This is a genomic window from bacterium, assembly GCA_037128595.1.
Taxonomy (GTDB): domain Bacteria; phylum Verrucomicrobiota; class Kiritimatiellia; order CAIKKV01; family CAITUY01; genus JAABPW01.
Genome location: JBAXWB010000006.1, coordinates 115,343 through 173,013 on the forward strand (window position 1 = coordinate 115,343; position 57,671 = coordinate 173,013).

General features: G+C 56.6%; 49 protein-coding genes and 1 tRNA gene (2 of these 50 running past the window's edge). 15 read left to right on the forward strand and 35 right to left on the reverse strand.

Going from position 1 to position 57,671, the window contains the following annotated elements:
* The 13 genes from WCS52_05010 to WCS52_05070 all read right to left on the reverse strand — a co-directional run.
* Positions 1-2,604 carry the 5' end (the start) of a hypothetical protein gene (locus WCS52_05010; protein ID MEI6166534.1) on the reverse strand. 3,429 nt of this gene lie to the left of the window's left edge, so only the first 2,604 of its 6,033 coding nucleotides appear in the window; its start codon is at positions 2,602-2,604; its stop codon lies off the left edge, out of view.
* A 69-nt stretch (positions 2,605-2,673) separates the two neighbouring features.
* Entirely contained in the window at positions 2,674-4,257 is a 1,584-nt protein-coding gene (locus WCS52_05015; protein MEI6166535.1) for a tyrosine-type recombinase/integrase, read from the reverse strand.
* A gap of 175 nt (positions 4,258-4,432) precedes the next feature.
* Positions 4,433-4,509: transfer RNA gene (locus tag WCS52_05020), tRNA-Pro, on the reverse strand.
* A 112-nt stretch (positions 4,510-4,621) separates the two neighbouring features.
* The gene (ftsW, locus tag WCS52_05025; GenBank protein ID MEI6166536.1) at positions 4,622-5,758 is read right to left on the reverse strand and encodes a putative lipid II flippase FtsW; all 1,137 of its coding nucleotides are present in this window, start codon (positions 5,756-5,758) and stop codon (positions 4,622-4,624) included.
* Positions 5,758-6,603, reverse strand: coding sequence for a LysM peptidoglycan-binding domain-containing protein (locus tag WCS52_05030; GenBank protein ID MEI6166537.1), 846 nt, complete (start codon positions 6,601-6,603; stop codon positions 5,758-5,760). The genes ftsW and WCS52_05030 overlap by 1 nt, the downstream gene beginning before the upstream one ends.
* A 3-nt stretch (positions 6,604-6,606) precedes the next feature.
* Positions 6,607-7,977 (reverse strand): UDP-N-acetylmuramoyl-L-alanine--D-glutamate ligase, encoded by a 1,371-nt coding sequence (murD, locus tag WCS52_05035; protein MEI6166538.1) that lies wholly within the window; start codon positions 7,975-7,977, stop codon positions 6,607-6,609.
* Positions 7,978-8,010: 33 nt separating this feature from the next.
* On the reverse strand, positions 8,011-9,111 hold the full coding sequence (gene mraY, locus WCS52_05040) for a phospho-N-acetylmuramoyl-pentapeptide-transferase (GenBank protein MEI6166539.1): 1,101 nt from the start codon (positions 9,109-9,111) through the stop codon (positions 8,011-8,013).
* 4 nt (positions 9,112-9,115) lie between these two features.
* Entirely contained in the window at positions 9,116-10,522 is a 1,407-nt protein-coding gene (gene murF, locus WCS52_05045; protein ID MEI6166540.1) for a UDP-N-acetylmuramoyl-tripeptide--D-alanyl-D-alanine ligase, read from the reverse strand.
* The gene (locus tag WCS52_05050; GenBank protein ID MEI6166541.1) at positions 10,519-11,991 is read right to left on the reverse strand and encodes a UDP-N-acetylmuramoyl-L-alanyl-D-glutamate--2,6-diaminopimelate ligase; all 1,473 of its coding nucleotides are present in this window, start codon (positions 11,989-11,991) and stop codon (positions 10,519-10,521) included. The genes murF and WCS52_05050 overlap by 4 nt, the downstream gene beginning before the upstream one ends.
* Complete coding sequence (locus WCS52_05055) at positions 11,991-13,745, reverse strand: penicillin-binding protein 2 (protein MEI6166542.1); 1,755 nt, start codon at positions 13,743-13,745, stop codon at positions 11,991-11,993. Before WCS52_05055 ends, WCS52_05050 begins: the two co-directional genes overlap by 1 nt.
* A complete protein-coding gene (locus WCS52_05060; GenBank protein ID MEI6166543.1) occupies positions 13,738-14,130 on the reverse strand; it encodes a hypothetical protein in 393 nt (130 codons plus the stop codon). Before WCS52_05060 ends, WCS52_05055 begins: the two co-directional genes overlap by 8 nt.
* A 6-nt stretch (positions 14,131-14,136) precedes the next feature.
* Positions 14,137-15,060: a 16S rRNA (cytosine(1402)-N(4))-methyltransferase RsmH gene (gene rsmH, locus WCS52_05065; protein MEI6166544.1), complete on the reverse strand. Its 924-nt coding sequence runs from the start codon at positions 15,058-15,060 to the stop codon at positions 14,137-14,139.
* 14 nt (positions 15,061-15,074) lie between these two features.
* Positions 15,075-15,557 (reverse strand): hypothetical protein, encoded by a 483-nt coding sequence (locus tag WCS52_05070; GenBank protein ID MEI6166545.1) that lies wholly within the window; start codon positions 15,555-15,557, stop codon positions 15,075-15,077.
* Between the two features lie 327 nt (positions 15,558-15,884).
* Between WCS52_05070 and WCS52_05075 the strand changes: the two genes are divergently transcribed.
* The 4 genes from WCS52_05075 (at position 15,885) to WCS52_05090 (ending at position 19,935) form a co-directional block, all read left to right on the forward strand.
* Complete coding sequence (locus tag WCS52_05075; protein ID MEI6166546.1) at positions 15,885-17,714, forward strand: glycogen synthase; 1,830 nt, start codon at positions 15,885-15,887, stop codon at positions 17,712-17,714.
* A 135-nt stretch (positions 17,715-17,849) separates the two neighbouring features.
* Complete coding sequence (gene nrdR, locus WCS52_05080) at positions 17,850-18,302, forward strand: transcriptional regulator NrdR (GenBank protein ID MEI6166547.1); 453 nt, start codon at positions 17,850-17,852, stop codon at positions 18,300-18,302.
* Positions 18,302-18,925 carry a hypothetical protein gene (locus WCS52_05085; protein ID MEI6166548.1) on the forward strand — a complete coding sequence of 208 codons (624 nt, stop codon included), beginning with the start codon at positions 18,302-18,304 and terminating at the stop codon, positions 18,923-18,925. The genes nrdR and WCS52_05085 overlap by 1 nt, the downstream gene beginning before the upstream one ends.
* A 44-nt stretch (positions 18,926-18,969) precedes the next feature.
* Positions 18,970-19,935 carry a phosphoribosylaminoimidazolesuccinocarboxamide synthase gene (locus tag WCS52_05090; GenBank protein MEI6166549.1) on the forward strand — a complete coding sequence of 322 codons (966 nt, stop codon included), beginning with the start codon at positions 18,970-18,972 and terminating at the stop codon, positions 19,933-19,935.
* Positions 19,936-20,061: 126 nt separating this feature from the next.
* Here WCS52_05090 and WCS52_05095 read toward each other — a convergent pair whose 3' ends face one another.
* Entirely contained in the window at positions 20,062-20,670 is a 609-nt protein-coding gene (locus tag WCS52_05095) for a hypothetical protein (protein MEI6166550.1), read from the reverse strand.
* Between the two features lie 85 nt (positions 20,671-20,755).
* Here WCS52_05095 and WCS52_05100 point away from each other — a divergent pair, with 85 nt between their 5' ends.
* On the forward strand, positions 20,756-21,898 hold the full coding sequence (locus tag WCS52_05100) for a hybrid sensor histidine kinase/response regulator (GenBank protein ID MEI6166551.1): 1,143 nt from the start codon (positions 20,756-20,758) through the stop codon (positions 21,896-21,898).
* Positions 21,899-21,914: 16 nt separating this feature from the next.
* Here WCS52_05100 and WCS52_05105 read toward each other — a convergent pair whose 3' ends face one another.
* On the reverse strand, positions 21,915-22,790 hold the full coding sequence (locus WCS52_05105; protein ID MEI6166552.1) for a radical SAM protein: 876 nt from the start codon (positions 22,788-22,790) through the stop codon (positions 21,915-21,917).
* Positions 22,791-22,857: 67 nt separating this feature from the next.
* Complete coding sequence (gene nifJ, locus WCS52_05110) at positions 22,858-26,484, reverse strand: pyruvate:ferredoxin (flavodoxin) oxidoreductase (protein ID MEI6166553.1); 3,627 nt, start codon at positions 26,482-26,484, stop codon at positions 22,858-22,860.
* A 178-nt stretch (positions 26,485-26,662) separates the two neighbouring features.
* On the opposite strand from nifJ, the gene WCS52_05115 reads away from it, so the two are divergent.
* Entirely contained in the window at positions 26,663-26,959 is a 297-nt protein-coding gene (locus WCS52_05115) for a DUF167 domain-containing protein (GenBank protein ID MEI6166554.1), read from the forward strand.
* 27 nt (positions 26,960-26,986) lie between these two features.
* On the forward strand, positions 26,987-27,976 hold the full coding sequence (locus WCS52_05120) for a tRNA 4-thiouridine(8) synthase ThiI (protein MEI6166555.1): 990 nt from the start codon (positions 26,987-26,989) through the stop codon (positions 27,974-27,976).
* Between the two features lie 9 nt (positions 27,977-27,985).
* Here the strand turns inward: WCS52_05120 and arsB are convergent, their stop codons facing one another.
* From arsB to WCS52_05200, 16 genes are all read right to left on the reverse strand, one after another.
* On the reverse strand, positions 27,986-29,041 hold the full coding sequence (arsB, locus tag WCS52_05125; protein MEI6166556.1) for an ACR3 family arsenite efflux transporter: 1,056 nt from the start codon (positions 29,039-29,041) through the stop codon (positions 27,986-27,988).
* A 149-nt stretch (positions 29,042-29,190) separates the two neighbouring features.
* The gene (locus WCS52_05130; protein MEI6166557.1) at positions 29,191-29,628 is read right to left on the reverse strand and encodes an arsenate reductase ArsC; all 438 of its coding nucleotides are present in this window, start codon (positions 29,626-29,628) and stop codon (positions 29,191-29,193) included.
* A 42-nt stretch (positions 29,629-29,670) separates the two neighbouring features.
* A complete protein-coding gene (locus WCS52_05135; GenBank protein MEI6166558.1) occupies positions 29,671-31,572 on the reverse strand; it encodes a cation-translocating P-type ATPase in 1,902 nt (633 codons plus the stop codon).
* Positions 31,573-31,740 (reverse strand): hypothetical protein, encoded by a 168-nt coding sequence (locus tag WCS52_05140; GenBank protein MEI6166559.1) that lies wholly within the window; start codon positions 31,738-31,740, stop codon positions 31,573-31,575. It abuts the gene before it with no gap.
* A 13-nt stretch (positions 31,741-31,753) separates the two neighbouring features.
* Complete coding sequence (locus WCS52_05145) at positions 31,754-32,464, reverse strand: cytochrome c biogenesis protein CcdA (GenBank protein ID MEI6166560.1); 711 nt, start codon at positions 32,462-32,464, stop codon at positions 31,754-31,756.
* 8 nt (positions 32,465-32,472) lie between these two features.
* Positions 32,473-33,129 carry a hypothetical protein gene (locus WCS52_05150; GenBank protein ID MEI6166561.1) on the reverse strand — a complete coding sequence of 219 codons (657 nt, stop codon included), beginning with the start codon at positions 33,127-33,129 and terminating at the stop codon, positions 32,473-32,475.
* Between the two features lie 42 nt (positions 33,130-33,171).
* Entirely contained in the window at positions 33,172-33,531 is a 360-nt protein-coding gene (locus WCS52_05155; protein ID MEI6166562.1) for a metalloregulator ArsR/SmtB family transcription factor, read from the reverse strand.
* Positions 33,532-33,717: 186 nt separating this feature from the next.
* Positions 33,718-35,910, reverse strand: coding sequence for a heavy metal translocating P-type ATPase (locus WCS52_05160; GenBank protein ID MEI6166563.1), 2,193 nt, complete (start codon positions 35,908-35,910; stop codon positions 33,718-33,720).
* A 75-nt stretch (positions 35,911-35,985) separates the two neighbouring features.
* A complete protein-coding gene (locus tag WCS52_05165; protein MEI6166564.1) occupies positions 35,986-36,327 on the reverse strand; it encodes a P-II family nitrogen regulator in 342 nt (113 codons plus the stop codon).
* Positions 36,324-39,431 carry a CusA/CzcA family heavy metal efflux RND transporter gene (locus tag WCS52_05170; GenBank protein ID MEI6166565.1) on the reverse strand — a complete coding sequence of 1,036 codons (3,108 nt, stop codon included), beginning with the start codon at positions 39,429-39,431 and terminating at the stop codon, positions 36,324-36,326. Before WCS52_05170 ends, WCS52_05165 begins: the two co-directional genes overlap by 4 nt.
* A 15-nt stretch (positions 39,432-39,446) precedes the next feature.
* A complete protein-coding gene (locus WCS52_05175; protein ID MEI6166566.1) occupies positions 39,447-40,781 on the reverse strand; it encodes an efflux RND transporter periplasmic adaptor subunit in 1,335 nt (444 codons plus the stop codon).
* Between the two features lie 26 nt (positions 40,782-40,807).
* Positions 40,808-42,142: a TolC family protein gene (locus WCS52_05180; protein ID MEI6166567.1), complete on the reverse strand. Its 1,335-nt coding sequence runs from the start codon at positions 42,140-42,142 to the stop codon at positions 40,808-40,810.
* 505 nt (positions 42,143-42,647) lie between these two features.
* Positions 42,648-43,349 (reverse strand): cytochrome c biogenesis protein CcdA, encoded by a 702-nt coding sequence (locus tag WCS52_05185; protein ID MEI6166568.1) that lies wholly within the window; start codon positions 43,347-43,349, stop codon positions 42,648-42,650.
* A 146-nt stretch (positions 43,350-43,495) separates the two neighbouring features.
* Positions 43,496-43,963 (reverse strand): thioredoxin family protein, encoded by a 468-nt coding sequence (locus WCS52_05190; GenBank protein MEI6166569.1) that lies wholly within the window; start codon positions 43,961-43,963, stop codon positions 43,496-43,498.
* Between the two features lie 18 nt (positions 43,964-43,981).
* Positions 43,982-44,968, reverse strand: coding sequence for a permease (locus tag WCS52_05195; GenBank protein MEI6166570.1), 987 nt, complete (start codon positions 44,966-44,968; stop codon positions 43,982-43,984).
* A gap of 167 nt (positions 44,969-45,135) precedes the next feature.
* Positions 45,136-46,392, reverse strand: coding sequence for an SGNH/GDSL hydrolase family protein (locus WCS52_05200; GenBank protein MEI6166571.1), 1,257 nt, complete (start codon positions 46,390-46,392; stop codon positions 45,136-45,138).
* 180 nt (positions 46,393-46,572) lie between these two features.
* On the opposite strand from WCS52_05200, the gene rpsU reads away from it, so the two are divergent.
* The 4 genes from rpsU to WCS52_05220 are packed head-to-tail and all read left to right on the forward strand — an operon-like array spanning position 46,573 to position 49,686.
* Positions 46,573-46,758, forward strand: a complete 186-nt coding sequence (gene rpsU, locus WCS52_05205; protein MEI6166572.1) for a 30S ribosomal protein S21 — start codon at positions 46,573-46,575, stop codon at positions 46,756-46,758.
* 54 nt (positions 46,759-46,812) lie between these two features.
* The gene (locus WCS52_05210) at positions 46,813-47,739 is read left to right on the forward strand and encodes a TIM barrel protein (GenBank protein MEI6166573.1); all 927 of its coding nucleotides are present in this window, start codon (positions 46,813-46,815) and stop codon (positions 47,737-47,739) included.
* Positions 47,740-47,776: 37 nt separating this feature from the next.
* On the forward strand, positions 47,777-48,691 hold the full coding sequence (locus tag WCS52_05215; GenBank protein MEI6166574.1) for a GDP-mannose 4,6-dehydratase: 915 nt from the start codon (positions 47,777-47,779) through the stop codon (positions 48,689-48,691).
* Positions 48,688-49,686 (forward strand): lysylphosphatidylglycerol synthase transmembrane domain-containing protein, encoded by a 999-nt coding sequence (locus tag WCS52_05220; protein MEI6166575.1) that lies wholly within the window; start codon positions 48,688-48,690, stop codon positions 49,684-49,686. Before WCS52_05215 ends, WCS52_05220 begins: the two co-directional genes overlap by 4 nt.
* Positions 49,687-49,722: 36 nt before the next feature.
* Here the strand turns inward: WCS52_05220 and WCS52_05225 are convergent, their stop codons facing one another.
* Positions 49,723-50,364 carry a class II aldolase/adducin family protein gene (locus WCS52_05225; protein ID MEI6166576.1) on the reverse strand — a complete coding sequence of 214 codons (642 nt, stop codon included), beginning with the start codon at positions 50,362-50,364 and terminating at the stop codon, positions 49,723-49,725.
* Positions 50,365-50,475: 111 nt separating this feature from the next.
* On the opposite strand from WCS52_05225, the gene fusA reads away from it, so the two are divergent.
* Positions 50,476-52,566 (forward strand): elongation factor G, encoded by a 2,091-nt coding sequence (fusA, locus tag WCS52_05230; GenBank protein MEI6166577.1) that lies wholly within the window; start codon positions 50,476-50,478, stop codon positions 52,564-52,566.
* 294 nt (positions 52,567-52,860) lie between these two features.
* Here fusA and WCS52_05235 read toward each other — a convergent pair whose 3' ends face one another.
* Entirely contained in the window at positions 52,861-53,499 is a 639-nt protein-coding gene (locus tag WCS52_05235; GenBank protein MEI6166578.1) for a hypothetical protein, read from the reverse strand.
* Between the two features lie 114 nt (positions 53,500-53,613).
* Between WCS52_05235 and WCS52_05240 the strand changes: the two genes are divergently transcribed.
* The 3 genes from WCS52_05240 to mtnA are packed head-to-tail and all read left to right on the forward strand — an operon-like array spanning position 53,614 to position 56,542.
* Entirely contained in the window at positions 53,614-54,612 is a 999-nt protein-coding gene (locus WCS52_05240; GenBank protein ID MEI6166579.1) for a glycosyltransferase family 2 protein, read from the forward strand.
* 5 nt (positions 54,613-54,617) lie between these two features.
* Positions 54,618-55,466 (forward strand): CPBP family intramembrane glutamic endopeptidase, encoded by an 849-nt coding sequence (locus tag WCS52_05245; GenBank protein MEI6166580.1) that lies wholly within the window; start codon positions 54,618-54,620, stop codon positions 55,464-55,466.
* 14 nt (positions 55,467-55,480) lie between these two features.
* Entirely contained in the window at positions 55,481-56,542 is a 1,062-nt protein-coding gene (mtnA, locus tag WCS52_05250; GenBank protein MEI6166581.1) for an S-methyl-5-thioribose-1-phosphate isomerase, read from the forward strand.
* A 29-nt stretch (positions 56,543-56,571) separates the two neighbouring features.
* On the opposite strand, the gene WCS52_05255 is transcribed toward mtnA, so the two are convergent.
* Positions 56,572-57,671: the 3' portion of a serine/threonine-protein kinase gene (locus WCS52_05255; protein MEI6166582.1), read on the reverse strand. It continues 1,045 nt past the right edge of the window; the window shows 1,100 of its 2,145 coding nt (coding positions 1,046-2,145); its start codon lies beyond the right edge, outside the window; the stop codon is at positions 56,572-56,574.

Here is a 57,671-nt window from a genome sequence, read left to right on the forward strand (position 1 = left end):
GCCCGGCAGATATTGGAGTTCACGACATCTATCCACAACATCCTGGTCGGTTGCCCACCGCAGACTACCTGTCTGCTTATCATCTGGATCGTTGGCCAGTACAATGCCTGTGGCAAATAGCATGTCGCGTATTGCAGCGTACGTCTGACTCGTCGTATCCGAGCTCCCGCTTGGCATAAACGAGTCCGTCAGGTAGTGATCCATCAATCCGGAGGCCTGATAGGCGTCCAAAGCTTTCATTTCTAATGACCCCAGGCGCATTCCGCCTTTGGCCCGGCGCCCCTTCGTCGCTTGACCGGTAACTGGATTATATGCATTTTCCGAGAGGCGTACACCGCGCACGTGCGCAGTATCGGTGGGGATCTGATCCAGACGCACAATGTACTGGAACCCGACAACAACGGGCCATTCTGTTACAACAGCTAAGGCCCCATCACCTGTTAAGGTGAGCCTCATGCGTCCGAAGTCATCGATCAAGGAATCATGGCTTTGGTTGATAGCTCGAAAATGATCCCGTAGTGCATCGACATTGAATTTCTTAAAAGGAGCCCCTATATCCGATGGTAGATCCTGAACCCCGAGTTTATGAAGTAGCCCGACATGGCTTTCCATCAACTGGCCAATGTTCATACGTGACGCCACGCCTATCGGATTGAGAACCAGATCAACAGCTCGGCCACTAAGGGCACCAAGTCGGGCATCGACGGGCAAATGCGGCATGCGACTAGCCGGAAGCATTGCGGAGATCACACCCTTGTTTCCGTGTCGCCCCATTAATTTATCGCCCACGCCTAATGGTATTGTTGTCTCGATATCCCACTCGATGACTCCCCCGTAAGGCGGCTCGGCTGGGTGAAAACGCACGGTGACCTCGCCCTGTACTTGGCATCTCACCGTCGTCTCCAGTTTCCCGTCGTTAAGACGGGCAATAACATCTCCGGCCTCAACGAAAGGTTGTTTCAAAGCGAGCACGGCGCCTGTAAACCTAGTCAAGATCTCAACGGTGGTGCCGGGGCGCAGATATTTCCGGTAGTGTTTAACGCGGGTGTACGCCAATGGATCCTGCAGGTCTGCGTTGGCAACAATGGCGTCATTATAGTTGAGGCCATACCATGGCATGTAGGCGACCAGCAGGTTGCGGCCGGGCGAGAAGAACCTCTCGGCTGCAGGGGATCGACCATCCACAGAAAACAAGCCGGCTTCATTCAAGGGCTTCAGTGCCAAACGCAGTGCAGATTCCCCTCCGGTTGTAATGAGGGGTGGTTCCGCGTCACGGACAGGGAGGGCCTGAACCAGATTCTTCGCACCTACCATAGATCGAGCAGCATCGGTATGTTGGTAGAACGGGAGTAGTGATGCTGCGTAACCCAGACCATTTTCGCCGGGAGCGGATGACAGATGTCCTGCGGCATTAACTTGTGTTCTGGATGCGAGATGCAGTGTAAGCCCCACCTTCTCACTTTCAGGGGTCTGGACAGGGCAAACTAGGTTCTCAAAAGAAGGGTGGTTTTGCCTAGCTTCCTTCGTCGTTCCAAAACGAAAGAAAGCCGTCAGGGACGAGATTGCATCTACAGCGTTAGTGCATTCGAAAGGTCGGAGGTATACATACCCATGCTTGGGGGTCATTTTCTGACGGAGGCGGCCCCAAATGCGGAGGCCATCAATTCTGGCAGGTTTGTTTGTTTTCGTGCCTCTGATCTTCTTACTATTCTTAACCCCTGGTTCCTTAACTGTCTCCCAGAAACCAGAATGAGGCTTGCCAGATTCGTCGAGCCAGTCACTACAAATCAGTTGCACAATCCCTTCGGTCAGGAACAGCTCATATGTGTAAAGCCGTCGGGTCTCCAGATGATCCATGTCGTAAAATGCCTGGTCGTCATCCGTGCTGAACTCGAGCGCACTAAGATCTATGTTATCGAGGGAGCTCTTCTGAACCATGATAGGCGCAGAATCCGCGTACTCACGCAACGCAGTTAATTTCACGTAACCAGAGGGATATGAGTCTTGTATTGCATCCAGACATGCCTTGATTTGTGACTGCGGGAACAACCAGCGGGTGAGCTGGGGATATTTTACCTTCACTGGTTTCCCGGCTCGCCAGATTCCACCCTGCGGTAAACTGAGTTCCAAATACTTTTCGAAAGCACCCTGCTTGCGCTCCCTCAATAGCCACAGGCCTGGGCGACGGAGGAGTAATGAGTGCCATACCATCATTCGCGCATTTGGTGGCCTGTCCAGCGTACCGTTACCTCGACTTGTGACAAATACCCCGTGGTAGGGGTAAAGGAAAGGAATGTCGACATGCCCCCACTGCATCCCGTTTGCAGGGGTCAGCCTGATCTTGGCCATCACGGTACAGTTGTTACGGAAACATTCTTGAACAGTCGAGAGATCCGGGGGACACGGACGGTCCATACTATCCAGAAATTCCACCTTAAAACTTTCCGGGACGCCAAGGCGTTTAGCAATATTGTTTAGCTCAGCCTCGATTGCTGTAGTTAGGGTCTTATCATCAAACTTGAAGAACTCTTTTGCACCTACGGGTGTAGGTATTTCGCTTGGCTTAGCCTGGTGAACGGCAGCATTAATGGACGATGTCGTCACTTGGCACATGTCGAAAGAGTACGCGATACTTTTCGGGAGTCAAGCTACTCGTCTCGAGTTCAAACGCTTTCAGATTTCCGTTTTGGGGAGAAGCGCAAGAATCTTAACGTGATCCTGCTTCCATGTCTTCCCAGTCGAGTTCATGACGATTTCACGGATCTGATCGTCCCGACTCGGCGCCCCACCCGCTGTCAACAATGCGGGCATCGCATCCTGTAGCGCTTTCCTGAAGTCCTCACGCCCTGGCTGGAAGTAGTTCCCCAGCACGACTTCAACAGTTGCATGGCCTGTCACCCGGCGTACTAATTCAATGGCAACGCCTGCTGTCAGCGCCAGCGTAACCCAGGTGGCGCGGAAGGCATGGAAGCCACGCTGGTTTACCTTGTAACTGACCTGTTTTACTTTCCCCTCGTCATCCTTCTTGGCTTCGCCCTCTTCTTTCTTTTGTGGCTTACGAACGGAAGAGCGCCGAACCACCTTAAACCCTACTGCTTCCTCTACCCGTTTCAAATAAAGTGATACCGAGCCTTTTACAATTCCAAGTTCCTGGGCAATCGTGTTGACGGTGCCTCCATTCACGTAGAGGTCAAATACCTTCTTCATAGTCTCTCTGACCTTTGCCGTGTGATCCTTGTCAGTCAGAGCGACCAGCGCCGCCGTACCACGGTCATGTTTCTCCGTATCCGTCAGGGGAGGTGTGCTATCATCATTCTCGTCATCCGTGAATCCGGCCATCCGAAAGACCTTCTTCAGCCTGTGATTGATGCCATCAGGATTCTTTTCGTAAATCTCAGCTGCGTCAGGAAAGCAATAGCTTGATGTCTGTGGCTGGGAAGCAAGTACGTCATAGAGCATTGGAAAGATGGGTATTGAGACAGTGGATCCAGTTTTATTGGTCCTTACCGTGATAAAACGGTTCTGGAGATCCACATCCTTCCACTTAAGCAAGCACACATCCCCTCGACGCATCGCCGTGCAAACTCCCGTTACAATGAGGGGGTAGCAGAAGGGGTCTGTCTTGGAGGTGTCCACGATCTTTTTGAGTTCTTCAGGCGAAAAGGGGATGCGATGTCGGGTGTCTTGTTGCCGAGTCTCAATATCCTCGAATGGGTTCTCGGCCAAACCAGCTTTACGGCGTAATTTCTTGAAAACACTCTTCAGGGTGGATAGCATCTCATTATAAGTGCGACCAGACACCCCACGTGCCGCTTGAGCCACCATGAAATCCGACGCGGCAACGGCCGTCACCTGCCCCATCTCAACAATTCGGGGGTGAGCTGTTGTTAGATAATTCGTAAATCGTTGCAGCACGCTCTCAACCCATTTGAGGTGACCCTGCGTAGGTGTTATACGTCCCGGTAAAGCCGCCCATTCCTTATACATGTCAGCCAACGGCACGGATCCGATGCGGTGACCGGTTTTGATTTGGTGGAGGGTTTGGACCAATGCCTCGGCGCGTTTCTGATCTTGGGGGTCACCGGCGAGCTGTGAGAGCGCAGCCTCCGCCTTGGCGCGGGAGGCCTCAAATCTCCGGTCGCTGGCCTGATTCAGATCCGCCGGTCGCTTACCTTCGATCACAATTCTCAAGTTTTTTACGTGTCTATTGCTATTTTCGTACCAGACACCGTACCACCATTTCGACGTTTTCCGCATCTCAAGTCGCGACATTAGGCACCTCCGCAATGATTTGAATTGCTTTGAATTACTATGCCACAAAACTCGTTTTTAGGCAAATAAACGCCAAACAATTTGCTTTTTTCGGAGTAGTTCGAATAGGAGACACGACAAAGAAAAGTAGTAAAACGCCTTATATTTAAGTGTTTTAAGATGGTCGGGGCGGCGGGATTTGAACCCGCGACCTTTTGGTCCCGAACCAAACGCGCTACCAGTCTGCGCTACACCCCGAAAAAAAGACTGACGGTTATCTGATTTAGAAAAATCCCCGGGAAGGATTATTTTTCTAAACCCCGTCAAAAAGAGGTCAAACACTATCAATGCCCGCTCAGCACGTCAAGTGTTACATCCATCGGGCTTTGTCGCCGACAGCGCGGGTGACCGCACAATCTTCCGGCACCACCCCCTGCCGGGCGATGTTCACCAACACCCCTACGCACATCATGGATACAATCAAACTCGAACCACCATAACTGATGAAAGGAAGCGCAAGCCCTTTGGTCGGCAGGCAGCCAGACACCACGCCGACATTGATCGCCGCCTGCACCGAGGTCATTAACGTAAAGCCAATGCCCAACAGCCGTCCGAATATATCGGGTGCCTGAAAACTGATCACCGCCCCGCACGCTAGAAATCCCGAAAACAGAATCACGACGAGCACCGTTGCCGCCAGCCCCAACTCTTCACCAATAATCGCCAAAATAAAGTCCGTGTGGGCTTCAGGCAGGTAGAAATGTTTCTGAAGGCTTTCCCCCAGCCCAACCCCCCAGACCCCGCCCAGGGTAAAGGCCTGTTCCGATTGTTGGAGATGATACGCCTCCTTGGGATATTTGTCCGGGTCCATAAACGCCAAAACCCGGCCGGCCCGGACAGGGTCATGCATCACTGCCGCCGCAAACACCAGCATCCCCATCAGACCCAGGATAGCGAGGTAGCGTTTCGGACTTCCTCCTGTAAACATAATGGCCGCCCCGACCACACCCAGAAGAACCGTCGTGCCAAAATCAGGTTCAAGAATCACCAGACCTAACATGGGCGCCAACAGGAGAAGCGGCCGGAGGATTCCATCTTTAAAGGTGCGCCCCTGAAGGCCGACCCGCGTCATCCAGGAACTCATCATGATCACCATGGCGAACTTGGCGAGCTCGGAGGGTTGGGTACTGATGGGCCCCACCCGGATCCAGCGATGGCTACCATTGATCTTGGCACCAATCCCGGGAACCAGGACCATGATCAACAAGAGTCCGGAGAACACAGACAGCGGAATCCACCAGCGTTGCCACTGATGATAATCAATCGAAGCCGTCACCACACCCGCCACCGCCGCAGCGACCATCCAGATCAACTGGCGGAAGAGGAAATAGTTCGCGTCCTTGTAGACAGCGTTCCCTTTAACAGAACTGGCGCTGGCCAACATTACGATGCCCAGCGCCAGTAACAAAAGAACGATGCCCACTAATATGGTGGGCGTTTTCCGCATCACTCAACGGGCGGAGGAATCTTCAACGTCTGCCCCGGCTTGACGTCAGGCGAAGACAAATTGTTCAGCGTCATGACTTCTTCAGCCCGGACACCGTACATCATGGCAATGGAGTTCAAATCCTGATTCAACTCCACGACATGCAGCACATCATTTGACTTGGGAGGAATGACCTCGGCCGCAGGCGCCACAGGGGCCACGGCTGCATCCGGAGTCACCGCCGCATCAACCGGAGCCGCTTTTTCTGTTTTAGCGGCCGGAGCGCCGGCAGAACCCTTAGGAAGTTTCAGCTTCTGACCAACCTGCAACCGGTCACTGCTCAAGGCATTGAGCTGCTTGATCGCCTTGCTGGTGGTCTTATGGGCCACAGCGATGCTCCCGATCATATCACCCGCCTTGACCACATAGACATCACCGCTGGCGGTCACCGGAGCGGACTTCACGGCAGCTTTCGCCACCTTCTTGTGAGCCCCCTTGGCCGCAGGCACCGTCGCCGCATCCGCAGCGCTCAGCTCGACATTACCGGGAAGTTTCAACTTCTGACCCACGTGAATCTTGTTGGGATTGGTGATGCTGTTCAACTTGATGATGTCTTTGGTCGACACCTTGTAGCGCTTGGCAATTGAGCCAAGGCTGTCACCCGCCTTGACGACATAGGCTTTGGATTCGACCACGGCTTCAACTTTGGGCTCAGCCTTCACTTCAACCGGTGCCACCACTTCCGTTGTCGGCGGCATCACGACAGGAGTCGTTGGCTCTTCCTTAACACGTGTTGTTCCACAGCCCGCACTGAACATCAAGCCACCCACCACCACTACTGAACCAATAATTCGCGCCTTTTTCACTGCCTATTCTCCTTTTTGTATATCCCGTACAATTCTCGAAAACTGTTCGCCTCTATCTTCAAATCCCTTGAACTGGTCAAAACTTGCGCACCCGGGCGACAATAAAATCACATCCCCGTTTTTCGCGTCCCGCCAAGCTCGATTCACGGCCTCTTTCAAGTCAGCACACACCACACACGCTACATCATTTCTCCAGGCGTCTGCCATGACCAGTGAATATTTCCCGATAATGTAAACACCGAGCACCTTGTTTACCAGTATTTTTTTTACCGGATCCAAATCCTTTTCTTTCAACAACCCGCCCGCGATCAGGCGTACAGGCCCCCGCGTCATCCGCACACCGGCCGACATGGCTGCCAAATTGGTGGCTTTTGAGTCATTGATGAAGGTCACTCCGTCGATTTCCGCCACGGTTTGCATGCGATGAGGCAGACTTTCAAACCCCCTGGCGGCAGCGGTGACGCAGTCCGGCTGGACCCCGGCCCCCACTAACGCCGCCACACAGGCGGCCGCCGTCACCCCCATCACCTCATTGTCAAAAATAGTCCCGCCCACCGGCACCGGCTGATTCAAACTTGCGCCACAAATGCTGCCATTCGCGTAATAAAAAGAGGACTGGGGGGATAGCCCGAAGGTGGACACACGGCACCCGGGGGGCACCGCCGCCCGGATCGGGGCGGGAACGTTCTCGGGAATCACGGCGACCTGCTGAGGCCCCATACACCGGAACAGCCGGGCTTTCATTCCGGCATACTGCTCCATCGTGCCATGTCGATCCAGATGGTTGGGATTGAGATTCAGCAGGATGCCCGCATCGGGCGCAAATTTTTCGACCGCCTCCAACTGGAATGAACTGACTTCAATGACCACCCATTCCGGGGCGGGCTCCAAGCAGGCGAGGGCTGATAAGGGCGTACCATAATTGCCGCCCGGCATCGCGCTGAAGCCGGCCTTCTGAAGGGATTCGCAGCACAATTTGACGAGGGTGCTTTTGCCATTTGAACCGGTGACCGCCAGAATACGGCTCCGGCAGGCACGCCACCCCAGTTCAAGTTCGGAAATAACCGGGATCCCCTTCCCCCTCAATGCCAGTACCCAGGGATCGGTCTCAGCAATGCCCGGGCTGACGACGGCCAGTTCAACCGGACCCTCGGGTAAGCTCCGTGATCCGATCATGACCTCACAGCCTTTTGCGCGCAACTGTTGAGCCTTCTGCTCCAGCCCTGCGCTCATACCGGCATCGGCTACCCGCACTCGCCGCCCCTGTTGCCGTAATAGTTGCGCGGCCGCCTCTCCGCTGGCACCCAGCCCCAGCACCAGCACCACGGGCTCATCTACAGCGGCACTCGAATCACTGGAATTGTTTTTGCTCATTTCTTGAATTAGTGGTGAAGTCTTCTCAGCGAATCACCGGATTTTGAGCGTGGCAATCCCGAGCAGCGCAAACAGGATGGAGAGAATCCAGAACCGGATCGTCACCTGGGTCTCGCTCCATTTTTTCATTTCAAAATGGTGATGGATCGGCGCCATGGCAAAAATCCGTTTTCCGCGCAATTTAAAGGAAGCCACCTGCAGGATCACACTCATGGCTTCCATCACAAATACCCCGCCCACAATGACCAGAACCAGCTCCTGCTTGATCAGGATGGCCACCATGGCCACTGCCCCGCCCAGAGCGAGACTGCCGGTGTCCCCCATAAACACCTGGGCGGGATGGCAGTTGTACCACAAGAAGCCAAGGCAGCCCCCGAGCAGGCACCCGCAAAAAACGGCCAGCTCACCCGCACCGGGGATGTAGGGAAGAAACAGGTATTCCGAGAGGATCCGGTGACCGGCAATATACGCCATCACCAGATACGCCAGGGCCACGGTACTGCTGCACCCGATCGCCAGTCCATCCAACCCGTCCGTCAGATTCACGGCGTTGCTCGCCCCCACCACAATCAGCACCACAAAGGCAATCGCCATAAACCAACCCAGATCCCGGATCACCGGTCCCTTGCAGAAAGGGACCATCAGCTGCAGCACATGCTCCCGTGTTTCGGGAAGCACCAGCATCACGCCGCCGATAATCACCGCCCATAAAATCTGCAACCGGAATTTAGCCCGTGCACTGAGGCCCTTTGCGTTTTTCCCTTTCAGCTTCACCGAGTCATCCAGAAACCCGATGAATCCCATGAAAATAAAGGTCAACAGGGTCAGGAGAACAAACACATTGGTCGGCATCGCCCACAGCAACGTGGACACGGTGACCGAGCCGATGATGAGGATACCGCCCATGGTGGGGGTTCCGGCTTTCAGTTTGTGCAATTCATGAAGGGGCGGCGCCTCTTCCTTCCGGATATATTGCTGCACTTTATACGCGCGGAGCTGGCGGATCACCCAGGGCCCGAGCAGCACACACAATAAAAATGCAGTGGCCGCGCCAAAAAGAGCCCGAAACGTAATGTACTTGAACACCCGCAGTTCAGAAACCCAGCCACTCAAAAATTGCAAATAGTAGAACATGTCTTTAATCCTTAACCGGAGAACCGGACAGTCGCACCACGACCTCATCCAGATGTTTTCCGCGCGAAGCTTTTACCAGTACGGCATCCCCCGGGGCGATACAATTTCTCACTCTTTCAACCGTGGAGTCCAGCGTCTGACAGGACTGAACCCGATCCGCAGGAAACCCTTCGGCCACCGCGCCAGCGGCAATGTGTGCGCCCAGCGTGCCCACTGTGATCAGGCCCGCCCAGCCGCCCCCTGCCAGGAAGCGACCCAGGGCCAGATGTTCCGCCACGTCCGTTGGGCCCAATTCAAGCATATCGCCCAATACCAGCCACTTCCGCCCCGCCACGGCCAGTTCCCTGAAGGTGCCTATGGCCGCCCGCATACTGACCGGATTGGCATTGTAGGCGTCATTGATAAAAGTCACCCCGCCCGCCTCCGTCTGTTCCCAGCGCATGGGCGGGCCCACAAACCGCTCAAACGCGGCCGCAATCCGGTCCCAGGCCACGCCGAAACCGCGCGCTACCGCAATGGCCAGCAGGGCATTACTGCGGTTATGCCGCCCCGGGAGGGAAAGCCGGAAATCATGAAGGCCCCCATCGATGCCGTCTTCCACCCGGCAGGCCCCGGTCGCTCCATCACTGGAGACCAGCCGGTAGTCGGCCGCCACGTGAGGATGGATGGTAGTGGTGACCACCCGCCCGGGGGCACAGGCCCGCAACTGGGCCGCATGCGGGTCATCCTGACTGAGCACGGCGGTTCCGCTGGCCGGCAGATGTTTGATCAGTTCGCTTTTTTCACAGGCGATCGCTTCCACGGACGCAAAGAATTCAAGGTGGACGGGCCCCACATTGGTAATAACGCCCCAATCCGGACGGGCGATGGCGCAGAGCGGTGCCATCTCGCCGGGATGACTGATCCCCAACTCCAGCACGGCGACCTGGCAGTCCGGCGCGATCGCCAGAATACTCAGCGGAAGCCCGATCTCGTTGTTCCAGTTTCCCTTGGTGCGGGCCGTTGAATGCGTTTCCGACAGGAGGCAGGCGATCATCTCTTTCACGGTCGTTTTACCGGTACTGCCCGTGACCCCCACCACTGACAGCCCCAGTTTGACGCGATATCCGGCCGCCAATTCCTGTAAGGCGCGCCCGGGATCCTCCACGACGAGCAGGGGAACGTCCAGCGCCTGAAGGCCGGCCAGCCGCGAGCGGGACACCAACGCCGCCACCGCACCGGCCTTTACCGCCTGCCCAACAAACTCATGACCATCAAAACGCGCCCCGCGCAGGGCGACAAACAAGGCGCCCGGCGACACCTTTTTCGTATCGTGGACCACCGCCAGAATTTTTCCAGGAAGACGGGGAACCCATTGGCCCCCGCACCAACGCGCCAGCTCTTCGGGATCGAATGCGACCATGGAACTCATCCATCCATTTCCTTTAACGCTTTTTTCACCACCATACGGTCATCAAACAGGATCTGAACTCCAGCGATCTCCTGTGTGGCCTCATGCCCTTTTCCGGCAATGATCACGACATCCTTGTCCCTCGCCACCGCCAGTGCCATGGCAATGGCCTTGGCGCGATCTTCAACCACCTCATAATTCGTGACACGCCCGAACCCGGCGCACACCTGGCTGATAATCGTCAGCGGATCTTCATCCCGGGGATTGTCCGAGGTGACAATGGCGATATCCGCAAGTCGTGCGGCCACCGCGCCCATCAAGGCCCGCTTGCTCTTATCCCGGTTGCCCCCGCAGCCGAACACCACGATCAGCCGCCCTTCAGTAAACCCTCGCGCCGTTTCCAGCACATTGGCCAGGGCATCATCCGTATGCGCATAATCCACGAACACCCGCCAACCACGATTCACAGGGATCTCTTCCAGACGTCCCGGCACCCTCACGCGCGCCGCCAACGCCCTGATCAGGGTGGCATCATCCAATTGCAATACCCGTCCGGCCGCATAGGCCCCCAGCACATTCTGCAAATTAAAACGGCCCAACAGGGGGGTCGTCAGTTCACTTTCACCCCAGGGGGTGTTCACCCGGCAGACGCTGCCTGTGGCCCCGAAATGCGGATCGACAGCCTGCACCATCGCGCCCGGTTCGATACCGAACGTCACCCTTTCTGCACGGATCTCCGGATCCTCCGCCAGTTTCCGCCCCCAGGGATCGTCATGGTTAATGACCGCCACACCCGGTTTCTTCCCGCGGCCGAGCCCAATGAACAACCGGCGCTTGGCTTCGTAATAGCGCTCCATGGTCTGATGGTAATCCAGATGATCGCGCGTCAGATTAGTGAAGATCGCCACATCAAAATCAACCCCCGTCACCCGTTGCTGATCCAACGCATGGGAGGACACCTCCATGGCCACGCTATGGCAGCCGGCCCGGACCATCTGGCTCAGATAATCCTGGACTTCCAGGGCTTCCGGCGTGGTCCGGCGGGCGGGAATAATCCGTGTGCCGATCTCATAGTGAACCGTCCCGATCAGCCCCGGGATGCGCCCGACCGATTCCAGAACATCCCTGACCATGAACGCCGTAGTCGTCTTGCCATTCGTGCCGGTAATGCCGACGACCGTCAGCGCGCCACTGGGATGCCCATAGAAGGCATCGCAAATCTCCGCCAGCGCCTGTCGGGTGTCCTCCACTTGAATCTGGGTGACCTCCCGCGAGGAAAGCCGGGAATGCGAGGTCACCACCACGGACGCCCCCCGCTTGACGGCGTCCTCCGCATATTCGTACCCGTCACAATGCGCGCCGGGAATCGCCACAAACAGCATGTCGGGCGTCACCTGCCGGGAGTCATACGCGATCCCGGCCACTTCCCGCTCGGGATTTCCCCGCACCGCCAGAGGCTTCACTTTCTTCAAGAGTTCGGATAATTTCATCAAAATGTCTCACTGGGGCCATCCGCATGAATGGCATTGGACAATGGGGTCACCGGCGCCGTTGGAATGAGACCCAGATAGCGCACGGCCTGCTCGGCCACTTCCCCAAAAACCGGGGCAGACACCGCTCCGCCGGTATGCAGGGGTTGCGGCTCATCAAACACCACGATCATGCCGATCTCCGGCTTGTCGGCCGGTATAAAACCGACGAAAGAGGCCATGTAATCGGTTTCTGAATAATGCCCGGAGATAGGCTTCTGGGCGGTGCCGGTCTTTCCCCCCACGGTAAACCCATCCACCCGCGCCTTGATCCCGGTCCCCCCCTCCTCGCAGACCCGGGCCAGCAAGCGCCGCATCAGGGCGGCGGTGTCGGGCCGGATCGGGCGGGAAACCACCTGTGGCTGGCGGCGCAGCAGGACCGTTCCATCATCCGCGATCACTTCCTTAACCACATAGGGCTTCATCAACATTCCGTCATTGGCAATGGCGCAGAGCACGCCCAGCATCTGGAGTCCGGTGACCGCCACGCCCTGACCAATGGCGATACGACTGGAACTGATGGGGGTCCACTTTTGGACCTGGGCCAGGATCCCGCCCTCCTCACCCGGCAGATCGAGGCCTAATTTGCTTCCGAGTCCAAAACTTCGCAGGTAGCGATCCATCTTCACATCACCCAGCATGATGGCGATTTTGGCCGCTCCGATATTGCTCGATTTTTTCAGGATATCCGCGACATTCAGCTGTCCATAGGAATGATAATCCCGCAACACTTTCCCAAGATAGAGCCACCGCCCATTTTCGGTGTTGAAGATCTGGTCCGGTTTGACAATTCCCTCATTCAAGGCCGCCGCAATCACGGATACCTTGAAGGTTGAACCGGGCTCATACACATAGCCAATGGCACGATTCAGTTTTTGCGGGTCGGTCGCTTCGCGGAATTTGTTCGGATCAAATCCAGGCCGGCTGACCATCGCCAGGATTTCCCCCGTCTTCACCCGCTCCATGATGGCAAACGCCGCCCTGGACCGGTTCCGCTCCATCGCGGCATCAATGCTTTTCTCAAGCATATATTGAAGATTCTGGTCAATCGTGAGCACCACATCTGCCCCGCTCTTGGAGGGAATTTCCTGTGTCCTGCGCTCCACCATTTCACGGCGGCGCCCATCCAGACGGCTTTCAATCAGGCCGGGACTACCCTTTAATAATTTTTCCATGGCCAGTTCAAGCCCGCTCGAACCGACCCCCTCGTGGTTGGCAAATCCCAACACATGACACAACATCATGTTCTGGGGATACGACCGGATGGCCGCATCGCTCATATGAACCCCCGGCAGCTTGAGCTTTTCCACCGCCTCGGCCTTTTCGGACGAAACGTAACGGGAGATCACCGCAAACTGACTGTTGGATTTGTTGATGTGGGGCAGAACTTCTGCCATATCGATCGGGATCAGGGGGGCAAGCATCGTCAAGGTGGTCCCCACCCGGTTGCTGGTCATCAGCAGGGAGGGGTCAACCCAGATATCCTTCACGCCCACATTGAGCGCTAAAATGCCCGCCGAGGGACTTCCATCCAGAATCCGGCCACGCGGCACGGTCAGCGTCTGCTTGAACGTTCTGGTTTTGGCGGCGGTGGCCTGGATATGATTGCCCCCGCCAAGATGAAGAAACGCCAGCCGCCCCACCAGGACCGTCATCACCAGGCCCAACAGGACCAGAATGACTGCGAATCTGGCAGACCCCTGTGGCTCAGTCATTCATGACAACCCTGTTATTCCTCGCCACCCGGGCCATCGGCCGGGATTCAAACCCATGAAGGGTATCGAGGGAACCATCGTACCGGACGCGGACAATCTGATCACGACCGGGCCAGGTCATCACCAGCCCATGGACTTTCAACGCCTGCTCAAGGCTGGACGGCGACTGCATTTTCGCCCACTCACACTGCTCCCGCACCACTTGATCACGCAACCGGTCGCGCGCCGCCTCAAGGCCGCGGATCTCACGCCCCAGCGTCTCGGTCCGGGATTGAAGGCAGACATAAACCAAGGCAAAGCCAACCAATACCAGCAGGAGCGCCACGAGCGGAACCGGAACGGGGAATTTTGCCTGACCTTTTTTCTTATTTTTCTTCGTTAACATCTCGTGCTACTCCTTTCGCTCCGCGATACGCAACTTGGCTGATCGAGCGCGGGGATTTCCCCGGCATTCCTCATCCGTCGCCACCACAGGCTTTCGGGTTAAAATCGTCATTTTCGGAAGAGCGCCAACCCACTTCGCCCCACCTTCAGGAAGAGATTCCATCCGTCCCTGATGTTCCACAAAAAATTGTTTTACAATCCGATCTTCAAGACTATGGAAGGTGATGACGGCCATTCTGCCACCCACTTTCAATATCCGTAGTCCGGCCTCCAGGCCCGCCTCCAGCGCTTCCAACTCGCCATTCACCGCGATCCTGAGCGCTTGGAAGGTCAACGTTGCCGGGTGAATCCGTCCACGCCGCCCACCGTAAATCTCCATCACCAAATCAGCCAACTGACCGGTTCTCCGGAACGGAACCGCTCCCCGCTGCCCAACCACCTTGTGCGCAATCGCCCTGGCCCGAGGCTCTTCTCCGTAGCGCCTCAACACCCGCACGAGTTCCTCCTCCGGCAGCGTGTTCAACAGATCGGCCGCCGTCACGGGCGCCTCCAGATCCATCCGCATATCCAAAGGCCCCTCCCGCATGAAGCTGAAACCCCGGTCCGGATCATCCAACTGATCCGAAGAGATCCCGATATCCAGCAAAATGCCGTCCACCTCTTTCAGACCCAGTCCCGTGACCACCTCATCCATCTTCGCAAAGCTCGACTGAACCAGCGTGCAGCGTGATGCCACGTCACCCAGCTTCTGCTGCGCCCGCTCCAACGCTCCGGCATCCCGGTCCAACGCCACCACCCGTCCCTGGGGTCCTACGGCCTCGGCCAAAGCGGCGGAATGCCCGCCCGCCCCCAACGTCCCGTCCACCACGATACTGCCGGGACGCAGCGCCAACCCCGTCACCACCTCAGCAAGCAATACAGACAGATGCATGTGACTCTTCCGGATTAGAAGCCAACATAACGCGCCGCTTCACCCAGATCAGCGGGTCCGGTGGAGCCCACCTGCTTCCACAATTCCGGATTCCACAATTCAAAGTGATCAAATGCCCCGACCAGAGTGACCTGGTCGGTGAGCTTGCCCTGCTCCAGCAGGCTGTCATTGATACGGATGCGCCCGGCAGAATCCCAGGGAGCCAATTGGGATTGAGAACCCAAAATTCGGGCAAATTGACGCGCCTTCACATCCGCGACGGAAAGGTTCCGGATCTTTTGCAAACGCTGAATCATTTCGCGCGCGGGATACACGCTCAGGAACATCCGTCCCTCAAGATCAGGCAGCACATACAACCCGGCCGACAGCCCGGCACATTCGCGCCAATCAGACGGAATGGTCAGTCGTTTTTTGGGATCCAAGGAATGGGTGTAGGTCCCCATGAAGAGGCCCTGCGCGATCCCTAATATTGATTCTTTATTTTCTTCTGACTGCACTTATGCCCCACACCTATGTACTCTTGCCACACAATACACCACTTCGCCCCACCCAACGTCAAACATTTTCGTCGTTTTTTAAGGCATTTAGGACTGTTTTAGTCGCCGAACAAGGACTTCTGGAGGAAGTTTCGACAGAATGAACAAAATAAAACAAAATGCTATGGGGTAAGTAAAGGCCTCAAATTCCATTTTGAACATTGTGTTCATTCTGTCGAAACTCCTGTTTTTTCTAAAAAATTAGATGCGTCGGCCCTGAGGATTTGGGTTGCCTCTGATGAATGTGGAGTGTAGAAGGTACGAGGCTAACAACTAGTGAGGTATCTGATGTCCAAGCATATTGATTCTAATGTTTCTCACGAATCTGCCGCGTCAACACAACCGTTGCTTTTCGAAGTCGCGTGGGAAGTGTGTCAACAGCTCGGCGGAATCTATACCGTCATCCGTTCCAAAGTCCCCAGCATCGTGGAGCAGTGGGGAAACCGATACTGTCTGATCGGTCCCTACAATCCGCAAACCTCACAAACTGAATTCGAAGAAATCCAGCCCACCGGTTTTTTCGCGGATGTCCTGCGCCTCCTCAAGGAACAGGGGATCGAGGCGCATTACGGCCACTGGCTGATTACCGGGCGACCGCGCGTCCTGCTGCTCAACCCCACTTCCGTGCAATCGCAAATGGGCTTCATCAAGTACCTGATGTGGGAGCATCACAGCATTGCAATGAATGACGATCCGCTGGTCGACCAGGTCGTTTCATTCGGCTACACCGTCGAGCAGTGCTTCCGGGCCATCACGAAAGTCCAGACCAACAAACGCCAGATCATCGCCCATTTCCATGAATGGATGGGAGCCTCCGCGATTCCGGAAATGCGACGCGCGAATCTTCCTATCTCCATCGTGTTCACCACGCATGCCACCCTGCTGGGCCGGTATCTGGCGATGAACGATCCCTGGTTTTACGATCATGTGCCCTACGTGGACTGGGTGGCCGATGCCCGCAAATTCAACATCGAGGCGCAGGTCCGGCTGGAGCGGGCCGCGGCCCATGGCAGCCATGTGTTCACCACCGTCAGCGACATCACCGGCTACGAGTGCGAACATCTGTTGGGCCGCAAGCCCGACGCCCTGCTCCCCAACGGCTTGAATATTGAACGCTTCGTGGCCCTGCATGAATTCCAGAATCTTCACCGGGTTTACAAAGAGAAGATCAACGAGTTTGTGGTCGCCCACTTTTTCCCGAGTTATTCCTTTGACCTGGACCGTACCCTTTACTTTTTCACCTCAGGGCGGTTTGAGTACCGGAACAAGGGCTTTGACCTGACCATTGAATCACTGGCCCGGCTGAATTTCCGGATGAAACAGGCCGGCACCAACCAGACCATTGTGTTCTTCATCATCACCCGCAAGCCGATCCGCTCGATCAATGCCGAGGCGTTACGCCGGCGCGCCATGATGCAGGAAATGCAGGACGATTGCCGCGCCATCTCCAACCAGATCGGCGAACGACTGTTCGTGGCCGCCTCCATGGGCAAATTCCCGGACATGGATGAACTGGTGGATGATTACTGGCGCCTGCGCCTGCGCCGCCTGATGCATGTCTGGAAAAGCAAGAGCATGCCCTCCATCGTGACCCACGACCTGATGGATGACCGCAACGACGAGGTGCTCAATCAACTCCGCTCCTGCCAGTTGTTCAACCAGCCCGGCGATCCCGTCAAAGTGGTGTATCACCCCGACTTCGTGACCACCAACGATCCGCTCTTCGGCATGGACTACGACCAGTTTGTGCGGGGTTGCCATCTGGGGATCTTCCCCAGCAGCTACGAGCCCTGGGGCTATGCCCCGCTGGAATGTGCCGCATTGGGGCTTCCTTCCATCACCAGTGACCTTTCGGGATTCGGCACCTATCTGGCCCAGAATATCGAGAACCATGACAAGGACGGCTTGCACGTGCTTGACCGGCGGTTCAAGTCGTTCGACAGTTCGGCCAACACGCTTACGAACCAGCTGTTCAACTTCATGCAGATGGACCGCCGCGAACGCATTAATCAGCGCAACCGCGTCCAGATTGCCTCGGAACACTTCGACTGGCACAACCTTGGCCGCTACTATTCCCAGGCCTATCAGATGGCATTGAAAAATAGCGGCGGGGCCTGAGCCCGGCCAAGAGGTTGCGACAGAGCGCAACCCTCCATTGGAATACCACCCCTGTCAGTCCGGTCTGTTTCCGCCTGTTGACCGGCCTGCTTTTTTTCCTTACTATGTGCGCCCAACAACAATTCAAGGTGATATATGCGTTGTCCGCGATGCGGTCATAGTGAAGACAAGGTAATCGATAGCCGGGCCTCCCGTAATGGCGACGTCATCCGCCGGCGTCGGGTCTGCGTGAGTTGTGAACACCGGTTCACCACCCGTGAAGAAGTCGTCAAGGTGGCCCTTCACATTATCAAGCGGGATGGCCGCCACGAGGAATTGTCGCGCGAAAAGTTGATCAATGGCATTGCCCGCGCCTGCGAGAAGCGCCCGGTCAGCATGGAGGAGATCGAGACCATCGTCGACAATATCATCACCGAGCTGGGCAATGATTTCGAACGGGAAGTGACGAGTGACATCATCGGCGAAAAGGTGATGGAGCGGCTGGAAAAAATCGACGAGGTCGCCTATGTGCGGTTCGCTTCCGTGTATCGGCGCTTCAAGGATGTAAACCAGTTCATCAACGCCATTCAGGGGATGGTTACGCGCTGATGATCTGGCAGGATTCCAACGTCACCGGAACCACGCGCGAAAAAATTGCCGACCGCCTGCTGACCGATGTCCCCACCCTATGCGGAAACCCGGCACTGGCCTCACATCTCCCACTGGCTGAAGCCGCACAGGGGGTCGCCCTGTATCTGGATCAAATTGAAGTCATTCCCGAAGAACTGGATCCCCGCCAGTCCCGCGAGTTGCTGGCACATGCGCTGGACGCGGCCGGTGAAGGAGACTTGGCCAGGCGGATCCGGCTATTCGGCAACCGGGTCATTTATCCCGCCTCCTGGATCGCCTGTGGCGGGGAAACCGTATGGGTCCTGGATACGCGCCAGCTCATCACCTCACGGGATGCGGGCATGGAAATGATTTTTTTCGAGCGCATCCGGATTGTCCTCGCCACCTTTGCCGATGTCTGGGATGCCACCTCCGGCCGGGGATTCCTGGGACTCAAAGGCATGGAGGTGAGCGCCACGATCATCCTGGGCGCCGCCGCCACCCCGCGTTCCGTACGCCCCCTCACGTTGGAGTTCCGCGCCCTGGCCGCACGGCACCTTGACCATTTCCGCACCCGGCGCGGCTGGGAAGTGGCCCCGGCCATCCTGACTCTGCTTGCCTGATTCACTAGTCCTGAGTATGATCCTAAAAAAAGGAGAAAGTAACCATGATCCCGGAAGACCGCATCAAAGCTGAGATTAAGAATACGCTGAATGAAACGAATTTTCCCGGCTTGGGGGAACGGCTTCAGGGCAAGGTCCGCGAAAGTTATCTTCAAAAGGGCCAGCGGATTATCGTCACGACCGACCGGGTGTCCGCCTTTGATTGCATCATCGGCACGATTCCCTTCAAAGGCCAGGTCCTGAATCAGTTGGCGGCCTTCTGGTTTGAAAAGACCAAGGACATTATTCCCAACCACCTGATCTCCATCCCCGATCCGAACGTCATGATCGTCCATGAATGCGAACAGCTCCCGCTGGAGTTCATTGTCCGCGGCTACATCACCGGGGTCACCAAGACCTCTGCCTGGTACAACTACGAACGCGGGGTCCGGTATTTCTGCGGCAACACGCTGGCCGAGGGGTTGAAAAAAGACCAGAAGCTGGACCGGCCCATCCTCACCCCGACCACGAAACATGAGAAGCATGACCGCCCCATCTCCCGCGAGGAGGCGATTCAGGAAGGCCTGATTGATGCCGAGACCTATGATGCCGCTGCCGCCCTGTGCTTCAAACTTTTTGATGCAGGCGTCAAACATGCGGCATCGCAGGGGCTCATTCTCGTCGATACCAAATACGAAATCGGCAAACTGAACGGGAAATTAGTGGTTTCGGACGAAATTCACACACCTGACTCCTCACGCTACTGGTTTGCCGATACCTATGAAGCCCTGTTCAAGGCAGGCAAAGAGCAGCGCAAAATTGACAAGGAATACATCCGGGAATGGCTTGTAGCGCAGGGGTTCCGAGGTGAAGGGACACCGCCGGAACTCACCGAGGAAGTCCGTGTGGAAGCCGCCAAACGGTACATTCAGGCGTACGAGCAGGTCACGGGGCAGGAATTCACGGTCACCGACGAACCGGTGGCCGCACGGATCGCCAATAACATGAGGCGGGCCGGCTGCCTGAAATAAGCGCCGAACGCGCGGTCGCCAAAGGTGGCGTTTGCCGTCCCCGGCGAACGATTGAACGCCCATGACTGTTAATCAGCCGCCGGGACGGCGGCTGCCACCTGAGACCGGGATCACATGGGGATGGGCTTATTGTGCCAGCAGGCCATCCATCTGGTCCAGGCAGATTTGGGACCAGGTTTCCATGCGGTCATACATGGCTTTGAGCTCACTGACTGTGCGGAAGCCTGACTCCGTGATCACACCTTCCCGCTTGAACACGTCTGCCGAGGGCGAGCGCAGGATATGAATGACCCCCAGATGAACCCGGCCGACCGGGGTTAAATCGTCATTGAGCAGGGCCACCACCTTATGGGTGTAGCCCGGGGGAATCGACACTTCCTCCTCCAACTCCCTGATGGCGGCCCGATCATAAATATTATCAAACAAGTCCAGATCCTGGTTGTTCATATGGCCGCCGATACCAAGGGACGCCTTCGCCACCAACCGCTCCTCGCCGGATTTCTTTCCGCGGACATAACACCAGATCCGGTCGTCATGGCAGATGAGGAAGTACGGGATCAACTGCTTCAGGGAGTCGTCCTGCTCTGCCTTATGGCGGGGAACAAAGCGATAGTTCTTTGGGCTCAACAACTCCGGCAGGTACCGGTCCGTATCCAGCGTCAGCCCTTGAAACATGCCAATCCGCTCGACCAACGCCCGCTCCACCACCAATACTTCTTCAAGATCCTTGTTCATAGCCGGTGATGCTAGCACAGCCGCGGGAGGGGAATAAACAGGAAATCATTGGCGACCCGATTATTTTCAGTTATTCTACCCTTATATGGCACCCGAGCAAGAGCATCACGACGCGGCGGATATTCTCATTGTGGATGACACCCCCGCCAACCTTCAATTTCTGGCATCCATGCTGAAAATGAAGGGGCACAAAACACGGGCCGCCCTCAATGGGGAACTGGCGCTTCAGGCGATTAAAAATAAGGCACCCGACCTGATCCTGCTGGATGTGCATATGCCCGACATTGACGGGATTGAAGTCTGCCGCCGCATTAAAGCGGACCCCCTCCATGCTGATATTCCTGTCATTTTTGTTAGCGGGGAACTCGAAGCCATCAACAAGGTCAAGGCCTTCTCTTCCGGGGGGGTTGATTACATCACCCGTCCTTTTCAAATTGACGAGGTGCTCTCCCGGGTTTCCATCCATCTTGACCTGAGAAAACAGCGGGAGCAGTTACGGGATACCATGCGGCGCATGCAGGAACTGGAGCAGTTACGCGACAGCCTCATCCACATGATTATCCATGACCTCAGGAATCCCCTGTGGAGCATCGAAAGCTATCTTGAGCTCATCAAGACCGAGGAGGCGGTGCGGCGCTCACCTGGCATCGTCACCTACCTCAATGAGGCGCGGGTCCAAACGAGCCATATGATCGACATGATCAACTCCATTCTGGATGTCAACCGGATGGAGAGCGGCAACATGACGCTCTCCCTCACGGCCTGTGACCTCATCGATTTATGCCGTCAGGTGATCCAGAGCATGGAGCCGCTTCGCCGGTCTCGCACCCTGACGTTGGAGACGGCGGCGCCGGTCATCACCCTGATCGATGTCAGCCTGATCCGGCGCCTGCTCACCAATCTCCTCGCCAACGCCATCCGGTCAACCCGGGAGGAGAGCGGTCAGATCACTCTGAGCATTCAACAGGCACAGGGGTTCATCCGGATTAATGTTTCGGACAATGCCCCTGCGATTCCTGATGAGGAGCATGACGCCGTTTTCTCCAAATATGCCCAGGCCCATTACGCCATCAGTGGCACAGGCCGTTATGCGCCCGGCCTTGGACTGCCCTTCTGCAAACTTGCGGCCGAAGCGCACGGAGGGCGTGTCGGCCTCGCCGCCAAACCTGATTCCGGAAATATCTTCTGGGTTGAACTCCCCATCTCCGGTCCGCCTGTTCAGGTATAAAAACTCAACAGGCGCCTCACAACCACAAAGGGGTATGGCCGGGGGTATGGCCGTCGAGGGCCCCGGAGGCTATCAGGGCGTCAAGTTCGGCGGTCAGCCGGGCCTTATCCCGGTTCAAACGGGCTTCCAGCGGGATGGGATTGGATGTGTGATTGGCGCGGAAAATCGTATGGGTGAGTTCCAGGTGCCCAACGAGCAACCGCATTTCCTGCACCACCTGCAACTCGGTCAACGGCTGGAAACGACGGGCCACCACCTCATCATGCAACCCGGTCCCGGGGACGGGGACCACCCGGAGTGCTGAAAGCAGGCGCGGTTGCATCCGGTTGAGCGCCAACGCGGTCTCCACGGCATGCGGGCGCGTGCGTTCAAGACCGCCTAAGCCGAGTAAAATCATCACGGACAATTTCAGTCCCGACGCCTGAGCCAGACGCCCGGCCTCAACCATTCCCTCGGACGTCTCGCCTTTATTCACGCGGCGCAACGTCTCCGCGTCTCCGCTTTCCAAGCCCAGATAAAGCGTATGAAGCTTCAGGGCACGGAGGGCTCGCAGCTCCTCCTCCGTTTTATCCATAATTCCCCTACCTGTGGCATAGACATTCACACGGGCCAGCAGTGGGAAATGGTTGGCGAGCTCACCGAGGATTGCTTCAAGCTCCCCGAACGGGCGCCGCATCACATCGCCATCCGCCAGAAACACCCGATTGACATCAGGGGCCGCACGCGCTTCCGCCCCAATCATTTTCCGGAGGTCTGCCAGGGACCGGCGCTGATACGCCACATGCTTGTACATACCACAAAAAGTGCAGCCATTATAGGGGCACCCCTGATCCACTTGAAGGATCAGGCTGCCCGCCTCTGCAGGGGGCCGGAACTGGGGGTGATTGAGCATATCAATAAAAAGGGAGCCCTGATTTCACTCAGGGCTCCCTGACTCATCTTCTCATTTACCGACTCACTCAGGCCTTGGGCGCAGGTGCCGCAATGGTGCCCGAACAGGGTTCCATGGCCGCCAGCTTGGTGAGCATATCGTACTTGGCCAGCACCTTCTTATCAACAATGGCCATCAGCGCCTTTGCCTGTTCAGGAGCCATCTGCTTCAACACACGGAAGCGATTCTCCTTCATGGCATGCTCACTGAAGGTCATGGTCGGGGGCTTGCTGTCCAGAGAGAGCGGGTTCTTGCCCTGCTCCGTCAACTCGGGATTGTGCCGGTACAGCGGGAAGTGAGCCGAATTCACGGCATCCTTCTGGCCCTGCATGCCCGAGGTCATATCGATGCCGTGCGCGATACAATGGGAGTAGGCGATGATGATCGCAGGCCCGTCATACTGCTCGGCTTCCATGAACGCCTTGACGCACTGGCCGGGATTGGCACCCAGTGACACCTGTGCCACATAGATGTTCCCATAGGTCATCGAGATCATGCCCAAGTCCTTCTTCATGGTGGGCTTGCCGCCCGCCGCGAACTTGGCCACAGCCCCCATCGGGGTGGACTTCGACGCCTGGCCACCGGTGTTGGAATACACCTCGGTATCCAGAACCAGCACCTTGATGTTCTTGCCTGAAGCCAGAACGTGATCCAAGCCGCCGTAACCGATATCGTAAGCCCAACCGTCGCCGCCCACGATCCAGACCGATTTCTTAACCAGGTAATCGGCCAGTGAGGCCAATTGGGCACACAGGTCGCACGGACACGCCGCCAGCTGTTTCTTCAGCACCACCACACGGGCGCGCTGGTCTTCGATTCCAGCCTGACTGGACTGATCGGCCGCCTTGATGGCCACCAACAGATCCTTGTCAATCTTGGCATCGCCACAGGCACCGCCGAGGATCTTCTCCACTAATTCGAGTGCGAATTCGTTGAACTTGTCAACGGTCAGCCGCATGCCAAAGCCGAACTCGGCATTGTCCTCAAACAGTGAGTTGGCCCAGGTCGGTCCGCGTCCATCCTCGCGCTTGGTATAAGGCGTGGTAGGAAGATTGGCGCCATAGATCGAGGTACACCCCGTCGCGTTGGCGATATACAACCGGTCCCCGACCAGCTGGGTCAGCAACTTGATATAGGGCGTCTCGCCGCAACCTGCGCAGGCACCGGAGAACTCAAACAGGGGCTTCACAAACTGACTGCCCTTGATGGTGTCCTTTTTGTAAAGCTTGGTATCGGTCTCGGGCAAGGCGAGGAAGAACTTGAAGTTATCCGCCTCATTTTCGCGCAGGGGCAGCTGGGGCACCATCATAATGGCGCGCTTGCCTGTCTCCTGTTTCGTCACCTTGTCGCGTTCGCGACCCGGGCAGTTCCAGACGCAGGCACCGCAGCCCGTGCAATCTTCAGGAGCCACCTGCACCGTGAACTTCAATCCGGCAAATTCCTTCCCCTTGGCCTCGCAGGACTTGAACGTCTTGGGCGCCTTGTCCAGATTCTTGGGATCGTAGGCTTTGACGCGGATGGCCGCATGCGGGCACACCAGCGAGCACTGGGCGCACTGGATGCAGAGGTCCGAATTCCACTCGGGAATCTCCACCGCAATATTGCGCTTCTCGTACTGGGTCGTTCCGGTCGGCCAGGTCCCGTCGATGGGCATCTGACTGACAGGCAGGGAATCGCCCTGCTGCTTGATCAGGGTCGCCGTGACGGTTTTGACAAACTCCGGGGCATCCGCAGGCACCACCGCCGGCATCTTGAGTTTCCCGGCCACCTTGGCGGGCACTTTCACTTCTTGCAGCGACGCCACCGCGGCATCCACGGCCTTGTAGTTCGACTGGACGACCTCTTCACCCTTGCGGCCGTAGCTCTTCTTGATCGCCTTCTTCAGCCCGTCAATGGCTTCCGCCTGGGGCAGGACGTTGGAGATGGCGAAGAAACAGGTCTGCATGAGCGTATTGATGCGCGCACCCAGGCCGAGTTCAGCCGCGAGTTTGTTGGCGTCAATGACGAAGAATTTAACTTTCTTATCAATGACCTGCTGGGCCAACTCATCGGGGAGATGGTTCCAGACCTCGGTCGCACTGTAGGGGCTGGCCAGCAGGAACGTGGCGCCCTGCTTGGCATTGGCCAGCATGTCGTACTTCTCCACGAAGGAGAAGTTGTGACAGGCCACAAAGTCCGCCTTGGTGCACAGGTACGGGCTCCGGATGGGGCCGGGTCCGAACCGCAGATGGGAGACGGTAATCGTACCGGCCTTCTTCGAATCGTACACGAAATAGCCCTGGGCCGAGTAGTCGGTGTCGTCGCCGATGATCTTGATCGAGTTCTTGTTGGCACCGACGGTACCATCCGAGCCCAGACCGTAGAACATCGCCTCGAACCGGCCCTTGTGATCCAACTGGAACGTCGGGTCAAACGGCAGACTGGTGTGGGTCACATCGTCGTTGATGCCGATCGTGAAGTGATTCTTCTTCGCCCCGCTCAGGTTGTCGAAGACCGCCTTCACCATGGCCGGCGTGAATTCCTTGGAGCCCAGGCCGTAGCGACCGCCGATGACCAGCGGATAGAACTTGCTCTGCATGAGCTTTTCGCTCTGTGCCTCGCCAATCGCGGTGCGGACATCTTCATACATCGGCTCGCCAATGGAACCGGGTTCCTTGGTACGGTCAAGCACGGCAATGGAGTGGGCCGTGGCGGGAAGGGTCTTGACGAACTCCTTGATGTCCCAGGGGCGGAACAGACGCACCTTGAGCACGCCCACCTTCTCGCCCTTGGCCACAAGGTCTTCGACGGTCTCATGAACCGTCTCGGCACCTGAGCCCATGATCACAATCACGCGCTCGGCATCGGGAGCACCGATGTAATCAAACAGTTTGTACTGACGGCCGGTCAGCTTGGCAAAATCATCCATGGCCTTTTGTACAATGCCCGGGCAGGCGTCATAAAACTTGTTCACCGTCTCACGACCCTGGAAATACACGTCGGGGTTCTGCGCGGTACCGCGAATCCGGGGACGGTCCGGGGTCAAGGCGCGCTCACGGTGCTCGAAGACCATTTTGTCGGTCACCATGGCATGCATCACGTCATCCGAGAGGGCCTGAATCTTCTGGACTTCATGGGAGGTGCGGAAGCCATCGAAGAAGTGGACAAACGGCACGCGGGAGTGAAGGGTTGCGGCCTGGGCGATCAGGGCAAAGTCCTGGGCTTCCTGCACACTGGCGGAGGCCAGCATGGCGAACCCGGTCTGTCGCACGGCCATCACGTCGGAGTGATCACCGAAAATGGACAAGCCCTGGCAAGCCAAGGAACGGGCGGTGACGTGGAACACGGTACTGGTGAGTTCACCGGCAATCTTGTACATGTTCGGGATCATCAGGAGCAAGCCCTGTGAGGCGGTAAAGGTCGTGGTCAATGCCCCGGTGGTCAACGCCCCATGGACGGCACCACTGGCGCCCCCTTCAGACTGTAATTCGGCAACCTGGGGAATGGTCCCCCAGATGTTTTTGCGGCCGGCGGCGCTATACTCATCAGCCCACTCACCCATCGCAGAAGAGGGGGTGATCGGATAAATTGCGGCAACCTCATTCGTCGCATGGGCGACATTCGCCACACCCTGGTTACCATCGACCATGATCATGTTTTTCTTAGAATCAGCCATGACACACATATTCCTTTCAAGAATTATGGCGGGACAATTTATTCACCCCACCCGTTCATCCATTCGTTAACAAAAAAACGAATAGAGAATACGATGGCGGCCCCTTGGTTTCAAGCCTTTTCATGTTTTCGTCTACAATTTCGTCCGCAATTCCCGAAAATTATGGTAGTTTTTACATATGAGTTGGATCACAGACAGCAAGAGTGGGGTGATCATCCAGGTCCATGCCTCCCCCAGGGCCTCCAAAACCCAGATTCAGGGGTTGCATGGAGATGCCGTGAAAATCCGCTTGCAAGCCCCGCCTGTGGATGGCAAAGCCAACGAAACCCTGATTGAATTCCTTGCCAAGACGCTGGGCATCCCCCAACGCCAAATTACCCTCATCTCGGGGCAGACCAGCCGGCAGAAGCGCCTGAATCTTCAGGGAATCACCGCCAATCAGGTAGGGATTAGTCTCGGGATTAATATTGCCTAAGGGGGGCGCTTTCTCTATTAGAGCCCGATGACAACCGAAAAAAAGATCTCTGCGCTAGTGATGATGTCCGGCGGCTTGGACAGTATGCTGGCTGCGGCGGTGTTGAAGGCCCAGGGGATTCAAGTCACCGGCTTATGCTTCGAAAGTCCCTTCTTCAGTGCTGACAAAGCCCGGGCTGCCGCCGCCCTCCTCGGTATCCCCCTGATGGTTGAAGAATTCACCCATGAGCTGATTCCCATTATCGAACATCCCAAGCATGGCTTTGGCTCCTGCATCAACCCGTGTATCGACTGCCACGCCGCGATGATCAACCATGCTGGAAAAATTATTGAGCGGGATGGATTTAATTTCATCGCGACGGGTGAAGTCCTTAACCAGCGCCCCATGTCGCAAACGAAACGCACGCTGAACATTGTCTCGGAGGAATCCGGATACGGGAACCGGCTCTTGCGCCCCTTAAGCGCAAAACTCCTCCCGGAAACCGAGGCGGAACGATTGGGCTGGGTGGATCGCAGCCGGCTGTTGGACCTGAATGGCCGGAGCCGGAAGCCGCAGCAGAAACTGGCTGAACAATACGGCATTACGGAATACCCCCCTTCCGCCGGCGGGTGCAAGCTGACCGAGCCCCATTTTGCGGGCCGCGTACATGACCTCCGCCGCAATGGACAGCTCAGGGACCTCCGCGCCGTTGAACTGCTCAAAATCGGCCGTCATTTCAGACTCGCCTCCACCGTCAAAGTCATCGTCGGTCGCGAAGCGGCGGAAAACGACCAACTCGAAGCCATGGCCCTACCCGGCGAGGTATTGCTGAACGTCGAGGTGATCCCCGGCCCTACGACCCTTATCACCGGCACGGCAACCGAAGCCATCATTCTGGAAGCCGCCCGGCTGTGTGCCCGCTACAGCGATGCCCGCACCAATCCGGAAGTCATCATCAACATCCGAAGTGCCACCGGCCCACGCCAGCTGCATGTGGCGCCCGCCTCCGACCTGGATATCGAGCGCCTGATGATTTAAGGACAGAATTCAGGAGTCAAAATAGTACCGGCGGCGGAAATATAGCGCTACATTCACCAACCCGATCAGTACCGGCACCTCCACCAGTGGCCCAATCACGGCGGCAAACGCCGCGCCATGATTGATGCCGAACACCCCCACGGCGACGGCGATGGCCAGCTCAAAGTTATTACTGGCCGCCGTGAAGGAGAGGGTCGCCGACTTGGCATAATTGGCGCCCGCCTTCGCACTCATCCAGAAACTCACCAGAAACATCGTCACAAAGTAAATTAACAGTGGCACGGCAATCAATACCACATCACCTGGCTTGGCAATGATCTTCTGGCCCTGCATGGAAAACATGACCACAATCGTGAACAGCAAGGCGATCAGGGTCATGGGCGAAATCCGGGGAATGAACTTCGAGTGATACCACTCCTTCCCCCTTGCCTTCACCAGGATGAGTCGGGTCAGCATCCCGGCGATAAACGGAATCCCCAGATAGATGAATACACTCTCCGCAATCTGTTTCATCGTCACATTCACCACCACGCCCGAAAGCCCGAGCAACGGCGGGAGTTTCGTCACGAACAGCCAGGCAAAAAGGCTGTAAAACAGCACCTGGAAGATCGAATTGAACGCCACCAGTCCGGCGCAGTACTCCGTGTCGCCCTTCGCCAGATCATTCCACACAATCACCATGGCAATACACCGCGCTAGACCGATCATGATCAGACCGATCATGAGCTCCGGCTGACCGCGCAGGAAAACAATGGCGAGCGCCGTCATGAGGATTGGCCCGACTATCCAATTCTGCACAAGGCTCAATCCGAGAATCTTGTAGTCCCGGAAGATATCCCCCAGTTCTTCATATTTAACCTTGGCCAGGGGGGGATACATCATCAGGATCAAGCCGACCGCGATCGGGATGCTCGTTTGAGTCCCTTCCGGTCTTAACGCGCCAATCCATTTTCCAAAGGCCGGCACGACATAGCCCAGCGCGACGCCGACGCCCATCGCCAGAAAGATCCAGAGCGTCAAATACCGGTCCAGAAAAGATAATTGTTTAGTAATTTTGTCAGTCATATTTCTTCTCCTCCTACCATTGATTCCCATCTTTCCTCTCCCCCTGAGGGAGAGGATTTAGGTGAGGGGTGTTGCTCTGGCCTGTTCGTAAAGAGACCCTCACCCCAACCCTCTCCCCTTAAGGGAGAGGGAGCATTCATCACTACTACTTACAAACCAGTCAACATTTCCGGACACCGTTCCACAAACTTCCTGATCTCGTCCCTTACCCGCCGGTAGCAATCCAACTTTTCTTCGTCCGTCTTCGCCTCCCTGGCCAGACGGGGCGGATCATCAAACCCGACATGCACCACTTGGGTCTGGCCGGGGAAGAGCGGGCAGGACTCGTGGGCGTTATCACACACGGTCACCACGTAATCGAACTCAACTCCCTTCAACTCATCCACGTGCTTCGAGCGGTGCCCGGAGATATCCACCCCCGCCTCCGCCATCACCTTGACCGCATTCGGATTCAATCCATGCGTCTCGATCCCGGCAGAATAGGCCTCAATCACATCCCCTTTGAGATGCCGGGCCCACCCCTCTGCCATCTGGCTCCGGCAGGAGTTACCGGTACACAAAAATAAAACCTTCATTCGTTTATTCATTGATTCTTATCCTGTATATCCATGTTAACTCAATTTTTCCGATCAACTAGCCAATGGGGGCCGCCCTTTTGACCAGAGCAACAGGGTCGAACTGATCACGACCGTCACACAACCCGCCTCCTGAAAGATCACCGCGATAATGGGTGTCATCAGTCCGACCACACTCAGGGTGAGGCCGATGACGTTGTAGATCATCGAAAAAAAGATGTTCAGCTTGATGCGGCGAAGCACTGTTGCCGACATCCACATAAAGTCCGCAACGCCCGAAATATCGTCGTTCATCAGCGTGACATCGGCCGTTTCAATGGCCACGTCCGTGCCGGCGGCGCCCATGGCGATGCCCACATCAGCCTGAGCGAGGGCGGGCGCATCGTTGACGCCGTCCCCGATCATCCCGACTACCTGTCCTTGCGCCTGACACTTCTTGACGAACGCCAGCTTCTGTTCGGGAAGCAGTTCAGACTGGAAGTCGTCAACACCGATCACACGGGCGACGGCGGCGGCCACCTTCGGATTATCGCCCGTCAACATTGTAATCCGTTTAACCCCCATTCCCTTGAGGGCAAGGAGGGCGGCGGGTATTTCCGGGCGGATTTCGTCGGCAATTGCGAGTAATCCCAACAACTCGTTATTATTCGCGACCAGCACCGCAGTGCGCCCCTGCTCCGATTGTTGCGCGATGGCCTGCTCGATTTGAGGCGTGAGGCTTAGACCAGCGTCCTGGATAAACGATGGCTTGCCTACGAGGATCTTGGCGCTACCGTATGCCGCCTCCACGCCCATGCCGGCGGCACTGCTGAAGTGCTCCGGGTCAGGAATCGAAAGTTTTTCATCCTTCCCAGCCGCCAGGATGGCGCGGCCCAAGGGGTGTTCGGAGTATTTCTCCGCGATACACGCAAGGCGGAGGATGTCCTCCGGCGTTCGCTCGTTGAATGTGACGATCTCCATCACTTTCGGTCTACCGAAGGTAAACGTTCCCGTCTTGTCAACCAGCAGGTGGTCGATCGTGTGGGCCAACTCCAGAAACATCCCCCCCTTGATCAGGATCGCCCGCTTGGCCATGTTTGAGATGCCTGCCGTCACCGCGGTCGGGGTCGCAATGGCAAAGGCGCAGGGACAGGCCACCAGTAGAACTGAGACCGCCGCCTTGACGTCGCCGGTAACAAAGAAGGCCACCACGGCCAGCCCCACAACCGTGGGCAGAAACCACGTCGTGAAGCGGTCGGCCAGGTTTTGAATGGGAGCGCGGGAACCCTGGGCTTCCTGCACCAGGTGGACGATCCGTGCCAACGTAGTGCCTTCACCGACTTTCTCTGTCCTGATCTCCAGCCGGCCCGATTCGTTAAGCGTTCCGCTGAACACGGAACTTCCGGCCAGCTTCTCCACCGGCATGGATTCGCCAGTGATGGGGGCCTGGTTGACGCTGCTCGCGCCGGCAAACACCGTGCCATCCACGGGAATTCGCTCCCCCGGCCGGACCACGACCTGATCACCAGCCTGGAGCTCCGCAACCGGCACGGTGACTTCCTCGCCGTTGCGACGCACCGTTGCGGTCTGTGGTGCCAGATCCAGAAGGGCCCGGATACTGCGCCGTGTTTTATCCAGCGCGTAACTCTCCAACGCCCCGACCACCGACATGATGAGGATGATGATGGCCGCCGGACGGAACTCTCCTATGGCAATCGTTGCCGCAAGCGCCACCGTCACGAACACGTTGACCGTGATCCGTTTGCGCGAGACATCCCTGAAACCCGCGATGAAACGCGGGGTTCCACCTAGCAACACCGCTGCTAGTGCCAAAAACGCGTTCAGGTAGACGGGGCCAATATGCCAGTGGGCGAGTCCCCAACTCGCCAGGATCAAAACCAGGATCAGCGCAGGGGCAAAGGCGAGCACCAGTATCTCCCGGCGCCTTTCGGAACGAACACTATTAGACTCAGGCATTTACTTCTTCTTTCCGTCATCCCTACCCTTGGTACCCTTCGCCTTCTCCTCGTCACCCGCGTGGCACCCACAACCAGGACCGCAGCCGTCATTGCTCTTGGCGATCGACTCCTTCAGTAATGCCCAAATGCCCTTTTTCTTCCCTTTGTCTTTTACGGTATCGTTCATCTCTTACCTCCATTTAGTAAGTGGCCAACAAATAGAAACCCGCCCCGATCAACAGAACTCCTGCAACCGCTCTAATCACCGCATCAGCCTTTTGCATCTTGAGCGAGGCCTTCCCAAACGACACACCCAATAGGACGGCGGCCAACGGCAAACTGAACCCGACGGCAAAGAGGGCCATGAGCACCATGCCCCACAGGAACTTTCCCATCAGGATACTAGCCCCTATGACAATGAAGATGCCCGGGTTGCAGGGGAGCGAACAGGCGGCCACCCCGCCGCCCAGGAACAAGCCCCCGAGTGCCGCGCCCCACTTTCCTCCGAAAGCCGAAGACACCCCCTCCTTCCGGGCTAAAATCGGAAGTTTGAAGGGAAGCATTTTCAACGTCGCTAACCCGAAAACGACTGCCACAACACCTGCGAACAGTTTCCAGGACCGCCCAAAAAATGCCTGCGCAGCCTGACCGACCAGACCTGCCACAAACCCCAGAACTATCAACGCGAGTGTGGTGCCGATCAGGAACCAGGCTGATGCAACCAGCGACGCGCGCCGGTTCACATTTTGTTGCGTGCCCGAATATGCCACCAACATTCCCATTGCCGGCAGGGTGCAGCATGCGCTCGCCACGGCACTTACCAAGCCGAGTAAAAAGGCCAGCGGTAATGCCATCGCCCCCATGCTGTCACTCTGAAGCGCATCTGTTACCCATTTAAGCAAGTCGGTCATGAAGACTCCTAGTTGCAACCGCTCGGTCCGCAACCACCGGAACTGGGCCCGCATCCCCCGGCAGTCGAAGCGGCTACCAGAGCTTGGGTGAGTTTCGCCTCAGTGAGTTCACCTGACACAGGTACCATACCTTTTCCTTTGACCATCACGAGCACGCCCGGCGCGGCGACTTGCTTCGCAACCTGCACATAGTCCGGCGAGTCCATCTTCAGTGTAAACACCCCGATTTTGCCTTTCAGATGGCGCTCAATGCTTTGCGCGGTACTCCTGATTGGCGCCAGCGACGCCTTATCAGTGGTATTGGTTTTTCCCGGCAAAAACACAAAAACCCCTACCATATCCTTGGCCTGCGTATTCAACTCCGCTATCGAGCCGATCTCCTTTACGGCATTGGTATCCACCCCCGCAGCCACGCCATCAGGTGAAGATTGAACGGCTGCAGGCAGTGCTGCAAACCCCGTTGAGGCCGGCACCCCCGCTGCGGAGTGGTTCTTCACCATGGCCCGCGTAACCAGCGCTCCAGCAGCAGCCAACACGATCACCCCTACGATCCAGCGAGTTTTTGCTGCGGATCCCTTATTATGGCAGCCACAACTGGAACCGCAGCAAGAGGCCTGCGGTTTCGGTAACTCACTATTATCATTCGGTTTCAAGTCATTTTTCATAGTCATTTTTCATTTTTTACCAGTTCATCGAAATACATCTTTTCAGAATATTCTCCGGCACAGCGATTCCATGCTTTCACCGCAAATTTCTTTCAGCCGTTTCCCATCAGCGGTAATACGATCCGTACCTTCCAACTCCTTAAACAGCAACTCCACCATCTTTCCCGTGGCTGGCGCCCGGAACTCCTTGGACAACCGGTAGTACATCCAGCGCCCGTCCTTCCGGCTCTCCACCAACCGCGCGGCACGGAGTATCGACAAGTGTTTCGATACCGTAGAGGGAGCCAACTCCAGTAGCGCAATCAACTGACAGACACACAACTCCCCGCCCCTGAGCGCACACAACGCCCGCAACCGGGTCTCATCCGCCAACGCCTTCAACACATCCAGTCTATCCCGCATAGAACTCACTCCTAACCACCTCACCCATTTCATAATTCGTTACATGGCGAAATATAGCATCACGCGACCATCACTTCAATTATTTTGTTAATCGGGATTTTTTGCGGCTAGATCGGTCGGAATGGCCGTAAGCCATGCCCTTTTATAGACAAATAGACCAATGCTAAACAGGTTGCGCAACCTGCATCAAGGGCGGATGGTCGGTGAACGGTCACGCAACAGCCGCAGGGCGTTGAAGATCACCAGCAATGAGGCGCCCATGTCGGCGGCGATGGCCATCCAGAGGGTCGCCACTTGCAGCAGGGCCAAAATCATGAATACGGCCTTGAGGCCCAAGGCGAATACGATGTTCTGCCGAATGATGCAAAGGGAACGGCGCGCGTGTTGCACCAGCCAGGGCAGGCGCGTCAGGTCATCGGACATCAGGGCAATATCCGCGGTCTCAATGGCGGCATCAGATCCCGCCGCCCCCATGGCGATTCCGACGGTCGCGGCCGCCAGCGCCGGGGCATCGTTGATGCCATCGCCCACCATGGCCACCGTCCCGTGGCTCTGCTCAAGTTGCTGAATCGCCAGCATCTTGTCTTCTGGCAGAAGCTCCGCCCGGACTTCGTCCACACCTGCCACGCGACTCACGGCATCTGCCGTTCCCTGGTTGTCCCCAGTCAGCATGACCACGTGTTGCACTCCCGCGGCCTTCAACTGGCGGATCACTTCCGTCGCTTCCGGCCGGACGGAATCCGCGACGCTGATCAGGCCGCAGACATGCTGATCACTGCCCACCACAATAACGGAATGTCCGGCATCTTCCATGCGTTGCGCCTGGTCGTGCATCTCGGACTCCTCCACCCCTTTTTCATGCAATAGCCGGTGGCTTCCCACCCAGAACAGATGGCCTTCGATCATTGCCTCGGCGCCCCGCCCTTTCAGCACTCGATAATCCTGAGCCAGCAAGGGCTCCACATGTTCTATCCGGGCCTTTCTCAGGACCGCCTGGGCCAGGGGATGGTCGCTGTGAATTTCCAGCGCCGCCACACGGGCAAGCAGCTCATTCTGCGTGTGGCCGCTCCAGGGGACGATCATCTGCACCTCGGGGCGTCCTTTGGTCAGGGTCCCAGTCTTATCCAGAGCGAAAACCTTCACGCGTCCTACGGCCTCAAGAAAGGCTCCTCCCTTGATTAAAACACCTGCCTTAGCGGCTGCCGTAAGAGCCGCCACAATACTCACCGGCGTCGAAATCACCAGGGCGCACGGGCAGGCAATCACCAGCATTACCAACGCTTCGTAGAACCAGCGTCCCCACTCTCCGCCAAACAGCGGCGGCACCATGGCGACCAGGAACGCCACGGCGATCATGGCGGGGGTATAATACCGCGCAAACGTCTCCACCCATTGCTCCACGGGGGCACGGCGGGCTTGAGCCTGCTCCACCATACGAATGATTCGCGCCAGGGTAGTATCCGCCGCGGGCTTGGTGGCTCTGAACTCAATCGCCCCCTCTTCATTGATGGACCCGGCGAAAACCTCATCCCCTTCCTCTTTGGCCACCGGCATGGATTCCCCGGTAATGGGCGCCTGGTTGACCGCCGTCCGGCCTTTGGTGAGGATCCCGTCCAGCGGGATCCGCTCACCGGGGCGGACCACCACCGTGGCCCCGAGTGGAACATCTTCAACGGGTTTTTCCATGATGTCTCCGTCATGGGGACAGAGGTAGCGCGCCATCTGGGGCGTCAGATTCACGAGACTACGGATCGCCCGGCGCGCATGGCCCACACTCCAAGATTCCAACAACAGGGAAAAAGAGAAAAGGAACGAAACGGTGGCGGCCTCGAACCATTGACCAATTACCATTGCCCCGATTACCGCAATCGTCATCAGCAGGTTCATGTCCGCCCGGAAACGGCGCAGGGCATGCCAGGACTTCGGGACAAAAAACCACCCGCCCATTAACACGGCGGCGGAATATAGCAGGATGACGGATAGCGGATACTCGTGATGCTCCATGCCCTCTCCGCCAGTCAACACATGCAGGAGATTCCCGTGAAGCAACAGATGGGCCAGAAAACCGGCCACCACTAAAGCACCTGAAGCCCAGCACATGACTGACCGGCCATGTTTCCACCACCAGCCTTCTTCAGCGGCCCCGGCCCCGGGCCGATCCTTTTCGTCAACCGCCTGCGCTTCCAGGCCGGCCTGCCGCACCGCTATGTGAATGGATTCGTCATCCACTTGCCCCTCAGCCCCCTGGACAGTCATGATGCCTTCAATGAGATTGAAATCAAGGGTTTCGATTCCCTGAAGTTTGCCAACTGTCTCCTTGAGCGCATTGACTTCTTCCGCGCAATCCATTCCCCTGATTCTATATTTCTTCTGGTTCATTGGCTCCCTCCAAGCAGAAGCAATGTACCACATCGCCGAGAGCGCTGACGATCAGGATCCAAACCGGATGATCCACTACAAAACGGCCTCGCCCTCCTCACCTGTCCGAATATCCACCGCACAGGTCACTTCAGTGACGAAGATTTTGCCGTCGCCATGCCGCCCGGTATGCGCACTTTCCCTGATCATCTGGACCATTGCCAAAGCCGACTCATCAGGACAGACAATCTCGATCTTGACCTTTGGGGCGTAGCCTAACTCCACCGCCTCGTCTTCGTAATGCGAAGTATTCCTTTCTCTACTCCGTCCAAACCCCTGGCACGCCATCACGGTCACCCCATGAACCTTTTTTGCGCGCAGCGCAGCGGCGACTTTCTCCAGCATGAACGGTTGAATATAGGCGACAATTGATTTCATGATTTCTCCAATTCGTTGATAGTCATCCTTTTGTCTTTTCTCGTTTCCAACAGGTAGTAGAGCGCCGGCAACACGATCAACGTGAGCAATAACGCTGTAACCAAGCCGCCCATTACCACGGCCGCAATCGGCCGCTGGATTTCAGCACCACTTCCCGTGGCATACAGCATCGGCCATAAACCGAGAAAAGCGGCCATCGACGTCATGAGCAGAGGCCGCAACCGCAGTTCGCAACCGCGAATAACCGCATCCCGAGGCGAGAGACCTTGCATTCTTAATTGGGTGAAGAAGGACACCAATAGAACCCCATTTTGGACGGCGACACCGAACAGGGCGATAAACCCTACCGACGCCGAAACGCTCAGGTTGATGCCGAGGGCCAGGATCAGCAGAATCCCTCCTACAAAGGCAAACGGCAGATTACTCAACACGAGCAACGCATTACGAACAGATTGAAATGCCATGAACAGCATCAGAAAGATCAATCCGATGGAAAGGGGCACCACCAGCATAAGCCGCCTCATCGCGCGCTGCTGGTTCTCAAACTGCCCTCCGTAATCCGCAAAATACCCCTCTGGCAACTCATCGACAACCGGGCTAATCGCTTTGCGAACTTCTCCCACAAAACTACCCATGTCACGGCCCCGGATATTGCACTCGACCACCACGCGCCGCATTCCGTTCTCGCGACTGACTTGTGCCGGAGCCTCGACTTCCCTGATCCTCGCCAGTTCACCCAATGGGATACGGGCACCTTCAGGGGATGGCACCAAAAGCCGCTCCAACTCTGGAATGTCCCTCCTTAATTCGACAGGGAAGCGCACGAGAACCGCAAATCGTTTTTGCTGCGCAACGACCGTCGTCGCGACTTTGCCCCCCACAGCCGTCTCCACGATCTCGTTGATGTCTGCAATGTTGATCTTGTATCGGGCAATGGCCTTCCGGTCGATCACGATTTCTACCTGCGGGAATCCCGACACTTGCTCGACTTTCACGTCCTCAGCACCCCGAATCCCCTGCATGAGCGCAGCCGCTCGATTTGCGTTCTGACGCAAGACCTCAAGGTCAGGACCAAAAAACTTGATCGCAAGATCGCTCTTAATTCCTGAAATCAGCTCATTTACGCGTAATGCAATAGGCTGGGAAAACGACATGCGGATTCCCGGAATAACGGCAAGCTCCTTCTGCATTGCCACCACGAGTTCCGTCTTGGAGAGTCGACTTTTCCAGTCATTCTTCGGATACAACATGATAAACACATCATTTTGCTCCGGCCCCATGGGATCTTCCGAAATCTCGGCCCGCCCCGTTTTGGTGACAACCGATTGAACCTCGGGGAAGCGTGCCAGGAGTCTGCGTTCGATCTCCGTCCCGACGGCAACGGAACCCTCCAAAGACGCGGAGGGAAGCCTCACGACGTTAATCGCGATGGCCCCTTCATCCAGCTGGGGAAGGAATTCGGTGCCGACCCGGGGAACCAAACATAACGCCATCATCAGAAGCCCCACCGCACACATCACCACGGTTTTCGGACGGCGCAGGGAGAAGTGCAAGGCAGGTAAATAGCCCCGTTTGACCATTCGCATGGCGAAGTTATCCCGCTCCTCCTTCCGGCCGCGTAAAAAGATAGAGGACAACACGGGCACAATCGTCAGCGAAACCAGCAAAGATCCCGCCATGGCAAAGACCATGGTATAAGCGAGTGGACGGAACATCTTGCCTTCCATTTGTTCAAGAGAGAACAGGGGCAGGAAAACAATGACGATGATCAGAATGGCGAAAACAACGGGCTTCGCCACTTCACGTACCGCTTCATAGGCAATCTCGAGTCGCGACAAGCCACTGCCCACTTTCTCAGAGAGATGTCGTGCGATGTTCTCGCAGACAACAATCGACGCATCGACAATCATTCCCAGCGCGATGGCCAAGCCGCCTAAACTCATCAGGTTGGCCGTGATCCCCTGCCAACCCATCAAGATAAACGCAATAAACGCCGTGAACGGCAAGGATAACGCCACAATCACAGAGGCCCGGAAATTTCCCAGGAAGAGGAACAGAATCACGATGACGAAGATGCTACCTTCCATCAAAGCCTTTCCCACCGTATGAATGCAGGCCTGAATCAAGGCGGTCCGGTCGTAGAAGGGGTTGATGGTAACCCCCTTCGGCAAACCTGCTTGGATCTTCGGAATCGCCTTTTTAACCGCCTCCACAACGATCTTGGAATTCTGATCCTTAAGCATGATCGTCATACCTGCCACGGCCTCCCCTTTACCGTCGCGGGTCACCGCGCCCTGGCGGGTTTCCGGCCCCACTTTTACGCTAGCCACATCACGGAGGAAAACCGGTGCCCCATCCCTGGCTTCCAGCACAATGTTCTCGATATCCTCAATTCCCTGGATCAGCCCCAGGCTCCTCACGTATGCTTGCTCCCAGCCCCTTACCAGGAAGTTTCCTCCTGCGTTGGCGTTGTTACGTTCAACGGCCTGCAATACATCTGCCAAAGTGACGCCATACTTGAGAAGCCGGTTCTGATCCACGAGCACGTGATATTGTTTCACAAACCCACCGAAACTATTGACTTCAGTCACGCCGGGAATCACCCTGAGTTGCGGGGCGATATACCAGTCCTGAATGGTGCGCAACTCCATCGGAGTATGCGTTTCGCTCTCCAGGGTGTACTGGTAGATTTCCCCAAGACCGGTGCTGATCGGACCCATTTCAGGCTCGGCCCAGGACGGTAGCAACTCCTTGGCTGACTGCAATCTCTGGAACACCAGTTGCCGTGCAAAGTAGAGATCCACTTTGTCGTCCAGCACGATAATGACCTGCGAAAGCGCCGCCTTCGACAGGGACCTCACCTGCGTAACTCCCGGCAGACCTTGCATCGCCATTTCGATTGGCGCAGTGACTTGCTGCTCCACATCGAGTGGCGCTAAACCTGGCGCATCCGTAAGGATCATTACCTGAACATTGGTCACGTCGGGGAACGCATCGACTGGCAGCGTCTTCCAGGCAAACAGCCCGCCACCAGCCACCATGAGAGTTCCTAAAATGACCAGTAAGCGCTGGTGCAAAACAAATCGAATGAGTTTGTCAAACATGGTATTATCCTTTCATCAATCCGCGCAACCCGCGCCCATCTTTTCCCGCAACACGTCCGACTTGAGCAGGAAGGCCCCGTCAGTAGCGATGGTGTCACCGGCCTGCAACCCTTTGCTGATTTCCACCATGCCGAAAAATTCACGCCCTTGCCGAACGTCCTGCCGGACGAAAAAATCATCCTTCCAATGCTTAAACACAAAGGACTTACCCTCGTCCGATAACACCGAGGTTCGCGGCACGGCCAAAATCTCTTCCTGTTGACCATTCCCAAGGGAGATCGCGGCTTCGCAGAACATCCCCGGACGCAGTTCCATCCCGGCGTTCTCCACCGTGGCGCGTACTTTCACCGTACGGGTTTCCTCGTTCATCGTCGCACCCACGTAATCAAGAACCCCTTTGAAAAGCCGGTCTGGAAAAGCTGACACCAAAATCTCAACCCCAACGGTTCCCTGTTTCTTAGCCGCCAGTAGTGGAGCCAGATCTCGCGATTGCACGTTAGCCCAAACCCATACCGTCGTCAGATCGGAGAGCAACATCAGGTCTTTTCCAGGCTCGACCATCTCGCCGGTAACGGCGTGCTTCTCGATGATCGTCCCTGCGGCCGGTGCGCGAACCGAAAGGCGACCTGCGCCCACCTCATGCGAAGGCTCCCGCATTTTAACCAGATCTTCTTCTGTTATGCCCAACACATGAAGGGTCTGCTCAGAGGCTTGCAAATCCGTCCTATGCTGTTCATATGTCATTTGCGCGGCAATCATATCCTGCTCTGAGCCCACATTTTGCGCCCTGAGTTTTGTTTCTCGCGTAAAAATCTTTCCAGAGAGTTCGCTCAACGTTCGATTGCGCTCATATTCCGCCAGGGCTTTCCCCAGTTCCACGCTTGCCAGAGTGAGCAAGGTATCACCCGCCTTGACGCACGCACCGATATCCGCCGACACTGACTCGATAATACCGGGAATGCGGGGGCTTATATGCGCCGCTGTATTCTCATTCAGCCCCACTTCTCCGATTGTTTTCAACACCGCTGAAACCCGGGTTCTTGCCACTCTCTGCGTGCCGACTAAGCCCCCTCCGTCTGCCCGCTTTAAGAGACTGGACGCCAGTTTCACGACACCGGCTTCATACCGGCATTCATCACACTGATAGATCGGCACACCGTGTTCACATTTTATCGCTACCCGGTCCGCCAAGGATGCAGGGGGTGCCTCACTAGGCTCTTTCTCACTCACCGCCGCTGGTTCCTTCGACGCCTGTTCGCTGTCTTTTTCTTTTCCGCATCCGCTTGTTATCACTAAAACTGTCAACAGGGCACCGAGCCCGCTTATGATCTTCCAATTTTCTTTATTCATGTTATTCGTTTTCCTTAAGTAGTGTTTTATTGAATGGTATTGAGTGGGGTTCCGGTCAATCTTTCCAGATCCGCCGCCGCCTTGTGATAGGCTGCCAGCACATCCAGATAGCGGGATTTTGCTTCACCCAGAGTCCGCTGGGTGTCCAACATCTCCAAATACCCTAATTTCCCCTCCTGATATCCTGTTTTCGCCGTATCGAAGGCTTGTTGGGCACCGGGAAGTAATTCTTCCTTGGTCGTCACCGCCTCGGCTCGCGCCATGGCGAGTCGGTTATGGGCTTCAACCAGATCCGTCTCCACACGCAAGCGGGCAGCGCGTTGTTCATAGTCAACGCGGGTGGCCTGATGTGACGCCGCCAGAATGCCACCGGCGTTTCGATTGAACAACGGGAGTGGCAGCGACAGCCCGGCGGTGAAGGCATGGGATCCATCCTCCTCGAAGCGGCTGATACCGGCATTGAGGCTGATATCTGAAATACGTTCAGACTTTGCCACCGCCAACGATTTCCGACTTAAAGCCACTTCATCCTTCCAGCGGGCCACTTCCGGTGTACGTTCGAGTGTGGCAGCGAGAGCCTCAACCGAGGGCACCTCTTTGACCGCATCTAAATCGCCTCCGGCCTCCCTGAACAGGGGCAGGTTCGCGCCCCATGTGGACGCGAGGCGTCTGCGTGCGGTATCCAGCTCCCTTAGAGCCCGATCCCGTGCAATGAGAGCGGAGGCCACTTCGACCCCTGCTTTGGTTTCCTCAAGTGGCGGGACTTTCCCCGACTGCACCCGTTTCGCTGCGGCCAAGCGTACATCTTCGGCCAGAACCAGAAGTGATTGCGCCAGCGATAGTTGGCCCTGGGCCAACAGGACATCTACATAGGCTTTCTTGGTCGAGATGAGAACATCCAGACGTTTTGCTTCGTAATCCCATCCCACCAACCGCGCTTCCGCCTGAGCCACATGCCGACGGCTGCCCCGCTTTCCGCCCCATTCAAGGGTCTGGCTCAGAAGGGCCGTAGTTTGCGCGGCCTCGTATCCTTTGCGTGCCCCCGATCCCCCAAACTCCTCGGCGGTGAGCTCAAACGTGGGATTCGCCCAGGCCCCCGCTTGCTGCGTGGCCCCTTCTGCCGCCCGGACGCCATACGCCGATCCCATCAATTCAGGGCTCTGCATCAAGGCCCGCTCCAAGGTGCTTTGAAGTGAAATCACTCCGTCCGGTTCGTGTGGCAACTGGGTGCGGATCGTTTGTGATTCCGGGACACCCGGGCTCGCGTCATTCTGCCCATATCCGGTTAGCCCCAGCCCCATCAGGGCCAATACGAGCAGTTTACGCAACACGACGTGATAACCATGCCTTTTCCGATTCATAAGTTCTCCTAATACGTTGATCAATACCGTGACGTCAGCCTCGATTGAGGGGGTGACAAGATAGAATCCGCCCTTGGTTCCCGCCTTTACAGGCAAGCAACATCAATGGCGAAAAAGGGCGAAGCGCCCTTAAGCGGAGATAGGTGGACGAAAGACGTCATTCACCAAGAGGATTTCCAACCATTGCGGGTGGAACATTACAGTAAACTGAAGCATCGTCGAAATCGGCACATTGGCAGGACTGTCGAAAGGCATGGTCGGACCGGTGTGACAATTACACGAGCACTCGGTTTCGCAGACATCCCCGTGAGAATCACCACATACGGAAAATTCCGCCATGGCGGCGCAAAAGACAACGATAAGCAAAACCGCTGCCATCCATGTTCTGATTCTCAACATAGCATATGATGATACACACCATGCATAAGCCCTGTCAATCAACTCTCATCAACTCTCATCGCTGAACTATTGAGAGGCAATTTCTCACCACGCGGAATCGATTGGGTCACGGAGCCGTATAAATCAGATACAGACCCCCTGCAAGAACCAGAGCCCCACATACCTTTTTCAAAATCACCGCACCCTTCGACTTCTCATTCCAATCCAGGTAATGCTGAACCACCCCGGTAAACGTACCGGCCAGCACGATCACGGCACAGTGGCCCACACCGTAGAACACGAGTAAGAGGAGGCCATACGTCAGATTCGTCGAAGCCAACTTGAACGACACGGCTAGCATCGGCGCCATATACGCAAACGTACAGGGACCGAGCGCGATTCCGAATACCAGACCTAAAATGAGCGCCGCCAGCATGCCCTTGCGCTTCATCCCTGGCTGAGCCGCCCCCGGCAGGGGAAGTCGGATGGCATCCAACAGGTAAAGGCCGACGACAAAAAAGATGGCGGCGACGGCGTAGTTTCCCCAGCGCCCCACATCCCCCATCATCCGGCCGGCCGCTGCCGTAATGCCCCCGATCACGCCGATGGTGATCAGAATCCCAACCGCGAACAGCAAGGAAAGGGTGAACGCCCGACGGGTCGTCATCCGCCCCTGCTGGTCAATAAACCCGACAATCAAAGGGATGCTCGCCAGATGGCAGGGACTGAGCAAAATACTGAGCACGCCCCAGACAAAAGCGGCGGTTAACGCCAATGCCGCCGAGCCTTCAACGGCATGTGACAAGGCAGTAAATAATTCTTCAAGCATCTTCTATCTCCTCCCTCTTAGGCAGGGGCGCGAAAATTACCCCCCTCACCCCAACCCTCTCCCTCGAGGGGAGAGGGTGAAGACAATTGCGCTTTTCCCTCTCCCCTCGAGGGAGAGGGCTAGGGTGAGGTGCTTATTCCACCTTTTTACAGATTCAAACTAACGCCAAACTCCTTCCACTTCGCCAAAATATCTTCCTTCCCGAAGAACCCCTCGTGCCGGAAGAGTTCCTTGCCCTGCGCGTCATAGAAGATTTGGGTCGGGATCACATTGATCCCGTACTTCTTCCCCGCCTCCGGGTTCTGCCAGACGTCAATAAACTGAACCTCCAGCTTTCCCACGAGGGTCTTCTTGAGATCTTCCAGGATCGGCGCCATCATCTTGCAGGGAATACATTTCCCGGCACCCAAATCAACCAGGAGGGGTAGCACCTTCTCCTGACTCATAGCGGGGACGACCTGCAAGGACTGCTTCTTTCCGGAGTTTTTGGCAACCAGCACTCCAGCCACAGCAAAAGCCAAAATGATCCAGATCCATTTACCCGATCCGCGACAACAACTTCCGCCGCGACAGCCACAGGCCGAACCCTCATCCTTCTTTTCGTTCGTCGTCATTGTCTGTCTCCTTATCTGTTACATGATGGCATTAAACAAATATCCGACGAGCATAATCCCAATCGCGACCACGCCGAAAAACACGGCGAGCAAACGGGGTTTGAGCACTTTTCGGAGGATGATCGCCTCTGGCAGGGACAGCGCAATCACCGCCATCATGAACGCCAGGACCGTACCCAGCGCCGCCCCTTTCCCGAGCAAGGCCTGTACAATGGGAATGATGCCCGCCGCGTTGGAATACATCGGCACCCCAATGACCACCGAAAGCGGAACGCTCCACCAGGCCCCTTTACCCATAAATGACGCCAGGGCATTGGCCGGCACATACCCATGAATACCCGCACCCACGGCAATGCCGATCACCACATAGAGCCACACCTTACCGACAATATCCCTCACGGCCTCACGGCCGATCCGGATCCGGGCGGCGATATCAAGTTTTTCATCTTCCAGACCTGTCGTTGGACCGGTTGCGTAAACCCAATCCTCAACATGCGACTCCATTTTCAATCGCCCGATGACCCAGCCGGCGACGATGGCGATGGTCAAGCCCATCCCCAGATAGATGGCCGCCACCTTCCACCCGAACAGTCCGAACAGCAGCACCAGCGCGATTTCATTCACCATGGGGGCTGAGATCAGAAATGACAGGGTCACCCCCAGTGGAATCCCGGCCGTCACAAAGCCGATAAAGAGCGGCACGGCGGAGCAGGAACAAAACGGGGTCACAATTCCCAGCAAAGCCGCCAGGACATTCCCCACCGATTCACGCTTGCCTGCCAGAATCCGGCGCGTCCGTTCCGGAGTGAAAAACGAGCGGATAATCCCCACCACAAACACAATCAGGGTCAGCAGCATCAACACTTTGGGCGTTTCAAACACAAAGAACTGAAAGGCGGTACTGAAGGGATGCCCCTGCGGCAGGCCCAACACTCCATAGGTCAACCAGGCCGAAACAGATTCCAGATTCCAGTACACCCCCCCCCACAGCACGAGGATGCCCATTCCCTTGAGAATACGTGAGGACCATTTTTCTTCCACGTTATGCTCCGCCTTCATCTCAACCTCCTGTTAAGTGGTCATTCCTGCGTTTGGCATCCGCCCGGATCACATCCACCGCGCAGTCAAAAGCCTTGAGGATGCAGGGTGTTTCCATCTGAATACTGAATCGGTTATTTCGGCAGCCAGCCACGCGAACGCAGTTCTTGTTCCATGCATTCGGCTAACACCCGATGTCCCGCCGGAGCCGGGTGCATAAAATGGACAAGATAGTCCGGGGGATACCGGGTCTCAGGAATCTTCTCGATGGTATTATAATACGGGGCCCCCACCTCTTTGCAGATGGCCACCGCTTCGGGTTGCATGGGACCAAAAACAAGTAACCTGAAATGGTGTGTGCGGCTCAGCTCCACAAACTCAGTAAAACATTGCCTAACCCCGCTCACATCAATTCCATCCCTGAAATGTTCAGGGATCTCCCCTTCCTTGAATTGCCGCATGTCGCTCAGGGGTGTCAGGGCAATATCCGCAAACTTTTTCCGGTTGAAAATGAGGTAGTAGAGAAAAGAGACGTCTTTCCGGTCCCACTGACATTTTTGCGGGACGAAAAAGGGGTAATTGAAATCATTATCGCACCACCCGATGACCACAATATCCGGCGCATATGCCAGGGCGCGACATTTCAACATTTCCAGTTCAAGCTGGGTATTGTAGCCCGGCACCCCGAAGTTCAAGGTTTCATAGACATGCCCATCACTTCTCGCATTCAGATTACGCCCCAGAACCGCCATATAGGGCTCATTCTCCGCCACATCCCACCCGAACATACCGGAGTCACCCAACCCGACAATACGAAAGCCGTTCGTCCCCTTCGCTTCCTGATATTCACGGATATCACGCATCCCCGCACGATTGACCTTGACCCATTGATGTCCGAACTCCCGCTCCAGTTGCGGCCTTAATTCATAGATCAGTTTCGAGTTCGCACTTCGACGCACGAGCGCCGCCAGGGGATGGGAACTACTAATGGTCTCCTCCTTTAACTGGGCAGAAATCGCATCCAACCGGTCCAAGGACTGACTTTCCTGAGTTCGCTTGAGAATGACTCTCAATCCGACTTCCGCCACCAGAAACGCCAGCCCGGTGCTCACGGCGCACAAACACAGCCGCCCGGTAAAAACCAACCACTGTCGTCGCCCGTAATTCACACCATAGCGCAGCAAGAACCAGCCAAACCAACCCACCAAGACCAGGATGATCCTGGGTTTATGGTGAGTCGCATGGATCACATGAGTCAAAGGCCCTCCATGAAAGGCCATCAGCACCAATATCACCCCATTAACCAGGCTCAGCACCAGAAGCCCCCAAGCCAAAGTCCGCCCCCACCGGGATCCCCCCGCTTTTTGTATCCAATTGCCAACAGAATTCATAGACCCACCTTTACACAAAGATCCGACAATTTGAACAGAAGCACGCCAAGATCGCAAAGAAGATTTTTAGAACAAAGAATTCCTTGAATTTTGAACCAAACTCCCGTATACCATGCGCCTGTTTGATTCAAGGATCAGCTAAATCAGGATCCGGATCACGAAGGGAAGGTGACATTACACGTGGCTCAAGTCAAAATTAGACGCGGCGAAACCGTTGACAAAGCTCTGCGGCGCCTGAAGAAGATCATGGACAAGGAAGGCATCATGAAAGAAATCCGTGCCCATCGATACTTCGAGAAGCCCAGCGAGCAGAAACGCCGCAAGGCAGCCCGTGCCCGCGCTCGCGCGGCGTACAATATCGTTTGATTCAACTGCTGAATCTCCGAAAGCTCCCTGGATTTCCAATTCAGGGAGCTTTCTTTGTTTAACCCCATGATCTTCAGCCTGACAACTCGTTGGAATGCCCGCCGGCATGAAACCGGCGAGACGATGCTTGAGGAAATTCTCAACCTCGGGTTCGATCATGTTGAACTGGGCTTTGATCTCACCCCCAATCTTGTCCCCGGCGTGCGCCAGATGGTGACCGCCGGCCGGGTCAAGGTCGACAGTCTCCACGCCTACTGCCCGCTCCCCCCGGTCCCCTACCCCTCACCGGAACCCTTTACCCTCTCAGCTTCTGATCCCGCGATCCGGGCCAATGCCCTGCATTATCTTGAAAACACCATCCGCTTTGCCGCCGAACTCGGAGCCCGGGTGGTGGTGGCCCATGCCGGTAATGTGGAGATGAAAATGATCTCCCCTCAGTTGGTGGAACTGACGACCGCCGGCCGTCAATACGACGAGAGTTACGAGAAAACCCGGATGCAGCTTATCCTGGCCCGGGAGAAGGCGGTGACGTCACAACTTCCCCATCTCTACGCCGGCATCGAACGCCTGCTCCCGCTGCTTGAAGAAACCCACTGCACTTTGGCCTTTGAGATTCTGCCCACCTGGGAGGCGATCCCCACCGAGGTTGAAATGGAGCAATTGCTCACTCACTTCAATTCCCCCCACCTCCGGTGCTGGCTCGATATGGGGCATGGTCAGATCAGGGAAAACCTCGGGCTGATCAGCCACGCCCGCTGGGCGAAGCGCTTGCGACCCTGGCTGGCCGGAATGCATATCCATGATGTCCGCCCCCCCGCCACCGACCACCTGATGCCACCGGCGGGGGCAACCAAATTCGAATTATTCAAAGACGTTGCCCGGGATGATATTATCCGCGTGCTGGAACCCTCCCCGAATGTCGCCGCTGAAGACATCGTGACGGGATTAAGCCTCATCCGGGCGGCATGGGCTCAGACGTGAGAGGCGAGATGTAAGACGTTAAAGAGTGAGTAACGGTATGAATATATTAGTAACAGGAGCCTGCGGATTTGTCGGCAGGCATTTGATCAACGAGTTAACCACCCATGGCCATCAGGTGACCGGGTTGGACATCGGGAGCACGCCGGCCTGGCTCACCCCCAACACGTACATTTCAGGCAACATCACGGATTCCGACGGACTGGACCAGATTGTGGCCGAGACCAAGCCCGAGGCCTGCATTCATCTGGCGGGTTGGGCCTTTGTTCCCTCCGGCACCGTTTCCCCGGCCAAAATTCTGGATGTCAATCTGGTAGGCACCACCCATGTACTCGAGGCATTCCGGAAAACGGTCCCCTCGGCCCGGATCCTTTTTATCTCCACCTCACACGTCTATGGTATGCGCGCCCGCTCTGCCCCGATTCAGGAAGACGAGTTACTCGGTCCGGACACGTTCTATGCCATTTCAAAAGCCGCGGCCGATCAGATCTGCCGCCTCTATGCCAAACAATACGGCATGCACATCATCGTGGCCCGCCCCCACAACCACATCGGCCCGGGGCAATCTCCTCAATTTTCAATTGCGTCGTTTGCCAAACAGGTCGCCGCCATCCGCGACGGGGCCCCCGCCTCCATGAGGGTCGGCAATCTGGAAAATCGCCGCGACTTCACCGATGTGCGTGACATTGTCCGCGCCTACCGTCTTCTGATTGAAAAGGGAAGCGCCGGCAAGGCCTACAATATCGCCTCCGGCCATGAAGTCAGGGTCGGCGATGTGCTTACCCGCCTCTGTGAACTCGCGGGAGTGAGTCCGGTCATCAGCCGGGACCCCGCCTTCTATCGCCCTGCTGACGAAAATCCTGTACTCGATACCCGGCGAATCCGCCACGATACCGGCTGGGCGCCCGTCATCCCGCTCGACCAGACGCTGGGAGATATCCTGAACCAGGTATGAGCAAAGCCACCCAAACGCTCTCCACCCTCCTGAAAGTCGGCATCGCCATCGCCGTCCTGGCCCTTATTTTCAAAAAGATGGATATGAGGCAACTGCAGGTGACCCTGCACTCCTCGGCCGGAGAATGGCCCTGGCTGCTGGGAGGGTTTTTACTTTGCGCCCCGCCCATTTTTCTCTGTATGGCCCGCTGGAAAATGATTCTTGACGAGCAGGAGATGAAACTGGGCTGGCACCGGGTAAACTCCATCTTTTTTATCGGGCTTTTCTTCAACTCGTTCATGATCGGCCCCACGGGCGGTGATCTGGTAAAGGCTTATTATACGGCCCGCGAGACCAACCATAAAAAGACGGAAGCGGTTTCGACCATCTTTATTGACCGGGTCATCGGCTTATTTGTTTTGGCCCTTCTCGTCAGCGTGATGATTCTGACCCGTTGGGATTTCTTTATGACCCACCCGGCCTCCCGGGTCTATGCCTGGCCGGCATTGACGGCCTGCGCCATCCTGATTAGCGGGGGTGTCATCGCGTTCACAGTTCATTTATTCGAGGCCTTCCCGTGGATCAGGCGTTGGAGTCATATCAAACTGGTCGGCAAGGTGTTAGAGACCGTTGAACGGGTATATAACGCCTTTTATGTATGCCGGGCCAACCCGCGCCTGTTACTGCGTCTGGCCCTCACCTCAGCGCTGATTCAACTCTACTTTGTGGTGGTGGCCTGGTACGTGGGCCATGCATTAGGCATCCATGTCACCTTTATTGATTACCTCGCCTTTTCACCCCTGGTCGGCTTGATCAGCGCCATTCCCCTGACTCCAGGCGGCACAGGGATCCGGGAGTTTGCCTCCATTCAGCTTTGGTCGGCATTGGGCGTTGCCAACGATAAAGCGCTCCTGCTCACCTTTATCCCCTACATTTTCATGCTGATATGGGGATTGCCGGGGGGCCTGCTTTTCCTGCGCCAGGGCGGGAAAAAGCCAGTAGACAGTGAGCAGTAAGCAGTGGGCAGAAGGCTGTTCCCACTGCCCCACTGCTTACTGCCCACTGCCTGCTGAACCGCCCCATGCCGCCAATAAAACCGTCCCGGCCTCGTCCAGATCACTGCCAAACGCAATGATCCCCTCCTCATGGCCGGCCATGGCGGCCAGTTTCCGGTGGGGCAGATCGGTTTCACGATAGAGGCGGAGGATTTCACGCGCCATTCCAGGGGTTCCATAAGCGACCTCCACCGCGGTCGTCGGCACGGTATGCAGAAGGTGTTTCCAGAAGTCGAGATGATGGACATGTATCACCGCCCCGACCGCCGGATCCGCCTGATAAAACGCCGCGTGGGTCATGCATTCGGCCGACGGCGTGGTGAGTGGTGATTCCGCGCGGAATTCAACGGCATTGCGATCAATATCAACGCGCACGATCTCCGTATAATGTTGCGGTCCAAGATGTTCCAACCCACCCGTTCGGGTGGCCGTAATTACAAACCCGCCGGGAGTCCGCACACTGAGGTTGCCATATCCGACCCCTTTGAGATCACCCGCCTGATACATCCCGATCAATTGGAGCGAAAAAAGCCGTTCCCGCCAGCGATTGAGTTCCGCCAGAACGGAAGGCGTAAAAACCGCCGAATCCACGAATCTGGGCGAAAACTTATAATACCCCTCCTTGGGCTCTGTAGTCATAGGGCATATCTAGCGAGTTTTTCCTTGATTATCAACGTCTATCGCCTCTATAGTGCGCGCGATTTTACCCGGGAAAAGTTCACGGGTAGTGTATTCTTTGAGGAACTCATTATGGCTGACGACAAGATTGGTTTATCGCAGATTCGAAACATTGGAATTATGGCCCACATTGACGCTGGTAAAACCACGTGCAGTGAGCGCATTCTTTTCTACTCGGGGAAAACCCACAAGATCGGGGAAGTTCATGATGGCGCCGCCACCATGGACTGGATGGATCAGGAGCAGGAACGCGGCATTACGATTACTTCCGCCGCCACCACCACCCACTGGCGTGAACATCGCATTTCACTGATCGATACCCCAGGGCACGTGGACTTCACGGCCGAAGTGGAACGCAGTCTGCGCGTGCTGGACGGCGCCGTCGCCCTCTTCTGTGCCGTGGGCGGGGTCCAACCCCAGTCCGAACAGGTCTGGCGTCAGAGCGAAAAATACAGCGTGCCGAAAATCGCCTTCGTCAACAAGATGGACCGGACGGGGGCTGATTTCTACGGGGTGGTTGAAAAAATCCAGAACATCCTGGGCGCCAATGGCGTGCCGATCGTCATTCCGATTGGCAAGGAAGAAGCCTTCTCGGGAATCATCGATTTGATCAAGATGAAGGAAGTGGTCTATAACGAACAGGATCGCGGCCAGACCTGGACGGAAGTGGACATCGCCCCGGAGCGTCTGGAAGAAGCCAAGAAATGGCATGCCTTCCTCGTCGAGAAATGCGCGGAGGTCGACGACGCCCTGCTGGAGAAGTTCCTTGAGACTGGCGACCTGACGGAAGCCGAGATCATGTCCAGTTTGCGCAAGGCCACCATTGCCCGCAAGATCATCCCGATCTATTGCGGTTCGGCCTTCAAAAACAAAGGGGTCCAGCGCCTTTTGGACGGCGTGGTGGACTTCCTGCCCTCCCCCGCAGATATCGCCCCGGTGATCGGGCGCGTGGACGAAAAAGAGGTTCACCGGATCCATTCCGAGAACGAACCCTTCTCCGCGTTGGCCTTCAAAATTGCCGCCGACAAGCACATGGGTAAAATCGTCTTCATCCGGGTTTACTCGGGATCCATCACCTCCGGCAAACCGGTGTATAACAGCACCCAGAAAAAGGAACAGCGCATCGGCCGCCTGTTGCGGATGCATGCCAACCGGCAGGAGTCCATTGATATTGCCCGGTGTGGCGATATTGTGGCCGCCGTCGGGTTGCAGCAGACCAAGACTGGTGACACCTTGTGCTTCGAAGACGACAATATCGTCCTTGAGTCCATTGAGTTCCCCGCTCCCGTGATCTCCATCAGCATCAAGCCTGAGAGCCGGGCGGATGATGAGAAATTGAGTCATTCCCTGCATTGTCTGGCGGATGAAGATCCTACGTTCGTGGTCAGTTTTGATGACGAGACCAAGGAAACCATCATCGCGGGTATGGGTGAACTTCATCTGGAAGTACTCGTGGAGCGCATGAAGCGTGAGTACGGGGTGGTTGCCCAGGTTGGCCGTCCTGAAGTGGCGTATCGTGAAACGGGAACGTGCCTGTCTGACGGTGAATACAAGCACGTCAAGCAGTCCGGTGGTCGTGGTCAGTTCGCGCACGTCTGTATGCGTCTTGAGCCACTCGCCCCCGGCGAAGGCTTTGAGTTCGTCAACGAAGTCCGCGGTGGCCGTATTCCCCAGAATTTCATTGCGCCTGTCGAAAAGGGTGTCATCAAGGCGATGTTGAAGGGACCGATCGCAGGGTTCCCCGTGGTGGATATGCGGGTCGTGCTGTACGATGGGTCCTACCACGAGGTTGACTCGAATGAGTTCGCCTTTACGGAAGCGGCGCGCGCCGGTTTCCACAAGCTGTTCCTGGAAAGCAAGCCGCACCTGCTTGAACCGGTCATGTCGGTTGAAGTGGTCACTCCTGAAGACTATATGGGCGCCGCCACGGGCTCAGTCTGTCAGCGTCGCGGCCGGATTGACTCCATGGATGAACAGGCCGAATACAAGGTCATCCGCGCGATGGTGCCACTCAGCGAAATGTTCGGGTACTCCAACGTGGTCCGGACGATTTCACAGGGCCGCGCCTCGTATACGATGCATTTCGAGCACTACGAAGCCGTGCCGTTCGGACTGGCCGAAGAAATCGTCACCAAGCGCCGGGAGATGAAGAAGATCAACTAAGCTCTTCTGGATAAAATTGAAAAGGCGGCCAGGGTAACCCGGCCGCCTTTTTTTTGTGCCACTCCAGCCTTCCGGCCCTCTATCCTCTGCGTATCCTGATTTTGATGGCCGAGGGAATGGGGTGCTCCGCGATTAAAATCAAATATCCGCCGCCGTGCTCAGACGAGCCGCTCCCGCCTGATCGATATGGGTGTTTGACAACACATCATAGTCCGACACCCGGGGATAAAGCGGAACCAGGTACAGATTGGCCTCCAGCCATGACAGTACCTCATCCCGTTGAACCGACTTACGTCATCTAAAGTCATGTGAGGCGCCGCGCGAATTCAGCTCGTACTCCTCCCGGGCCAGGCGCCGCCGCTGCTTGATGTGGTCTGCCGCGAATTGTTCGGGCACATGCCCCGCTTCCACGTCCTGCGCCATGCGCACATCACAGCGGGTACGGTGCATGATTCCCAGAATTTTGCCCACCTTGGCGGCATACTCCTCCAGGGGCAGATTCCGCACCTTCATGGACAACGCCTCCACATCGGTATTCCGTTCGGCATTCAGGATGGATTCAAGAATGCGGATGACCACGCGCATATCACCCGCCTCGTTTTTCATTAATTCCTTCAGCTCTACGGCCAGGAAATGGGCGGCATACGGCATCATCACGCGCAACTCGGCCAGGGTGCGACGCTTGTCCAGGATCGCCGGCTGAAGCTCCTTGCAGCGGCCCACCTGGTCAAGAATCCGGGCGTCTTTGAGCGAAATCAGGCGTTCGGCGATTCCCAAGGCAATCCACGGCGCCACATTCAACTGGCGGCTCAACTGGATCGCCCGATCCGCGACCGCCCCGGTATCTCCGCGACTGCGGGCCAGCGCGCCCAGCTTCTCTTCCCAGCGGTCGGGACGCACGTCATCTTTCGTCTGAGATAATTTTGGACTCATGCGCGACATCCTGCGATGCCCGTCTTTCCGTGTCGAGACTGAAATGACTTTTATCCGTGGCAGGACGGCCAAACTGTGCTACAAATCCGCCTTCAACAAGGATGAGGAAGCGCTATGACAGAGATTTCCGTGGTGGTCCCGATTTTTAACGAGGAAGAGAGTGTTGAACTCCTGATTTCCCGCCTGCATGAAGCCCTGACCGCCACCGGGCGTTCCTATGAAATTGTGCTGGTTGACGATGGCAGCAAAGACCGGTCCTGGGAAAAAATGAAGGAGCTGTCCCACCAGTACCCCGGGCTCCACCTGATTCAATTCCGCCGTAACTTCGGCCAAACCGCGGCCATGAGTGCCGGATTCAACGAGTCGCACGGCGAGATCATCATTACGATGGATGCCGACCTCCAGAATGACCCCAAGGACATTCCCCTGCTGCTGGCTGAAGTGGATAAAGGCTTTGACGTGGTCAGCGGCTGGCGCCGCGACCGCAAAGACACCTACATCAACCGGCGGCTCCCCTCCGTTATTGCCAATTACCTGATCAGCCACATCACAGGGGTACATCTTCACGATTACGGTTGCACCTTGAAAGCCTATCGCCGGGAAATCGTCCAGAACATCCAGTTATACGGGGAATTGCACCGGTTTATCCCCGCCCTGGCCAGCTGGGTCGGCGGGCAGATTTCGGAAGTGGTGGTCACCCACCACGCCCGGCAATTCGGCACCACCAAATACGGAATCGGCCGCACCTTCCGGGTGATTCTGGACCTGGTGACCGTCAAATTCCTGATGCGCTACAGCACCCGCCCCATTCATATCTTCGGCAAGTGGGGCATGACCTTTGGAGCCCTCGGCTTCATGATGCTGTTTTTCATGGCCGGCGCGAACATGTCCCACTATTTCTTTGGAACAGAGTTCTGCTCGGAATTAATCAAGCGGCCCTTCTGGGTCATCACTCCCTTTATGCTCATCTTCTTCGGGCTTCAGTTTATTTCCATCGGGCTTCTGGCAGAACTCCAAATCCGGACCTATCACGAGGCTCAGCAAAAACCCATCTACGTTATTCGTGAATCGATTGAGCCCGCGAATATTCCCGGCGGCTCACCACATGCCTGACGGTCATGCCTAGCGAGCCACTCATTTTACAATCCCCCCTCTTACAGCCCGCCCTCATCATGGGGCTTTCCTATGCCATGTTGCTATTGGGGGGAACCGTGACGGCCTCGCTCCTGATTATCCGGACCCTGCGGACCCCGATCCGATGGGAACCTCACACGGAGTGGCTCAGCTCACGACCCTGGACGTGGCGGGAAGGTTTGGCGCTCATCGGCCTCATCGGCCTGCTGATCGGCCTGGGATGGTGCATTTCCAGCCTGCTGCATCACCCTCGCGAAGGGACCCTGCTCATCATCCAAGGGCTGACGCTGGATGTGGCCGGGATTGGAGGCATGGCCTGGCTGACCCATTCGCGCGGCTGGCGCTGGAGCGAAGCCTTCGGGACCATGCCCTTAACACCCAAACTGATCAAGTATGGGGTCGTCTTTTATGTCACCCTCATTCCGTTTATTCTCATTAGTTCCCTCGTTTCGCAGGGAATTTTGTCACTCAATGGCTATCCCCCGAACCTTCAGGATATCGCCGTTTTACTTTCCGGCGATTATCCCCTCTGGATCCGGGCGATCATGTTTGTATTCGCGATTGCGGTGGCCCCCATTTTTGAAGAGTGCCTGTTCCGGGGCGTCTTGCTTCCCATTGCCGTGCGCCGATTCGGCCTGGGTTCGGGCATTTTCCTGATATCGGTTGTTTTTGCAGCCATCCACGTCCACCTGCCCTCCTTCATTCCCCTGATGATCATCGCCGCCGGATTTTCCCTCGCCTATCTGTATACCCGATCCCTTTGGGTCCCCATCATCATGCATGGGCTGTTCAATGGGGTGAATCTCGCCATGCTACTTGTCATACGTCAATAACCGGAGTGCCCTATATGTCTATACGTACCATTGATTGGAATCCTGACTCTGCGACCAGCCTCCTCCCCGGATCCGTGATCATGGTGGATCAAGTCCGGTTGCCGGCCGAACTGGTTTACCTGAAAACCCGTAGCGTGGAGGCGGTTTGGCAAGCCATCAAGACCCTTCAGGTACGCGGGGCCCCGGCCATCGGCATTGCCGCGGCCATGGGGGTGGCCACCGCCATCCAGAGCCAGGAGGGCAACACCCAGGAACTGGCGAGCGCCGCCCTTCAGGCCGCTGATTATCTGGCAACATCCCGGCCTACCGCCGTCAATCTGTTCTGGGCGCTTGACCGGATGCGGGGCGTGATCCGCACGGCCATGCCGCTCACGCCCCCCGCCTTCAAGGAACGGCTGGTGCGTGAAGCGATTCAGATCCGGGATGAGGATGCCGCCATGTGCCGGGCGATCGGACGGCACGGGGCCACCCTTCTCAAGGATGGCGATACGGTATTGACCCATTGCAATGCCGGTGGACTGGCCACGGCCGAATATGGCACGGCCCTGGCCCCCATCTATGTCGCGACCGAGCAACAGAAGCACATCCGGGTCTATGCGGATGAAACCCGGCCCCTGCTTCAGGGCGCCCGCCTGACGGCCTGGGAATTGATGCAGGCGGGCATCGACGTCACATTGATCTGCGACAACATGGCCGCCCATGTGATGAAAACAAAAACGATCAATGCGGTGATGGTAGGCGCCGATCGCATTGCGACCAATGGAGATGCCGCCAACAAAATCGGGACCTACGGGTTGGCCCTGCTGGCCAAGGCTCATCACATCCCGTTCTACGTACTGGCCCCCAGTTCCACGTTTGATTTTTCCTTGAAAACCGGCGCTGATATTCCCATTGAAGAGCGGGCCCCGGAAGAGATCACCATGGGGTTCGGACGGCGCACGGCGCCTGAAGGGGTCAAAACCTATTCCCCCGCTTTTGATGTCACGCCAGGGGCCTTGATTACCGCCATTGTCTGCGAAAAAGGAATCCTGACGCCCCCGTTCGCATTATCACCCGGGCTGGCCAACGCGACCTGACCGGGGGCAACCGGGATTAGACCTCATGGTCAATGCATCGCCCGGCCATAAGCACTTTGGAAAGCTAAAATCAGGTCCGCATGCTTCTCGGCAAAAGGGGACGTTCCATGGGCTTCTAAAAAGGCATCCATCGCCCGATCCGACAGCAGCGCGGCTTCCCGGTTAATGGTGGCCGACTCGATGGCGCCCCTCATTTTTCCCAGGTCATATTGGTCCAAGTCAATTCCCGCCCTTTTCACAAGCTTTCCAAAAGCGGCAAAAGCCGGGTCTGCCCGCATTTCCGCCTCTTCCGCCGCGCGCGCCGAGGCCAGGGAAGCCGCCTGAGCCGCGGCAACCAGATCAGCTTTTCTACGCGCAATCAGCATCGAGCCAAGCACCGTTCCACTCTTATCCCAAAGGGCATCCGCCTCGTCCGTTTTTCCCGCATTATACGCCGTCACCCCGCGCACCAGAAACCCCTGCGGCAGATCAAGGGCGATGAGCCTGGCCTGCTTTTCGGCCGGAGCAATTTCCTCCAGTTTCAAATCAACCTGAGCCATCTGATCCATGGTTCTCATAATCAGTTTTCGGTCACGGATCGCCATCAAATGTCCACTAAAGGGGCCCCGCACGAGCTGAATAGTAATGTCCTTGTCAATATCCGCCTCAAAGGACTTCAGCAGCGTGTCCGGCAGGGAACAGATATCCTCCACGGCACGATCCACAGAGGCCATTTCAGCGCGATGCTTCTTCAGTCGTTCTTCCTTCAACGCAGCGTCCACCAGTTGGTGGGCCACTACATATTTCCCGGACAAGACACACGAGGTAATCGCCTCCTGCCGGTTCGACCAATCCACTTCCGCCTGAGCCGCATCATCCAGGACCGCCTTTTTAGCCTTCAAGGAATCAGCCAGTTCTTTACGGACAGACTGCGTCTCCTCAACCCAATCATCCGTGTACGTTTCCAGCCATAGAATCCCTTGCGCCAGTTTCCCGGTTTCAATGTACGTATCCACGGTGCTTCTGATCCCCCGGATGGTCCGGGCAATGGCGACATCGTTATTGGGTTTAACCTTTGGCGCAGGGACAACCGGAACCACCTTCTTCACCACGGGCTTGGGCGCATTGGTGGGAACCGTCACCGTCAACT

What these genes read in the sequence shown, in the direction of transcription:
- WCS52_05215 (MEI6166574.1), top strand. Translation starts at nt 47,777, where the DNA reads ATGAATATATTAGTAACAGGAGCCTGCGGATTTGTCGGCAGGCATTTG.
- ftsW (MEI6166536.1), bottom strand. Translation starts at nt 5,758, where the DNA reads ATGCGGAAAACGCCCACCATATTAGTGGGCATCGTTCTTTTGTTACTG.
- arsB (MEI6166556.1), bottom strand. Translation starts at nt 29,041, where the DNA reads ATGACTGACAAAATTACTAAACAATTATCTTTTCTGGACCGGTATTTG.
- WCS52_05055 (MEI6166542.1), bottom strand. Translation starts at nt 13,745, where the DNA reads ATGACTGAGCCACAGGGGTCTGCCAGATTCGCAGTCATTCTGGTCCTG.
- rsmH (MEI6166544.1), bottom strand. Translation starts at nt 15,060, where the DNA reads ATGCATCTGTCTGTATTGCTTGCTGAGGTGGTGACGGGGTTGGCGCTG.
- WCS52_05225 (MEI6166576.1), bottom strand. Translation starts at nt 50,364, where the DNA reads ATGACTACAGAGCCCAAGGAGGGGTATTATAAGTTTTCGCCCAGATTC.
- WCS52_05200 (MEI6166571.1), bottom strand. Translation starts at nt 46,392, where the DNA reads ATGAATTCTGTTGGCAATTGGATACAAAAAGCGGGGGGATCCCGGTGG.
- fusA (MEI6166577.1), top strand. Translation starts at nt 50,476, where the DNA reads ATGGCTGACGACAAGATTGGTTTATCGCAGATTCGAAACATTGGAATT.
- WCS52_05075 (MEI6166546.1), top strand. Translation starts at nt 15,885, where the DNA reads ATGTCCAAGCATATTGATTCTAATGTTTCTCACGAATCTGCCGCGTCA.
- mtnA (MEI6166581.1), top strand. Translation starts at nt 55,481, where the DNA reads ATGTCTATACGTACCATTGATTGGAATCCTGACTCTGCGACCAGCCTC.
- WCS52_05145 (MEI6166560.1), bottom strand. Translation starts at nt 32,464, where the DNA reads ATGACCGACTTGCTTAAATGGGTAACAGATGCGCTTCAGAGTGACAGC.
- WCS52_05095 (MEI6166550.1), bottom strand. Translation starts at nt 20,670, where the DNA reads ATGAACAAGGATCTTGAAGAAGTATTGGTGGTGGAGCGGGCGTTGGTC.
- WCS52_05015 (MEI6166535.1), bottom strand. Translation starts at nt 4,257, where the DNA reads ATGCGGAAAACGTCGAAATGGTGGTACGGTGTCTGGTACGAAAATAGC.
- WCS52_05175 (MEI6166566.1), bottom strand. Translation starts at nt 40,781, where the DNA reads ATGAATAAAGAAAATTGGAAGATCATAAGCGGGCTCGGTGCCCTGTTG.
- WCS52_05100 (MEI6166551.1), top strand. Translation starts at nt 20,756, where the DNA reads ATGGCACCCGAGCAAGAGCATCACGACGCGGCGGATATTCTCATTGTG.
- WCS52_05180 (MEI6166567.1), bottom strand. Translation starts at nt 42,142, where the DNA reads ATGAATCGGAAAAGGCATGGTTATCACGTCGTGTTGCGTAAACTGCTC.
- WCS52_05090 (MEI6166549.1), top strand. Translation starts at nt 18,970, where the DNA reads ATGATCCCGGAAGACCGCATCAAAGCTGAGATTAAGAATACGCTGAAT.
- WCS52_05195 (MEI6166570.1), bottom strand. Translation starts at nt 44,968, where the DNA reads ATGGGCATCCTCGTGCTGTGGGGGGGGGTGTACTGGAATCTGGAATCT.
- murF (MEI6166540.1), bottom strand. Translation starts at nt 10,522, where the DNA reads ATGAGTTCCATGGTCGCATTCGATCCCGAAGAGCTGGCGCGTTGGTGC.
- WCS52_05190 (MEI6166569.1), bottom strand. Translation starts at nt 43,963, where the DNA reads ATGACGACGAACGAAAAGAAGGATGAGGGTTCGGCCTGTGGCTGTCGC.
- WCS52_05235 (MEI6166578.1), bottom strand. Translation starts at nt 53,499, where the DNA reads ATGAGTCCAAAATTATCTCAGACGAAAGATGACGTGCGTCCCGACCGC.
- WCS52_05220 (MEI6166575.1), top strand. Translation starts at nt 48,688, where the DNA reads ATGAGCAAAGCCACCCAAACGCTCTCCACCCTCCTGAAAGTCGGCATC.
- WCS52_05150 (MEI6166561.1), bottom strand. Translation starts at nt 33,129, where the DNA reads ATGAAAAATGACTTGAAACCGAATGATAATAGTGAGTTACCGAAACCG.
- WCS52_05160 (MEI6166563.1), bottom strand. Translation starts at nt 35,910, where the DNA reads ATGAACCAGAAGAAATATAGAATCAGGGGAATGGATTGCGCGGAAGAA.
- WCS52_05105 (MEI6166552.1), bottom strand. Translation starts at nt 22,790, where the DNA reads ATGCTCAATCACCCCCAGTTCCGGCCCCCTGCAGAGGCGGGCAGCCTG.
- WCS52_05245 (MEI6166580.1), top strand. Translation starts at nt 54,618, where the DNA reads ATGCCTAGCGAGCCACTCATTTTACAATCCCCCCTCTTACAGCCCGCC.
- WCS52_05185 (MEI6166568.1), bottom strand. Translation starts at nt 43,349, where the DNA reads ATGCTTGAAGAATTATTTACTGCCTTGTCACATGCCGTTGAAGGCTCG.
- nifJ (MEI6166553.1), bottom strand. Translation starts at nt 26,484, where the DNA reads ATGGCTGATTCTAAGAAAAACATGATCATGGTCGATGGTAACCAGGGT.
- WCS52_05240 (MEI6166579.1), top strand. Translation starts at nt 53,614, where the DNA reads ATGACAGAGATTTCCGTGGTGGTCCCGATTTTTAACGAGGAAGAGAGT.
- WCS52_05140 (MEI6166559.1), bottom strand. Translation starts at nt 31,740, where the DNA reads ATGAACGATACCGTAAAAGACAAAGGGAAGAAAAAGGGCATTTGGGCA.
- mraY (MEI6166539.1), bottom strand. Translation starts at nt 9,111, where the DNA reads ATGTTCTACTATTTGCAATTTTTGAGTGGCTGGGTTTCTGAACTGCGG.
- WCS52_05120 (MEI6166555.1), top strand. Translation starts at nt 26,987, where the DNA reads ATGACAACCGAAAAAAAGATCTCTGCGCTAGTGATGATGTCCGGCGGC.
- WCS52_05050 (MEI6166541.1), bottom strand. Translation starts at nt 11,991, where the DNA reads ATGAAATTATCCGAACTCTTGAAGAAAGTGAAGCCTCTGGCGGTGCGG.
- WCS52_05170 (MEI6166565.1), bottom strand. Translation starts at nt 39,431, where the DNA reads ATGTTTGACAAACTCATTCGATTTGTTTTGCACCAGCGCTTACTGGTC.
- murD (MEI6166538.1), bottom strand. Translation starts at nt 7,977, where the DNA reads ATGAGCAAAAACAATTCCAGTGATTCGAGTGCCGCTGTAGATGAGCCC.
- WCS52_05130 (MEI6166557.1), bottom strand. Translation starts at nt 29,628, where the DNA reads ATGAATAAACGAATGAAGGTTTTATTTTTGTGTACCGGTAACTCCTGC.
- WCS52_05060 (MEI6166543.1), bottom strand. Translation starts at nt 14,130, where the DNA reads ATGTTAACGAAGAAAAATAAGAAAAAAGGTCAGGCAAAATTCCCCGTT.
- WCS52_05085 (MEI6166548.1), top strand. Translation starts at nt 18,302, where the DNA reads ATGATCTGGCAGGATTCCAACGTCACCGGAACCACGCGCGAAAAAATT.
- WCS52_05165 (MEI6166564.1), bottom strand. Translation starts at nt 36,327, where the DNA reads ATGAAATCAATTGTCGCCTATATTCAACCGTTCATGCTGGAGAAAGTC.
- WCS52_05115 (MEI6166554.1), top strand. Translation starts at nt 26,663, where the DNA reads ATGAGTTGGATCACAGACAGCAAGAGTGGGGTGATCATCCAGGTCCAT.
- WCS52_05155 (MEI6166562.1), bottom strand. Translation starts at nt 33,531, where the DNA reads ATGCGGGATAGACTGGATGTGTTGAAGGCGTTGGCGGATGAGACCCGG.
- nrdR (MEI6166547.1), top strand. Translation starts at nt 17,850, where the DNA reads ATGCGTTGTCCGCGATGCGGTCATAGTGAAGACAAGGTAATCGATAGC.
- WCS52_05135 (MEI6166558.1), bottom strand. Translation starts at nt 31,572, where the DNA reads ATGCCTGAGTCTAATAGTGTTCGTTCCGAAAGGCGCCGGGAGATACTG.